This window comes from uncultured Anaerococcus sp. (assembly GCF_937934665.1).
In the GTDB taxonomy this organism is placed as follows: domain Bacteria; phylum Bacillota; class Clostridia; order Tissierellales; family Peptoniphilaceae; genus Anaerococcus.
On the sequence record NZ_CALGYW010000059.1, the window covers coordinates 1 to 41,137 of the forward strand.

Sequence of the window (41,137 nt, forward strand, 5' to 3'; positions counted from 1 at the left end):
AGGGTTGCTTTTTTTGTTGATAGTGCTTCGGCTTTGAGAAGGTGAGGCTCGAAGTTTAGATTCCTCTCACCCCGACCATTCAATTTAGCAACAGATGTTGCTATTTTTTATTTCCCTAAAATTAATAACTTTTTACAAGATATGCGACCTCAAGGGTTGCTTTTTTTGTTGATAGTGCTTCGGCTTTGAGAAGGTGAGGCTCGAAGTCTCGAATCCTTTCCCCCGACCATTAGAATACAACCAATTACAGGTTGTTTTTTATTGCCCTAAAATGTTTGTTTTTTATTAGGGGTATACTATTTATATAAGCATCACACCATTTAACTAATATGCTTAAGGAGTATTGAGATGAAAAAATTCTAATTTTATTTATGACGGTCTTTGCCCTAGCGGCATGTTCTAATGACGAAACCCCCAAAGAAATTTCTGATCCAAATGAAAATGTAGAATGGGTTTTAATTCCTATGATCTATGTTAATGATGATCTCTATTTGTATGCGGGAGAAGAAAAATACTACGATGAAGTTACAGATTTTGATGGAGAAATTGATTATGAGGTCGAGCAGACTTTAAAACCTACTAAAAACAACCAGTCAAATTTCGGAACAGGTTATAAATACATAATCCTTGACGAAGGAAAAACTATCAAACTTTACCTTGATGATAATAAGATAATTATTTTTAAGACGGAAGAAGATAGGAATAGGTAAATTCTATCCTAAAATATTTTGAAACAAAAAACACAAACTAAGACCAAGTGCCTAAGTCTGTGTTTTTTATTTTTTTAATTTTCTATAACTCAATTATCACTGCCTGGTAGGAGTCTAAGATTTCTGGGTCATAATCTCGGTTGTTGTTTTTTATGACCTCACCATCTTTTATTAAGTCGGTAATTTTTTCGTCTATTTCATAAAAGTCATCTGATAGGTTTACAAGTGTCACATAGGACTTATCCTTGTAGGTTCTTTTATAAGCGTATACTTGATTATCAAATGTTAGTAGCTCGTAGTCACCAAGACCGAAGACCGACTCTCTTTTTCTTAGCATGATTATATTATACATATAAAAGAAAAATGAATCTGAATGCTTCATATATTCCTTGTAGTTATTTTCGTAGCGAACCATGGTTCCATAGTAGTTTTTCACTTCTGAAAACCTACCAAGACCCGAGTCATCCCATCTTAGGGGGATTTTCGCTGTAAAATTAGTGGTTTTCTTAAGCTTATCAAGAGCTTTCTCATGATCTAAACCTTCCTCTAGGAAGGACTTATATAAAGCCTGGATTTTCTGATCTTTTATATCATCCATATCTATACTGTAGTCACTTTTAGCTTCTATTTCTGTTCCTTGATAGACAAAGGGTATGGTTTTTAAGCTAAAAAGCATGGTTGCTAGGGCTTCTGTAAGAGGTCTTACCTCTTCATCGTCATTTAGAATTTTTTCTATAAGTCTTGGTGTTTCAAAGTTTTGAAAGTCTAGGCCTATAGGCACTTCTTCGCTTAGTTTTTGGGCCTTGTCTAAAAAGCTATAGAAATCCTTGTAGGAATTTTTTTCCTTTATAAGATCATTTGCCTTTGAAAAATAAGCCATATCTACAAATTCTTTTCCTAGCTCATTTATTTCTTCAATTCCTCCTATAAAGATTAGATTGAGCTCATCTGTTAGATTTTTTATAGCTTCTAGGATATCCTCTCCCTCATTTTGATCATCTCCGTAAAGGCTGGCTAGGTTTTTTATCCTTATGCCTTTGATACCTGTTTCTTGCCAATATTTGATAAGGTCTAGGATTTTTTCTTTAATTTCATCCCCATAGCTTAATTTTAATTCTTTTCCATCAAAGTCTAGGAGAATTTTTATCCTTATATATTTTCCTTTTTCACATATGGCCTTGATATCTCTTATATCTCCAAGCTCTTTATCTATCTCATAGAAGTCTACCTTATCATCTTTTTTTGCAAAAATTTGGTTTATTAAAACATAGTTTGCCCCCAATTGGGATATGGTTGTTAGCTTACTTCTTAAGCCTTCTAAGTCCCCTATCCCGTCTTTATTGGTATCTAAAAAAGATTTTGGATAGGCTTCGTAGTAGGTTGACTTCTTTTCTTTATTTTCTAGCATTTTCTCTCCTTTATCATAAAAAAGACCCAGCAGTGTGAAAGCCTCACTATTTTTGATAGCTTTGGGTCGATTCACTTGCCTCTGGGCCTCTTAATTTAAAAATTTTCTATTTTGCTAAAGCTTATTGCGTCAAATTCTCCTTGACTTTCTGCCTTGAGTGTTCCATTATCGTAGTTTAGGATTACTGGAGTATCTACATTTACTCCCTTGATTGTAGCAGATATTTCTCCTTCGTTTGCGCTATAAGAACCAGTATGGACTGCCTTATCTATTTGGTAAACAAGGCTACCATCAGCCTTCAAGGACAATCTTCTACCATCTGCTTCGTATTCTCCGACTACTCCATCAGATGTAGCAAAGTGGTCACTTATATTTGTCTTATTATCTTCAGTGACGCTTAGGCCTTCTAAGCCACTTCTTACATTTGCTAGGGCCTTTTCTATAAAGCCGAATCCTTGGTATTCAATTTGGTAATACTTATAATCACTTTCTACAAAGAACTTGTGGAAGATTTGATTATCAGTTGTAATTGGTCCCTGGCTATAGAAATTGCCATCTTCATCCTTGGCTTTCTTTACATTTTGATATTCAACAAAAGTATAATACTTAAAGTTTGAATTAAAGTCTAAGTCAGGTAGTTTTTCCGAACTTGTCACTTCATATATTAGGTAGACCTTGTTTTTAATATCCCCTTCTCCGTCTTCTTTAAAACCTGTAAAGGAGCCTAGATAATCTATCTTATCAACGTTTATAATGTTTTTATAAAGAATTGTTTGCTTGATTAATTCTCCTGCCTTGTATTTTAGTTCACCAAGTTCTTCATCTGCCAGGTGGGCTGTGGTTTTTATAAAGTCAGAATCGCTCTCGCCTTCTTCTTTTTTATCTTCTTGATTATCCCCACCCTCTGCGCTTTGAGCTGTGAAGTTTTTGCTGGTTGGAGATAGGCTTACATTGTAGGTATTTTTAAGCTCTTCTGCATCAAAGTTTAAGCTTACTGCTACTTCTTCGCCTTCTTCTATACCATTTGACTTGGCAGGAATAATGTCAAGTGTGTGCATAAACTCTGGCGCATCGTCAGTTAGGCTTGCTGTTAGGGTCATATCTGGACTATTTCCCTCAAATTTGACGTTTATATAGGTAAATGGATCTATAAAGTCATCACTTGCTATACCGTCTATAATCACTGCCTTAGAGGCATTTGAAGTTAAAACATTATACTTATCTGAAAGTTTTATATTATCAAGGTTAGCCATGACTGTTATCTCATCACCATTTGATAGGCCGCTATCCTTAGAATATTGAAAGACTATATTGTTTTGAAGGTCAGAAGCAAATTCCTGGGCGGCAGATTCATAAGAATCCTTGTTATTATCTTTAGAAATATATTTTATTTCATCTCCGTAGGCTGCTACTAATCTTTCTGTATCTATGCTTGCCTTTGGCACAGCAGATCCATTTTCTCCCTCATAACTTATGTCAATATAATCACTTAAAGGAATAGTTATATCCTCAGCCTTGCTTGTTTTCATATATAAGATTCCAAGGATTAGGGCAAGTAAAACTCCTATCAAGGCTAAAAGCAAGTTTCTACTTGTTAGATACTTCCTTTCCCTCGGATCTTTGGATTTTTTCTTAGCCTTTTCTTTGGCCTTTTCTTTCTTATCCACTTCTCTAACTGCAGGTGGTTTGGTTTTTGGATTGGCGTTTCTAAGAATTTGATCTCCATCATCCTTATTTACCTCTTCCCTGCCAATCTTTTTGTTTCTAGCTTGAATTTTCCTTATTCCGGCAGAAAGAGTCATACTTGGAAGGTCATTATCTCCATCACCTATTAGCTTATCAAGCTTTTGTTCAAGGTTTTCATTTAAGATATAGCTCTTATAATCTTCTATATAATAATCTTCGTCCCTTTTTTTCTTGGCATTATTCCTATATACCTTGGCTTGGACTTCTTCTATGACAGACCTTTGGTTATAGGGAGAATCCTTGCCTCCTTGATTTTCATACCTTCTGTTTGCCTTATCCATCCTATCTAAAGGATCTGGTCTAAAGAAGTCTTCTATAGAGTCATCTTCTGAAACCTTTTCTTTAGGATTTTTTTCTTCAAAGTTGTCTTCTGCTTTGACTTCGTCTTTTTCTTCTTTTTGATCCTCATCACTTAGATTTTCACCCTCATTTTCATCCTTAACAGTAAACTCTTGGTGAGACTTACTAGTCTCCTTTTCGCCTAAATCATCAGCTTCCAGCTTTTGCTCAGGATTTTCTTCGTTTAGAGGGTCTTTTTTATTTTTATTAAAGTTAAGAAAGTCTGAAAAAGCTTTCTTAGAGTCAGTATTTGCTCGGTTTTCCTGATTTTCCGACTTAATCTTGTCAATTTTACTTCCACAAACTGGGCAAAAATTACAAGCCTCGTCTATAATCGCACCGCAATGCTCACATTTCATAATAATTATCCCTTTACATACTATATATAATATACTTTTAAAAGTTAAAATATAAACTAAATTATGCTATTTACTTAATTTTTTTAAAAAAATTCTCAAAATCAATCTTTATAAAGTTATTTTGTAAAAAATTGACCAAATAAGCTAAATTGAAAAACCTAGCTTTTTGTGCTATAATATAGAAAAAGTTTACATAAGAGATGGTGAAAGAGCGAGTATATTATTTCCGCTCTATTTTTGTCTGTAAAACGAAATTTATCTGCTATTTATTAACCCAAGGAGTCCTTAACTCCTAGTTATAGAAAGGAATTTTTATGTATGATGTAATAATAATAGGAGCAGGTGTAAGTGGAGCTAGTATAGCTAGAAGACTTTCTCGCTATAAACTTGATGTCCTAGTACTCGAAAGAGAAAACGATGTCTCCATGGGAGCATCTAAGGCCAATTCAGCCATAGTCCATGGCGGCTACGCTGAACCTCACTCAGAACTTAGGGGACGCATTTGCTATGAAGGTAGAAAAAAATTTAAAAAACTAGATGAAGAATTAAATTTCGGATTTTTAGAAAATGGCTCTCTCGTCCTCGCCTTTGATGAAGAAGATGAAAAAGAACTTGAAAAACTCATGGACATGGGTCTTGAAAATGGACTTGACGATATAGAAATAATTGGCCAAGAAAAGCTTCGTGAAATAGAACCAAACGTATCTGATGAAGCAACAGCAGCCCTATATTGCAAGGGAGCTGGTGTATGCTCTCCATACGAATATGTAATAGCTCTTATGGAAAGCGCGATAGCTAATGGCACTGACCTTAGACTTTTAAGTGAAGTTACAGGTATCGAAAAAAACGACGAGATTTTCACTGTTACAATTGAATCTGGCGAGTCTTTCGATGCTCGTTTTGTAATTAACGCTTCAGGACTTGAAGGCGCTAAAATTTCAGAAATGATAACAGAAACTGATTTTAATATCCACCCTAGAAGTGGTGAATACCTCCTTATGCAAAAAGGTACTGGTTCAAGGTGCAAGCAGGTTCTTTTCCAAACCCCAAGTCCAAAATCCAAGGGTATCCTTGTTACAAGGACCTACCACAACAACCTCCTCTTAGGCCCAGATGCTATAGATGAGGAAGAAATAGATAGAGGCACCCACATAGAAAGACTCTCTGAAATCTATAACCTAGCTCAAAAATCAGTTAAGGAAGATTTAATAAACCTCAAAGAATTTATAAGATCATTCGCAGGTCTTCGTCCTGCCTCATCTACAGGTGACTTTATCATAGAAAATACTAAGACAAATGGCTTTATAAACGTGGTTGGTATCCAATCGCCAGGTATTACCTCATCTCCTGCTATAGCTAAAATGGTGGAGGGCATATTAAAGGATCTTGGCTTAGACTTAAAAGAAGACCCAGACTACAATCCTCACAGAGACCCTATCATAGAATACAAAGAACTAGAAGACTTTAATAAGGTTATCAAAAAAGTAGACCTCCCTCTAGGAGATCCCGATAGACTTGTTTGTAGGTGTGAACAAGTAAGCGAAAAAACTATAAGAGATGCTATGAATCGTGGTATCCCTTGCAACAGCTTTGACTCTATCAAGAGAAGAACCAGGGCCGGCATGGGCTTTTGCCAAGGCTCTTTCTGTAGGTCAAGGGTAATCGAAGTTATGGAAGACGAATCAGGAAAGAAAATTAAGTCTGATAAGTTCGACTCAGAGCATTCTGGAATTACCAGGGTAAACAAGACTGATATCAACAACTTCATCAAAACTTTGAAGGAAGAAGAAAAATAGCTTAAATATTTGCAAAATAAAAATATCTATGCTATAATAATGATGTAAACATTTTCATAATTGAATAAAAAAGAGACAGAGAGCTAGTTACCAAGGTAGTTCTCTGTTTTTTTATTCACAGAAAGGAGAGAAAATGAGAGATATATTCTTAGGTGAAATGATTGGTACAATGATACTTATTATTTTAGGTAACGGAGTTGTAGCAAACGTTAACATGAACAAGAGTGGTATGCAAGGTGCAGGTCCTATCCAAATCACCATTGCTTGGGGTCTTGCAGTACTTATTCCAGCAACCATATTCGGTGCCCTTACAGGAGCTCACTTCAACCCTGCTTTAACAATAGCTTTAGCATTCAAGGGTGATGTGGCATCTAATGCAGTTCCAGTTTACATAGCAGGTCAAATGCTTGGAGCCTTCCTTGGTCAATGCATAGTCTTCTTACTATTTAAAGACCACTATGAAGCAACAGCAGATAATCCAGAATTAGTTAGAGGAACATTCTGTACAGCACCATCAATTCCTAACACCGGAAGAAACCTCCTATCAGAAATAGTTGGTACCTTCGTTCTTGTATTTGCTATCCTTGGTTTTGGCAACGTTGCAGGTGCAGCTGACACAGGAGTTGACAAATTATTCGTATACGGCCTAATTGTTTCTATTGGTATGTCAACAGGTGGTTTGACAGGTTATGCTATTAACCCAGCCAGGGACCTTGGTCCAAGAATTGCTTACGCAGTACTTCCAGTTAAAAACAAAACAGACGCTAACTGGGGATACGGTTGGATTCCAGTAGTAGGCCCAATAATCGGCGGACTTATCGCCGTTATCTTATTCAATTTTATATTCTAATTTAGAAAACCCCTCAATAAAGAGGGGCTTTCTATTGGAAATATCTAGTTTTTCTATTAAGATCTTAAAAATTCTATTCTGGGTATCTTATAAAGAATTATTTACATTTTCTATAAACTATAGTGTAATGTATTTATCCAAATTACCTCCTTGTTTAATTGTGCATGTGACTATGACCTTTAAGTAAGGAGTTTTTTCTTTATATTTTATCAGCAATCTCTCTGGATTTCAAAACTCTCTTAAAAATATACTTAAGCAAGTATTATACCTAAAAAAGTTTACCAGCCACTACTGTACTTGTTAATTTGTAAGGCAAAAAAATGCCTCCAACTCTAGGGTTGGAGGGTTTATTTTTATGAAGCTCTTGATGTGGCTATTACTTTGATTCCTGTGTCTGCTACGTCTTCTATTAGGCAGTCGCCTATTTCTACTGGGGCCTTGATGTGGGTCTTGTTGATTTCTTCCATTACCTCACTTATCTTGCCCTTTGGGATTGGGTTTTCAGTTTTTACTGATACTAGGTATTCGTCTGCTCCGTCTACCCTGGCTGTTGAGGTGACTGTTCTTACTGGGTTGGTAAGTTCGTCTTTGACGTAGATTTCTCCTCTTTTACAGTTGTTTCCTGTTATATTTGTAATTTCCCCATCCTCTAAGGTAACACTTACTGTGCATCCTAGGGGACAATTTATACAAGTTAGATCTTTAATCATAAGCTCTCCAATCTTACTTCGATTTTTTTGCTATTTTCGTCTAGGTCGCTTTTCTTCAGGATTAAATCTTCCATTTCACCTGGTGCGAAGACTATCTTTCTCTTTTGGGCTACTTCTTTGCCATCTACTTCTAGGACTAGTCTTGATTTTTGGTAGATGTTATTTACCCTAAATCTGATTATGACTTCATCTCTCATTGTCTTTGGTGAGATGTATTGTGGAACTGTATAGGTTACGCCGTTTCCTGGTGTTAGGTGGATTTTTTCTTCACCTTGTGGGTTAAATTCGTCTTTGATATAGGCTGCTGCGTTTTCTCCTGCAAGCTCACTTTCTTCTGTTACATAGTCTACAAGGTCATGAACGTGAAGAACGTTACCTGCTGCAAATACACCATCTATAGATGTCATCATCCTGTCAGATACTTCTGCACCCTTGGTTCTTGGATCCATCTTGATTTCTGCATCCCTACTTAATTCGTTTTCTGGGATTAGTCCTACTGATAGTAGGATAGCATCACATTCTACATATTCTTCTGTTCCTGGAATGACCTTCATGTTTTCGTCTACCTTTGATAGGTAAACACCCTCTACCCTGTCATCTCCAACTATATCTGATATTGTTGTTGAAAAATGAAGTGGAATATCAAAGTCATCTAGACATTGAACTATATTTCTCTTTAGTCCTCCAGAGTATGGCATGATTTCTGCAACGCATTGTACCTTAGCACCTTCTAAAGTCATACGTCTTGCCATGATGAGTCCTATATCACCTGATCCTAGGATTACTACTTTCTTACCTGGCATAAAGCCATCAAGGTTTACAAGTTTTTGAGCTGTACCTGCTGAGTATACACCTGCTGGACGGCTTCCTGGTATGTTTAGAGCTCCTCTTGGTCTTTCCCTACAACCCATGGCAAGAACTACAGCCTTAGGTTTTATTTGGAACATACCATTTTCTTCATTCATTAGGGTTAGAGTCTTATCTGAACTAAAGTCCATTACGATAGTATCGAGCATTAGATCTATATCACGCTCTGCTACTATGTCTTCATACCTACCAGCATATTCTGGTCCAGTTAATTCTTCTTTAAACCTGTGAAGACCAAAACCATTGTGGATACATTGGTTTAGAATTCCACCAAGTTTGTTATCTCTTTCTATAATTAATACATTTTTTATACCACAGTCATAGGCTCTAGCTGCTGCAGCAAGGCCTGCAGGACCGCCACCTACTACTACTAAATCATAATTTTTCATTGTCTTCTCCTACTTCACTCTTCCATCAACATAGTAAGAATCTTTTGAGTTTTTAACTACATCTGACTTATCACGATCAAGCTCACGAGCTAAGATTTCCATTAGATGTGGTAAGCAGAATCCGCCCTGGCATCTTCCAGCGCTAGCTCTAACACGTCTTTTTATGCCATCTACAGTTGTTGCTCCAAGTGGTCTATTGATTGCATCTACAATCTCACCTTCTGTTACAGATTCACATCTGCAGATAATCTTGCCGTAAAGTTTGTTTTTCTTGATAAGTTCAGAATGTTCTTCAACACTCATTTCTATAGTTTTTGGAATTGGTTTTCTGTCATAGGTAAAGTCTTCATTTTCTTCAAATTCGTACTTATCTGCAACAAGATTTGCCATATACTTACCTATAGCTGGAGATGAGGTAAGACCTGGTGATTCTATACCTACACAGTCAAAGAAACCTTCTTCGCTTTCTTGTAAAATAAAGTCGCCGCCTACTTCGTGGGCTCTGTTACCTGAGAAAGAAGTAATTACCATTCTTACTGGTACGTTTTTAACAGTGTGGTTTGATTTTTCAACAACTTCTTCAAGTCTTTCTCTTGTTGATCTTCTATCGTTTTTATCATCTACAAAGTCTGAAGTTGGTCCTACAAGAGTATTGTTGTCTATAGTTGGTGTAACTAAGATACCCTTACCCTTGTCAGATGGAAGGTTAAACATAACGTGGTTTACAAAACCAGATGTTTCCTTATCTAGTAGGAGGTATTCACCTCGACGAGCCTTGATTTTATATTTTGTATCAGAGACTTGGTTGTGTATCTCATCAGAATAAACACCAGCACAGTTGATAACTGCCTTAGTTTCAAAGTCGCCATTGTTTGTATTAAGAACCCAGTGGTCATCTTTTCTTTCGATTTTTTCTACTTTTGTATTAAATTTATAGTCTACACCGTTTATATTTGATACTTCTGCATAGGCTATGTTCATTAAAAATGGATCTAAGATTCCAGCTTCTTCACAATATAAAGAAGCTACAACATCGTCAGTGATGTTATCTTCTAGAGCTAGTGTCTCTTCTCTATTTAAGATTTTCATGCCCTTTACGCCATTTTCTATACCATAATCATAAAGTTTTTGTAGATTTGGCATATCTTTTTCATCGTGGCATAGAACGAGGGTTCCAATTTTTTTGTAAGGGAAGGCAAATAATTTACTTTCCTCTTCCATCATTTGGTTACCTTCTACATTGAATTTTGCCTTTAGAGTACCTGGCACAGCGTCATAACCACCGTGGCAAATACCTGAGTTAGCCTTGGTTGTTTCTGTACAAACATCCTCATTTTTTTCAAGTAATAAAAATTTTCCTTTTTTCTTTGATAGGTGAGCTGCAACTGAAGCGCCAACAACTCCTCCACCAATTATTATTACATCAAACATATTTGCTCCTTTTATGTAAAAAACTATATAGAAAAACGAGCGCAAGTATCCTCATACTTACGCTCGCTTCTCTCCGTTCTTATTAATTTAATATTATTATACTACGATTTTAATTTTAAATCAATATCATTCTTCATAGTGTTTTGCCCAGTCAAAAGACCTAGCTATAGCTCTTTGCCAGTTTCTATCTTTCTTATCTCTTTCTTCTCTAGAGATTTCTGGTTCAAAAGTTTTATCAACTAGTCTATATTCTCTAATTTCATCCTTATCTTTATAATAGCCTGTTGCAAGACCAGCTAGATATGAAGCACCTAGTGCAGTTGTTTCTAGAGTTTGTGGTCTTTCTACATTTGTTTGAATCATGTCAGCTTGGAATTGCATTAGGAAGTTGTTTGCACTTGCACCACCGTCTACTTTTAGTTCATGAAGTGGGTGACCAGCGTCTCTTTCCATTGATGCTAATACGTCGTTTGTTAGATAAGCAAGTGATTCTAGGGTCGCTCTTACGATGTGATATTTGCTTGTACCACGAGTTAAACCTACTATAGCTCCTCTAGCATATGGGTCCCAATATGGAGCACCAAGTCCTGTGAATGCTGGAACTACGTAGCAACCATTTGTATCATCTACTTTTGTTGCCATGTATTCAGTATCATCTGCAGCGTCAACTATTCTTAATTGGTCTCTTAGCCATTGGATAGCAGAACCTGCAACAAAGATTGAACCTTCTAGGGCATAGTCTACTTTACCTTCCTCAAGACCCCAAGCAATTGTTGTAACTAAGCCGTTGTCAGAATCAACAGCATCATCACCAGTATTCATAAGTAGGAAGGCACCTGTACCATAGGTATTTTTAGCATCTCCCTTTTCAAAGCAAGTTTGACCAAATAAAGCTGCTTGTTGGTCACCTGCTATACCTGATATCTTAATTTCGCCATCAAAATATCCTGAGAAGGTCTTACCATATACATATGAAGATGGTTTAACTTCTGGAAGCATGCATTTTGGAATATTTAGCATCTCTAGAAGTTCATCATCCCATTCAAGAGTGTGGATATTAAAGATCATAGTTCTTGATGCATTTGAATAGTCTGTTACGTGAACCTTACCACGAGTTAGGTTGTAAACTAACCATGTATCAACTGTACCAAATAAAAGTTCGCCATTTTCAGCTCTTTCTTGGCCATTTTCTATATTATCAAGGATCCATCTAATTTTTGTAGCAGAGAAATATGGGTCTACAACTAGGCCGGTTTTTTCTTTAACCATGCCTCTATAGCCATCTTTAACAAGCTGATCTGCCATATCTGCAGTTCTTCTACATTGCCAAACGATTGCATTATAAACAGGTTTACCGGTATCCTTTTCCCAAACTATAGTAGTCTCCCTTTGGTTTGTTATACCAATGGCCTCTATGTCTTCTGCACTAGCACCTAGTTTTGCCATGGCTTCAGTACATACCCCTATTTGGGTTGACCAGATTTCAGTAGCATCGTGTTCTACCCAGCCTGGGTGTGGGAAAAATTGTGTAAATTCTTTTTGAGCTACAGACATAATCTCACCCTTTTTATTGAAGATTATAGCTCTGTTACTTGTTGTTCCGGCATCTAATGCCATAATGTACTTAGTCATATCTACTCCTTTACATTTTCCATACTTCATAATTAGAACTTGAGACCGCAATGGCACCAGCATTTAGGGCATCAATAACATCGGACTTATCCCTTATAAGGCCCCCTGCTACTAGGGGTATGGCAGTCCTTTTGCTAATCTCTGTCACCATCTTAGGCATGATACCTGGTAGGACCTCCAAAAGATCTGCGGAGATATTTTTTAAAGTCTCCTTGACACTTTCGTAAGATAGGCTATCTAAGAGGAAGAACCTAAATACTGTACTTAGACCAATCCTCCTTGCCTCATAGGCATTTTGGGCCCTGGTTGTGATAATTCCATCAGCTCTGGTGTATTTTTTGATAAAGCTAGGCGAGTAGTGCGATGATGAGAGTCCTTCGATTAGGTTTTCGTGGACAAAGACTATCTTATCCTTATCTTTTAGCTTATCGACAATAGTGGGAATCGTTTCTATACTCCCAAATAGTACAAAGACAATTTTATTATCTTCGTAATCATCCTTAAGACATTCTCTTAAGTCTTTGCCATCCTTAATGGCCATTATAACTGGATTTTCATACAACACTTCTTTAATATCTAGCATATCTCTCCCTAAACACATAAAACGAGCCTAAAATTAATCAAGCTCGTCTCTCTCATTATTATCATGTGTATTTATAGTATCATATATTTATTTTTTTTGCAAGTGTTTTCATAAAATTTTTATTATAATTAAAAAGTGGCTAAAAGCCACTTTCTAACCAAATATAAAGTTTAATATAACAATAGATATAAAACCTACTGCCCATGCTATAGTTGAAACTACAGAGTATCCCCCGATTTGTTCTTTAGCTTCTGTTAAACCTAAGGACCTATTAACAACCCAGAAAAACGAGTCGTTAAAGTATGAGAAGAATATTGAGCCAACACAAGCAGATAGGGTTGCAAAAACTGGATCAACACCTAAAGGTATAACTATAGGGGCTGATATAGATGCTGCTGTTAGCATGGCTACTGTACCAGACCCTTGGATAAACCTAATCAGTGTCGCAATTATAAACGGAAGTAAGAGTGCATTGATATTCATTGTAGATATATAATTTGCTATATCATTACCTACTCCTGAATCTGTTAGTACCCTACCTAGGGCTCCACCGCCTCCAGTAACAAGGATAATTATCCCTGCCGATTGTATACCAGTTTCCATTTCTGTTATTACACTGTGCCTGTCCATTCCTTTTGTTAGGGTAAATATTGCTATCAGTAAACCAAAACCTACCGCCACAATAGGTGTACCTATAAACATCAAAGCCTCAAGTAAAGGACTGGTTTCAACTTTACCAACCTTTATTAGGGTTGATATTATGGTATTTATCAATATCAAAATTATAGGTGCTACTATTGGTAAAAACGCAGTAAATGTTGATGGCATATCTTCATCATCATCAAAAGTAAAGTCACTTGCTTTAATCTCAGACATTCTATCTGGTCTAATCCAATCACCATTTTCATCAGGTAGTTGGTAGACTTTTTTGCCATACCAGTTTGCATAAACTAGTGTTGATATTACCATAGGGATGGCTATTAGTATACCCCAAAGTATTACAGCGCCTACATTTGCCCCAAATATACCGGCGGCACCAACAGGGCCTGGTGTAGGTGGTACCACTGTATGGGTTATAACCAAGCCTGAAGCTAGGGCAAGTCCAAGGGTTATAACTGACTTTCTTGTAGATCTAGACAGAGCCTTGGCCACAGGAAATAAGATTACAAATCCTGAGTCACAATATATAGGAATCGAAACTAAGAAACCCGTAATTGTCATTGCTAAATCTTCCCTACCTTTACCAAATATTTTTATAAAGGTATGAGCCATCCTCTTGGCAGCGTTTGATACTTCAAATAATTGGCCCATCATAACACCAAAACCAATTATTATACCAATAGATCCCAGAGTCCCTCCAAAACCACCTGTTACACTGTCTATAACCTCGTCATAAGTCATCCCACCTGATACACCTATAAAAATTGCTGTTATGATTAAGGCAAGAAAAGTGTGAATTTTTGTCTTTACAATCATTCCTATAAGCAGGATTAGACCTATCAGTAAGGCAAATAAAATCCTAGTATCGTTCATAAGTCATCCTTTATTTTTCTTTTTTAAAGTATGGACCGTATTTAGCTGCAAGTTTTACTGCTTCAACCATACTTACTTCAGAAGCTATATTTTTACCTGCCACATCAAAAGCAGTTCCGTGGTCTACTGATGTTCTTAAGAATGGCATTGAGTTTGTAAGTGAGATTGTCTTCATGAAATTATAGGTCTTTGTTGCTATATGTCCTTGATCGTGATATAGAGAAAGGACAGCTGCATACTTTCCTTGAAGACCTTGAGCAAATACTGAGTCAGCTCCTATAGGACCTACTACATCTATACCTCTCTTTTGAGCTTCTTTAATCGCAGGTTCTATTTCATCAACCTCTTCATAGCCAAATAAACCATGTTCACCAGAGTGAGGGTTTAGGCCAGCTACCGCTAAAGTTCCTTCTACTCCAAGTCTGTGCATAGCTTCTGTACTTCTTTCAATATAATCTAGAACCCTATCGTATTTAACTTGATCAATGGCATCTTTCAAAGATAAGTGTCTTGATAGGAAAAATACTCTCAAACCTTCTACTTCAAACATGGTTAACGGGTCATGGACTCCTGATATATCTTCAAACATTTCAGTATGACCTATGTATGGTACTTCAGCTGCTCTTAAAGATTCTTTATTTATTGGACTTGTCGCAACAGATTCTACATCACCATTCATAGCAAGTTCTCCAGCTTTAAATATATATTCATAAGCAGCCTTGCCACACTCAGCACTAACTTCACCAAATTCATAGTCTTTAGACATATTTTTAAGGTCTATTAGGTCAATTGTTCCAAATTCATACTTACCATCTTCAACATTTTCAATTAAGTTGATTTTTAAATCTAAACCTGTTCCTTCTAAAGCTCTTTCTAGAACATTTTTATCACCTACTAAAACTATATCAGCTTCGTCATAAAGCTCTTTTACATTGAATGTTTTTGCTACGATTTCTGGACCTATACCTGCTGGGTCACCTAATGTTACTGCTATTCTACTTCTTTCCATAATAATTATTCTCCTTTATTTAATAACCTGTCTACACATTTTATCATTATTTTATCACTGCCAACCATGCCACCCTTACTTACAATTTTAAGTCCGTCTACTTCACCTCCGATAACTCTTCCATATGCAACTAATGGTTCGATTTCTTCTCTAATCTCTATACCTTGCCCGCCTAATTCTTCGGTTACCGCTATGGTAACATCTCCTCCTGAAGAGAAAATCCCTGAAATAGACCTATCCTTCTTAACTATTTCACTTGAAATTTTTGCAAGACCTCTGGAAATCATCAGTGACAAATCGTCAATGCTCATATCCATATCTTCAGATATCACCATTAGGTCAAGCCTGTCCTCTAATTTTCTAGGCGTGGTTGTTATAATAACAAGATTATTAGTTAGTAATTTCTCCTGAGCTAATTTTATAGCCCTATTAACTTCTCCTATTGCTGAGTCTATATTTATTAACTTACCTGCATCGACTGCAAGTCTATAGTGTTTGAAATTAGCTTCTAATTCTTTCATTTGATTCATTGTAACCTTGGTTACTGAACCAATAACAGCCAAAGCCTTGGTACTAATTTTATTTTTGCTATAAAGTATTTTAGTTACTTCTTTGGTAAAAGGACCTGGGTCTACGCTTATAAAATCAAGGCCAGTGTCTATAGATGCTTCTGCTATCATCTCTATCTGATCGTTGGTAATAGAGTCAAGTATTATTAAATCAGCATCCTTATTTGCAAGAATTAAATCTCTTATGTGGTTATGTCCCTTTTCCACTTCTTCAATTGATATATGGAATATCTTTCCATCATAGTCTTTTTTAAAGTTTTCAGTCACGAGGTTTGAAACTGCTGATATCTTAGAATCTTTACCAGCATCAGTATTCATCAAAGGTTTTCCTTTTACATACATGTAGTCATTTATAACAATCCTATTTGAATCCGGAAAAGATGGTACACATATAGCTAATCTCCCGCCTAAGCCATCTTGAAAACCTTTTAATTCCGATCCTAAGTTCCCCCTTAAGGTTGAGTCTATCCTTTTTGAAAATAGTATTACATCCTTATCTTTGTATTCACCGGCTTTTTTATTGACCCTTTTGTAAGAATGTTCGGAACTCATGGCTCTTGAATCTGTGGTAAATGCTAATACATCGATATCCCCTACATCTTCATCATTTATTCTTCCAGTTATACTTGCACTTCTTAGCCCTATAGACTTCATAAGTGCACAGTTTGCATTGGCACCTGTGAGGTCATCAGCTATTATAACTACCTTTCCCATATCTCCTCCTAGATTTCTAAGATCAAATCCTTCTTGTTTCTTCGCTTATTAGATAATCAAATTCGCTAACTTCACCAAAAGAATATAAGCCTCTTGAAGGATATTTGCTAGTATCTGTCATTAAAACTTTTACCCTAGAATTCTCAATCATTTTCTCCTTTATTTTCCCCTTATTCTCAGATGTAGAATAAACATACTGATCATCATATGCATCAGTGCCCATAAAACAAACATCGGCATGGAACCTAGATAAGTTTTCATATCCATCTATGGATAGAGAAGTTTTTGTTTTATTATCAACATACCCCCCTAAGATATAGGTCTTTACATTAGGATATTTTGATAAGATTAAGGCTATCTCTAAATCATAAGTAATTACTGTAACGTCTTTTAACTTTACAATATGCTTTATCAATTTGGATGTGGTGGTGCCCGCATCTAAGAATATTGTTGTAGATTCTTCTAATAACTTGCTAGCTTGGTCTGCTATATAGTCTTTTTGCTTTTTATTAAGATGTTTTTTGCTATCAGTAGTTAATTCTTCAACGTTTTTGCTAATTTTTACAGCTCCACCATGGGTTCTTTTGATTGCTTTCGATTTTTCTAGCTCGTTTAAATCCTTCCTTATTGTTACCTCAGATACATCTAATTTCTCTGATAATTCAGATACACTAACCCTATTCTTTTTATCTAATATTTCTAGAATAAAATTGATTCTCTCTTCTTGGAACATTTCGTTTTCTTTCGTTTCCTTTCGTTTCGTTATTATAATATCACAAGTTAATATGTTTTGCAAGTGTTTTCATAAATTTTTATTATATAATCCTAATAAAAAACCAGCACCTACCTTTTTATATAAGGCTTATGCTGGTTAGTTTTTATTTAAATAGGGCTAGTTCTTTTTCTGTAAGCTCCCTATAGTCTCCCTCGTCTAAGTAAGGGTCTAGGTCTAAGTCTCCTATGGCTATTCTTTTTAGGGATACTACTTCGTTTCCTAGGTTTGAAAAGAGTCTTTTAACTAGGTGGTATTTGCCTTCTGTGACCTTGACTATAGCTTCTTTGTCGCCCTTTATAATTAGTTCAGCGGGTCTTGTTGTGTAGTCGTCTTCTTTTATATAGACGCCTTTTTTAAATTCTTCTATGAGATTTTCTTCGATCTTATCCCTGGTTTTTACCTCATAGGTCTTTGTTATTTGTGAGTTTGGGCTGGTTATCTTATGAATGAATTTCCCGTCTGTTGATAGGAGGATAAGTCCTGTGGTATCTTTATCAAGCCTACCTGCTATGGATAGCTTGTAATTTAGGTAGAAATCATCCAGGAGGTCTATTACAGTCTTATCCCTATCTTGGGTAGCTGATAGGACTCCGGCTGGTTTGTTTAGTATCAGATATAGGTTGTCTATATATTCAACAAAGTGGCCCATGTAGAAGACCTCGTCTACGAAGGGATCTACCTTGACTGAGGAGTCTTTTACTACTTCCCCGTTTATTACCAGGGCTCCTTTTTTGGCATTTCTTTTTATGTTTTTCCTGGTGTCTAGACCAGTGTTTCCAATCATCTTATCTACTCTCATTTATTTCCCTTTTCTAGTACGCTGTCCATGGCAGCCTTTAGGCTGTCATAGCCTGTGTAAAATTCGTCTAAGTATTTCCTTCCTGCATCTGTTATATAGTAATACTTTCTCCTTGGGCCCTTGGTGGATTCCTTTAGGGTCCCAAGGATTAGGCCTTTTTTTATAAGCCTGGTTAGGATGGGATATACTGTGCCTTCTGTCATATTATAAAAACCATTTAGCTTTAATTCTTCTATTATTTCGTAGCCATAGGTTTCCTTGTTTTTTATTATATGGAGGATTATTCCGTCAATAAGCCCCTTCAACATTTGTGTATCTATCATAAACTCACCTACCTATATTGTATTACATAGTAGATATCTTTCAATTTCTCTTGCAGAAATATCTCATCTGGCAATACTTGCAAGCCCTTGTATCATCGGTTCTCCTGTAGCCGATATTCCTATCTATCATCCTGGCTATCTTATCTATCTCATTTATATCAAAGTCTGTTGGGCTTATTTCTATTAGCCTATCTTCTTCTATAAAATATAGAAACATTTTATTTAGCTCGTGCTTATTTCCCAGGATTAGCTGTCTATAGGTCATTAGCTGGCCCTTGTAGCCTTCTATGAGCTCTTTATTGTAGGAGCCTGTTTTTATATCTACTATGGACCCATCAGCAAGGCTTAGGTCGACCTTACCCTGGAGGATATAGAAATTCCTATCGAGCTTATAATTTGTCTCGATTCCTTTTATTTGAAAATCTCTATTTATGAAATTTTCTAGGGGCTTTTTGTAGGCGGGGTTTTTTTCTAAAAATTCTTTTAAAGAACCTATATCATCTGGCCTTAGGCTGATATATTCGCTAAGCTTGTGGGTGTTGGTACCGAAGCTTAGGGCTGGGGTTTTTAGGGTTTTAAAGTCTAATTTTCTCATAAACCTATATTTTAAAGAGCAGGTCTTAAAGACTTCTATGTCTGTGGTGTAGGCTAAGGTTAACTTTTCTTTTTTCTCCTCATCCCTCGCAAAGGCCAGGCTTTTAATAGCTGATGACCTTGGGAAAGATTCTGAAAAGTTATTTAGCTTGTAATCTTCACTATTATCTAAAAGTACTAGGAGGTTTTTTGCCCTGGTAAAACCCGTGTAGTACTTCCTATAAAAATCTTTTACATAGGAAAAATCATTGGGATCTCTTTTTTCTAAAAACTTAGGCTTTGATGGTTTTGGAGAGTCATAAAGCCCCGATATAAAGACAACCTCAAACTCAAGTCCCTTGGCCTGGTGGATGGTCATAAAGTTTACGGCGTCCTTATGGCTATCTATATTAGCATATTCCTCTATACTCCTTGATACAAAGAGGTATTGTAAATAAGAGTTTACAAAATCTTTGTAATGGTCTTTTAAGTTTTTATTTATAAAAATTTCATCAAAGTCCTTGGCTAAATTTATAATAGTCGATATATTTCCCAAAACCCTAGCCCCATCTAGGTCTTTTTCATCCATTATTAGAAATTTTCTAAAATAGTCCAAACCCATGGCCTTATAAAGCAAGTTTGTGATTAGAAGGGGACTTTCTTTTTCGTCTTCAATGAATTTTTGAAGATCTAGGTCTTCTTTCAAGGTCTCATCTTTATCTAGGTAATACAAATAATTTTTGTACTTGGCCTTGTTTTTGCCAAAAGTTCCGTAAATTGTTGATGGGTCTTCATAATAGGTTTTAATCTCGCCGATTTTCATGATTAGATATATAAAGCCCCTAATCTCATCTCTCTTAAAAAACTGGGAAGATTTTTTATTTAAAACCCTAATTCCCGCTTTTTCAAAACAGGATTGGAGTTTTGAAACATAGGCATGGTTTAAGGATGGAAATAAAAAGGCAATCTGACCTAGGTTTATATCCTGTTTTAAAATCCTTAGTATTGTTGTTAGATTTTTATATTCATAAGCCCTGGCCCTTACTATGGTGTTGGGGTTTTTATCCCTATCAACAGACCTTAAGCTCTTTTTTGTCACTCCATAATCTTTGTTATCAAGCCATTTGAGTGACTTATCAATTATAACCTGGTTTGACCTATAGTTTATATCAAGCTTATAGGTAAAGGCCTTATGTCCCTTAGCTTTAAAAAACTTATCAGAAAATTCAGTGAGATTTCTTGGATCTGCTCCCCTAAAAGAGTAAAGAGACTGGTCATCATCTCCAAAGACCATTATTTCCTTATCTCTAACCAGGTTAAAGGCTATCTCCTGCTGAATATAGTTTGTATCTTGGTATTCATCTACAATTACAAAATCAATCCCAGACCTAATTTCTTCTCCCAAGACAGGGTCTTTTAAAACTTTATAAAAGTCTCTTAAAATCATCTGGAAATTTATAAGATTTTTTTCTTTAAGGAGCTTTTCGTGGCTTGTAAAAATTTTACCTGCAAAAACTTCCCTAGGATCATCCGAAGCTAGAAGAGCCTCCACATCTAGTAGCTTATTGGTAATCTCTTCATAAATCCCCTTTATTTCCTTGGCGTGGTTGTAGGTTATATATTTTTCATAACCCTCTATACTCTTATAAGATTCGAGGTTTTCTTCTATTAAGTAGCCTTCTACCACCTGGTCAATGACCTTAGCGTCTAAAAAAGGCCTATCAAGTGATGGATATTTTTCTAAAAAATCAAGGGCTAGGGAGTGAAAGTTTCCAATCATCATATCCTTAAGCTCAGTTTTTATCCCTTGCCTATTAAATTCTGAAATTATCCTAGTTTGAAGTTCTCTCGCAGCCTTTTTGGTAAAGGTTGTAATTAGGATCCTATTTGGACTAAGACTCTCATTTTTTATTAGGGAAATAACTTTTTTTACAATTGTATAAGTCTTTCCCGTCCCAGGTCCTGCTATTACTGCCGCTGGCGTCTTGGCCCTTTCAACAATTATCCTTTGACTTTCATTTATCATAAATATCTCTCATAGCAAATTCTCGGCTTTTTTGTCCCCTCTTCATCTATATAAATTTCTCCAATCTTTTTAAATCCTAACTTATTTATAAGCCCCCTCATCTTGAAATTATCCTCATGGGTATCAATTCTTAGACTATCAAAATGATTTTCTTCTGCAAACTTTATGATATCAATAAAAAATTTTAAGGCAATCCCACGTTTCTTCATCTTAGAATCTACTGCAAAGGTATGGATAGTAAGAGGTCTATCCCCTTCAAAGTCTCCTTCCCAAACTTTGTAGGCTGCTTCTTTCTCATCTGATAAAAATCCATAGGCTAAAATCTCACCTTCTTCATAAAGGTAGGCTTTCCCAGATTCGATTTGCCCTTTCAAAAAATTTTCATCCATAGATTCTATTTGCCACTGGTCAATATCATCTGCCTTCAGGCCACATTTTGCATCTTCTATAATATTTACAATTTTATTTATGTCCTTTATCTCTGCTTTTCTCATATATCTATTATACCTTAATAAAGAAAGAGACCTTGAAGATTGTTTGGACCTAGCCAAAGTGATATAATATTGTTAAGCAATAGACAGAAAGGATAATATATGTACGATTATTTAATTATAGGAAATGGAATTAGCGGCCTATCAGCGGCTGAAGAAATAAGAAAAAATGATGAAAATGGATCAATTTTAATTATCTCTGATGAAAAGGGCCACACCTATTGGAGGACTCGTCTATCAGAGCTAATTGCCAAGGACTATACTGATGAAGAAATCCTTGTAAAAAAAGATAGCTGGTATAAGGATAAAAATATAGAAGAAAAACTTAATACCCACATAGAAAAAATTGATACTGAAGCTAAAAAAGTCATAGGAGAAGACGGAGAAGAATTCGAATATGGCAAGCTTTTAATAGCAACAGGTGCCCATGCCTTTATCCCACCAATCAAAAATTCTGATGCAGAAGGTGTTTTTGCTATAAGAAGTGCCGAAGACCTTAAAGGATTTAAAAACTACCTATCTGGCAAGGATAAGATTATAATCATCGGTGGTGGTATTTTAGGTCTTGAGGCAGCAAGCTCAATTTCTAAGCTAGGCCTTGATATTACAATTGTAGAAGCCTTTGATTACCTCCTTCCAAGACAGCTTGATAAGGACCTTTCACAAAAATTAGAAAAATCCCTAAATGACATGGGCATGGAAACTTTAACCGGGAAATTTAACGAAGAAATCCTAGTAAAAGACGGGGCCGTATGCGGACTTAAACTAAGTGACGGCACGGAATTAGAAGCTGATGCTATCATGGTTCAGGCAGGAGTTAGGGCAAATACGAAACTCGCCCAAGACTCAGGTCTTAAAACAGACAGGGGTATACTCGTAGGAGAAAACCTACAAGTAGAAAACGAGGACATCTACGCAGCAGGTGACGTTGCCCAAATAGAAAACTTCACCATAGGTCTATGGACAGCCTCTATGGAAATGGGTAAAATTGCAGGTGCTAATATGACAGGCGCCAACAAACTCTACGAGCAACCTAAGCCATTTTCTACCCTTATATTAGGCAATGTTAAGCTATTTTCAGCAGGACAAAACTCAGGCGAAGGCATAGAAGAAGTCAAAAAAGAAGACGGCGAAAAAATCTACAAACTCTTTAAAAATGGAGATAAATTTGTAGGTGGCATCCTTTGGGGCGACATTAAATACCAAATGGACGTCAAAAAAATCGTCTTCGAAGGAGTAGATCCAAAAGAAACCAAACTAGGCAAGGAGATATTTAACCTATAAAAACAAAAGTCAGTACCAAATGGTGCTGGCTTTTTATCTTGTATTAAAAATAATCCCCTCCTACTAATAACAAATTTATAGATATATATTTTTGCAACAAGATAAAGTATATGCTATAATTACTTTAATTAGTTATTTAATTAAAAATAAAATGGAGGAAAATTAACATTCTATAATTAAAAATATAAGTGTTAATTAAAAAATATGACAGAATCAAAAATCAAAAAAATATTAAAAGAAATCTTAGACTGAGTCAAGACCATAGCCGTCGCCCTTTTGATTACATTTTTTATCAAATTTTTCATCTTAGACCTGACCCTCATCTCAGGTTCCTCCATGGAAAATACCCTTTTTACCGACGACCTAGTTGTGGTTGAAAAAATCTCAAAAAATATCACCCACAATTATAAACGTGGAGATGTGATAATCTTTCATAGCCCAATCTAAGAAAAACTCTACGTTAAAAGAATAATAGGCATGCCAGGAGATGATGTCGAGCTTAGGGATGGGAATTTTTATATAAATGGTAATGAACTTGATGAACCCTACTATACTACAGGAACTTTTACTGAAAGTGAGAGCCAAAATCAGTGGTTCCTAGGTCATGATGAGTACTTCATGGTGGGCGATAATAGGCCAAAATCAAATGATTCAAGAAAATTCGGCCCAGTCCACCAAACTAATTTCCTAGGCAAGGCATTTTTAAGAATCTGGCCCTTTGATCAAATAAAAAAACTAAACTAAAATTAAAATTAAGAGCTAAACCGACTAGGTCTAGCTCTTTTTTATAGCTTATATAAATATCTTAAAGCGGCTGGAAGTCTTTTTTGCCAGTATTTTTCGTTATGACGTCCACCCTCATCAATCACATATTTTATATCCATCCTATCTTTTAAAAAACCATAGGCCATTTGTGACAAAGATACATAAGATTTTTGGATTATCTCATCATCAAATTCTTTTGTGCCGGTATCTAGGTAGATTCTTTGCTTGTTTTTGTGATAATACTTTTTTAAAATCTCACCCATTCCGACAGGTTCTAGGATAAAATGGGTTGACATTGCAAGGATCTTATCAAAATAATCAGGATATGTGCTTCCCATATAAAGGCTCATAACCCCACCCATGGAGGAGCCACCAATAAGCCTTGATGAGGCTTTTCTATTCTTTTCTACAAGAGGGATTAGCTCTTCAATAATAAATTTGCCAGTCAAAATCCCCTTAGGATAAAGTTTTTCACGAGCTTCTCTATTTGTAAATTTCTCAAAGGGAGAATATTCATTAGTTCTTGCCCTACCTTCCTCACCCTCAGCACAGTAGATGCCAACAAAATTTGCTCTAAGACCAATTGTCTCTATCGCCTTATCAAGGGCCCAAACCTCACCAATAAAGGATTCCTCTTTATCATATAGGTTTGCCCCATCAAAAAAATACAAAAACAAATCCGAATCCTTATCCTCAATATAAGTGTAGGTCACATCTCTTTTTAAATACTTTGAATAAATCTTATTCTTATCAACCATTTTACCCCTCCTCTGTACTACATATATATCTACCCAAAAAAATCCCTCGTACAAAGGCGAGGAATTTTTTATGAGATTTTATCATTTGTTTTTGTCTTCATTAACAAGCTTATAAGTACGAAACCTATAGAAAATGCAAGCATTACTCCAATGTTTGGTAGGATTGTAACAAAACTAGGATTTTCTAGAAGCATTTCGTTGTTTCTGATGTAATAATATGATGGGAAAATTTTTCCCAGAGTGAGGGCTGTCTTTGATAAGAGGGCTTGGGGTACAAAGGCTCCGCACAAAAATGATGATCCTAGTGATACTACTTGCATAATTCCTGAAATTGTATTTTCATTTGAAATTAGGCTTGAGATAAATACTGCCATGGTTACTACACTAACTGTGAAAACCAATGAGTTTACCATCATAAGATTGGTTGGAGACTTGCTAAAATCATATTTGTAGAGGATTACAAACAACAAAATATATAAAGCCCAAACTATTAGCCCGGTAAGGACGTGGCCAAAAATTAGTTCTAGGTTTTGCTTGTATTTTGGCATTGGACTTGCTGCGTTTCTCATTACTATAGTCTTTTTCTTGTATACACTTACTATTGTTGATACGACTAGGAGAACCTGGGCTAGGATTAGGTAGTTGATAAAATTGAAATAAAATATTGACTTATCTTCATTTCCAAGATTTTTTTCATTTTTTATCCCAACATCTATCTCTTTTTCCAAATCTTCATTAGCAAATTTTATAGCATTTTTAATGTCAAAACCAGCTAGTTCATAAGAATTAACCTGGTTTAGGTATTGGTTTACATGCTCTTTTATAGCCATGCCGTACATATCGTCAGGTGCCCCTTTGAAGTCTACCTTCCTACTTTGATCAAAATCTTTTGGAATTATAAGAGCCGCGCTTATCATCTGATAAAAAAGCTTATCTTCAACTAGGTCTTCATCCATTTCCTTAATTACCGCTTTCTTTTCCAAATAATCATGGAGAGCCTTTGATAAATCGGTATTTGACTCGTCTCTAATATAGATATTTGGCCTTATATTTGTATATGAGTTATTATCACTAGCTGATTTAGTCGAAAATGAAATTATGGATAGGAAAATCAGAGTGTATAAGATAATAGCAAATTTATGGCCTTTTACTATTTTAAAATAATTTTTAAAGACTCTCATATTCCTTACCTCTCATAAAAAACAAACTTACTAGGAAAAAAACCAGGCTAATTATTATTAAAAGCCCAATATTTTGATAAAACCTAGCTGTAGACTCGTAATAGTATAGGGAATAAATGGCATCTGTGACTACTGATACAGGGTTGATTTTTCCTAAAATCGGAGCTTTTTCCTGGATTATTACCTTAATACTTGAAATCATCATGCCTGATAAAAAACTCATTAGCATAGAAATAGCAATGCCTAGATTTATCTTAAATTCGAGTGTTTTCTTATTTGATACGCCAATAAGTATTCCAAGCCCAACTCCTGCTAGAGAAGATACCAAGGATAAGAGGACTAAAAGCGGCATTTTTCCGCCAAATTCTACTCCCAAAACCTTATCTAGATAGAAGATAAAGATAAGGGTTATGACGAAATTTATTATCCAAGAAGCAAGGATAGATGCTAAAAGGCTTACAGATTTTTTGATTGGAGCGATTACATTTCTCTTTGCATTTACAGACAAATTCGCCTCGTATTGGTATATTACATAAAGCCCCCACATATAGCCATAGATTGTAGTCATACCCACAAGGGTGTAGAAAAAAGTATTTATTGGATCCATATTGGTCCTAGACTCATCTTTAATATAGTCTTTAACATCCAAAAGCTTTGTAATGTCTGTCTGAGGATTTTCTTCCATTATCCTTGTAATCATCTCCGATTTTTGTAGATAGTCATTTAAAACTGTCTCTACGATGGTTTCTTCAATACCAGATTTTTTGGTAAAGACCTTATCTTTCTCTTCTATAAAGGCCCTTATATCAGAATTTGTATCAAGAATTTCTTTGTTCTCAGCTTTTGTGATTTTGAAATAATCCCCTTCTTCCATAGCATCTAGGAAGCTTTTAAAATTTTGATCTGTCATCGCAGATTCGCTTACAGCAATATTGATTGCCTCAAACTTGTTGCTATCAGTTATTCCTCCAAAGGCGAGTTTGAAAAGGACGCCTAGGATAATCGGAAAAAACAGGGCCCAGAAGACCATGGCTTTTTCTCTGAGCAAATATTTGAAGGTATTTTTAAAAGAATGCAAAAACATACTAGTCCCTCAGATCCTTGCCCGTGAGCTCTAAAAACACGTCATTTAAGCTCGGCTTTTCAACATTTATCGACCTATATTCTACCTTTGATTCTGTGAGTATTTCTACAAGGCTTAAAAGATTCTCGTCACTTTTTGAAAAAGTCATCTTGCAGGTATCGTCCTTATAAGAAAAATCTATAATATGGTCCATGTTTTTAAGTTTATTAATCAGCTGGTCAGAGAGATTATCAGCTACAAAGGAAATTTTTTCATTAACTTGGATCATCTCCCTTAGCTCGTTTGATGTCCCCTTTGCAATTACCCTGCCCTTATCAATTATAACAATGTCATCGCACAAATAATCAACCTCTTCCATGTAGTGGGAGGTGTAGATTATGGTAGATCCTTCTTGGTTTAGTTTTTTAATACCTTCTAAGATATTGTTTCTTGATTGGGGATCTACTGCTACAGTTGGCTCATCAAGGATTATTATCTCAGGTCTGTGAGCTATGCCACATGCTATATTTAGTCTTCGCAAAAGACCACCCGAAAGTTTTTTGGGTTTGAATTTTACAAAATCATTTAGGCCAACAAGGTCTAATGTCCTTTGGATTAGCTTTTCTCTTTCCTTTTTATCCCTGATATAAAGTCCGCAAAAATAATCTATATTTTCATAGACATTTAGCTCGTCATAGACTCCTACCTCTTGGAAAACTACACCAATCTTCTCTTTTATATCATAGGCATCAGGGCTCATTTCCTTGCCATAGATTTTTACACTGCCCCCATCTTTTTTAAGAAGACTTAGTATACAGTTAATTGTAGTAGATTTACCTGATCCATTGGGTCCTAAAAGTCCTAAAATCCTACCCTTTTTAACATCTAGGTCAAGCTTATCGACAGCTATTAGTTCTTTGTACTTTTTTACAAGGCCTCTTACTTCAATCAAATTTTCCATAAAACCTCCCGGTCTTTAGCAATTTACCTTATTCTTAATAATATTTTATATAAAATTATTATACAATTCGTAAAATACATGTAAAATTTATGTAAAAAAACCACAGACTAACTTGCCTGCGGTTATGATTTATAGTTTCATTGAGTTTTGTCTTCTTCTTAGTCTAGTAATGGTTGCTTTTTCATCTATTTTTACCATGGACATATCTATTACTGTGTCTTTTGGAATATCAACGATTGCTTCTGTTTTTGGTGTTATAAGTCCCATTGGAAGGAGGCCTTCTTTTATAGACCTATCGTGGCTTGTAAGTTTACCAAAAACTGTATTTGAACCTATCCCCTCTAGTTTTTCTCCCTTTTTTATATCTCTTTTGGCAATAGCTACTGTATCTGCTACCTGGCCGTGGATTGGAGCTATGGTTGGTTCGTTTTCTACAACTGCATTAAAGATTGTAATAGGAGCTTCAAGGCTGGTTAGGTGGTATGGCCTATATAATAGGTAGTTTGGACCATCTCCAAAACCTAAAAACTTCATCAAGTCTCTTACATCTTCCTGATCGCTTGTTACTATTATGAAGACTCCTGGTGCCATGCCTGGTGAAAATTCTACCACTCTATAAGAGTTTAAAACTCCCCCATCTCTTTTTAGCTTAAAGTCTTCTACTGCCCTATCAGGACTTGTAGCAATTCCGTGGCAACCAAGGGTATCTGGCAAAAATCCTAGGGCATTGCATACTGAATTTAGCTCCATCATGGTATTTGTACCGTCTACAAAACTTGTAAGCATCCTTGGGGATAGTTTTTTAGATTTGGCCTCTTCTTCCAAGTCTTCATTTGTAGCATAATTATTAAGGGGATTATTTTTTCCCTTGCCAGCTACTAAGACCTCAAGTCCCATGCCATATGCGTTATCCACAAGTTCCATTATAGCTCCTGGCTCATCGCCTAGGATACCTGTATAAACTACACCTGCTTTTTTGGCCATGTCATGAAGAACAGGTCCTACTGTAGCGTCACATTCCACATTGAAGCTTATCATGTGCTTGTGGTATTGGATGGTTTTTCTGGCTATTACTGCCCCAAAAGGTGGGTTTCCTGTGCAGTCTACCACTGCATTTATCTGAAGTAATTTATAGGAAAGTCTATAGTTGGTAGATACGGCTACATAGCCTTTTTCTAGGACTTCGTAGCCTTCATTATAATCATCTGTAAAAATTATCTTATCTTCAGAAATACCAGCCTTAGTTAGGGCTTTGATGGCCTTTCTAGGATTTCTATCTACAACTAGTTTTACTTCCATAGCGTCAAGTTTCGATAGTTGGCTGATAAGGGAGGCTCCCATCTTGCCGCAACCAATGATTGCAAGCTTGATGCTTTCCCCATTATCTCTCATTTCTCTTAACTTTCTATTTATTTTTAACATTGATTTCCTCTCTATTATTATAAAGTAGACCCTTGGCACACGCCTTGGCAGATGAGTAGGCCCACTGGATATTATAACCTCCACAAGCTCCGTCCACATCTAGGACTTCGCCTATGAAGTAAAGATTTGGGATGATTTTAGATTCAAAAGTTACTGGATCTACAAAGTCAGTGTCAATACCACCAAGAGTAACCTGGGCATTTTCCTCATCATTTATAGCTATTATTTCAAACCTTAAATCCTTGATAGTCCTGATAAGATTTGTAATCTCCTTATCAGTCATATCCCCCGCCTTTATCTTACCCTTTAATTTTACCCTTTTTAGGATATCTTTAATAAGTTTTGCGTTTAAAAATCCCATCAAAATCTCTTCTATGGTTTTGTTTGGGTCTTTTTTGCTTAAATTTTTAATAATTTTTTCTAGAACTTTTTCTGAGTAAGCTCCTAATAGATCAAGGGAAATCCATATTTCTTTTTTATCCCAAAGAGCATAGGAAATGTCATTTGAAAGGTCGAGAATGGATGTCCCCGTAAGGCCGTAGGGCTGAAAAATAACATCATCTGTTGATGATTTAATAAATTTGCCGTCTACAAAAAGGCTGGCCTTAGCGTTTACCCTCACCCCCTTGGCTTTTTTTGAAAGAGGATTTTTTGCCTTGTAATTTGTTATCCCATAAGTAAGCCTTGTTATCTTGTGGTGAGATTTTAGGATTTCAAGAATCTTGCCATCTGATCCAGATCCAGGAAGGGTAATTCCTCCTGTGCCTATTATAAGTCTATCAAAGTAAATCTTGGACTTTTCTGTGATTACTAGCCTATTTTTAAAATCAATATCTTTTACTTCGCTTTCAAAAAGAAACTTACCCCTAGCGTTTAAATACAAGATATCCCTGATTGTCTTAGCGCTTAAGGTCTGTGGATAGCACCTACCTGATGGCAGGGATGTAGTTAAAATCCCTAAATCATTTAGGAAATTTATCAAATCCCTATTGTCATATTTTTCTAGGGCTTTTCTATAAAAATCCCCTCCCAAAGAATGGTAGTTATCAAGAGATAAGTCTAGGTTCGTAAAATTACACCTGCCATTACCAGTGGCAAGGAGCTTTCTACCTGCTTGGTCGTTTTTTTCTATAATTATAAGGTCATCTTCATAGAGGTTGGCAAAAAATAGACCAGCAACGCCCCCACCAATTAATACAGTTTTCATAATTTCCCTAAAATCTCTCTTATGGCCCCTTTTTCATTCCAAGGAGTTTTTTCGTTGCCATTAAGTTTTATGAAGTCTTCCTCACCCTTACCCATAAAAAGGACATAATCGTCAGGCTCAGCCATTTTTAGGGCTGCTTCTATAGCATCCTTCCTATCTTTTATAAGGGTGTAGGCGCTATAATTATCTTCCATACCAGCTACTATATCTTTTGAAATATTTTCATAAGTATCAAATTTCGGGTCATCGGTAGTAATAACCGCATAAATCCCATAGTCTGAAACTGTCTTTCCTATAAGTTTTCTAAATTCTTGATTCCTATCGCCCTGGATACCAAAGACTGCAATTTTTTTCTTATCCTTTGGTAGGGTTTTAAAAATTTCTTCAAAGGCCCTTGGTGTGTGAGCAAAGTCTACAATTATATTTAGGTCCTTGTCATTTTCTATATATTCAAACCTTGATCCCACCCCTGGAAAATCACTTATTACTTCGCTTAACTCAGTTAGGCTTGCTCCCATAGCCTTTAGGGTAGAGATTGCCGCTAGATAGTTATTTACTTCAAAGTCTGCTATGGTTTTTATGAAAAAGTCTACCCCATCTATTTTAAAGGAAATGCCCTTAGCACTTTTAGAAATATCAGTCGCTATAATATTGGCCCTCTCATTTCTTCCAAAGGTGAGGGTGTTTTCAAAAAGCTTCACGGCCTTTTCTCCCCATGGATCGTCAAGATTTGCTAGAGTAAGGTCAGAGTTTTCAAAAAGAATCATTTTGGCTTTAAAATATTCTTCCATAGTCTTGTGGTAGTCAAGGTGTTCAGTTGATAGATTATTTAAGATACCAATCTTAAAGTGAACACCATCCAACCTTTTTTGGTAAAGACCGTGACTAGATGCCTCTAGAGTCACGTATTTGATGCCCTTTTTAAGGCACATTTCTAATATGCGATTAATTTCAGTTATATCTGGGGTTGTATTTGATGTTTCAATTATCTCTCCACCAATATTTGCCCCATCAGTGCCGATATTGGCACAAGGTCCAAATACCTTTTCTATGAGGTAGGCTATCAGCTTAGATGTAGTAGTTTTGCCGTTGGTGCCTGTTACGCCTATAACAGTGAGTTTCTCTGATGGGTAGCCTGTTATAAGGTTTGAAACTTCTGCCAAGGCTTCTCTAGGATCTGTAACTTTTAGGTAGGTTATACCTTCTCTAAACTCAACATCTTCTGAGTGGATGATAGCCCTTGCTCCCTTATTTATAGCTTCATCAATATACTTATGGCCATCAAAAATTGATCCTTTAACTGCTACAAAAATAAAGTTTTCTAAAACCTTAAGAGAATTATTTGTTACTCCCTTAAGGTCAAAATTTTCTCCATGCTTTATTTCTAAATATTTAGTTTCTCTAACTAAGTCGCTTAGTTTCATCAATGTATGATATATCCCTTCTTTGCTATTACTTCTCTAATTTTCCTTACGTGGTCATTTCCATTTGTCTCAAGTGTTAATTCCACGTTTATATTTTTAAACCTGCTTGCTGTCTTAAAGCCATCGTGCTCAATTGATATTACGTTGGCCTTGGTTTGGGCAATCTCTGTAAGAAGTCCTTGGAGTTTGCCTGGTATATTTGGTAATTCTACCTCAATTCTGGTAATTCTTCCTGTTTCGTAAAGTCCCCTGTCAATTAGTTGAGAAATAAAAGACATGTCTATATTACCACCAGATACTAGGCAGACAACGTTTTTATTGAAGAAATTAAGTTTATCTAGGGCTGCTAGTGGAAGTATACCTGATGGTTCTGCTATTAGCTTATGTTTTTCCATTAATTTTATAAAGGACATAAGGATTTCTTCGTCTGTTACTGTTATCCAATCATCTACATTATCCTTAGAAATCTCATAGTTTGCCTTACCAACTGTAGCTACAGCTGTACCGTCTGCTATGGTATCAACTCCATCAAGGGTTACTATATGACCTTGTTTTACTGCTTCTTTCATACTTCTAGCAGAATATGGTTCTACACCTATTACTTTTATAAGTGGTGAAATTTGTTTTAGGCACTTGGCCACACCTGAAATAAGTCCGCCACCTCCAACTGGCACTAGGACGTAGTCTACGTATTTAAGTTCTTCTACTATCTCAAGACCGATTGTGCCTTGACCTTCTATAACATCTAGGTCATCAAATGGAGGTATGAAGGTATAGCCTTTTTCTTCAGCAAGTTTCAGGGCGTGCTCTTTGCATTCATCAAAGCTTGCCCCGTATAAAACTACCTCAGCTCCGTATTTTAAGGTACCGTCTACCTTGATCATTGGAGTGTGCTCTGGCATACAAATTACTGCCTTCATGCCTAGTTTTTGGGCAGAAAAAGCTACACCCTGGGCGTGGTTGCCAGCAGAAGCTGTAATAATTCCCTTATCTGCTGCTTCCTTGTCTAATTTGGACAACTTGTTGTAGGCTCCTCTTAGCTTAAAAGAACCAGTTTTTTGAAGGTTTTCTGGTTTTATGTATACGTTATTATTAGATGAATCAGAAAAAATCTCTGAATAAATTAAATGGGTTGGATTTATTACTTCGTCAACTCTTTCTTTTGCTTTTTTAAAATCAAACATATGTCCCCCTTTTTATTAAGTACAAATTTAAGTAGAATATTTATAAACCTAGTTATCTATTTTAATTATAACACGGATTTGTAATTTTTTTAAGAAAAGTGTAAAATAAAGTGAAGATTTCAGAAATTAAGAGGAAAAAGAAATGAAGTATTTTGACAATAAAAAAATTTATCAAGGAACATTAATTATTGGTCTACTAGTCCTTTGCCTTTGTTTTATCTTTAGGTATTCTTATATAGATTTTTTAGGCTTTGACAGACCCCTTAAGTTTGCCTGTATACTTTGTGCTATCCTTGGCACAATAGGCGCCATCACCTCCCTAGTAGATGGAGTAAATAAAAATTTTGGAGAAAGAATTCTCCTTCTTGGTATCTTAAACCTAGTGATGGCCTTTGCCTATCCGATTTTACTAACAACAGAAAAAGCCCTAGCTCCAATAGAAAATCCCTACGTGACCTCTGCCCCAGATAAGGGCTACTCAACCAAGTTTAAAAAAGATTCTTCTTTTATCATAGAAGGTGAGCTTTACAAATTTCCTGTAAGCCTAGCTGATTTTAGTAAAAATGATTTTGACTATTCCCTAAAGGAGAAAGATGATAGACTTGTAGCTACAATTTCTAGAGCTGGTGAATCCTTTGAACCTAAGCCAACCTGGTTTACAGATGGAATTAATAACGAAGTTTACAGGGAATTTTACCTCCTAGAAGCCTACTATGACCTTAACACAGATAAAAACACTATTGAAACTGAGCCTATAAAAGAACTTTCTGCCTCCCTCATAAATAACAACAGGGACTTTGAAGTTCATGGTATAAAATTAGAAGATTCCCTTTACGATATTAAAAAGAACTTTGCTGATGAAATTACGGAAGATCCATCAAATAAAACATCTCCTATAAAAACCTACTATATAAAAACAAGTGACGGTTATACCCTAAGGCTAAACGCCCTAAATGGCAATATCCAATCAATAGACCTTTACTAGGGGCTGTTGCAAATTGTGAATAATTATCGTCCCATCATCATGAGGTTCTCTCTCAAAGTTTCATGTTTAGCCCGCCGGCTCAAGGAGGTGAAACTTCACGAGAGGTTCTCATGATGATATTGGGACGATTTATTCATTCTGCAACATCCCCTTTTTAATGAGCTTTTATTTAAGTATAGTAATCTAAAGAATGGAGCAGAGATGGAAAATATAGAAAAAATCCTAATTGACCTTTTAAAGGACGACCCAGCATATATAAAAGAAAATAAAATAAATAAGGAAATACTCATAGCTAAAACCTATGCCTATGACGAAGATTTTTTGAAAAAACTTCTAAAAGAGCCCACTCTTAGGGCTAGGTTTTTTAAGAATCTTGATACTATAGCTATCTTTAAAATCAACGAATTTATATCCTTTATAGGCAAGGCTCAGTTGATAATAGAAGATAAAAATCTAATAAATGATATAACTTATAATTTTTACGAAGATAAACCCAATAAGCTTTTAGATCTAGCCTATAAAGACAACCTATTTTTGGGATTAAGCAGGGATATAGACTACAAGTTTAAGACAAAATTTCATGTAAGCTACCTTAGCGGAGAGGATTTAAAAGAAAAAATTTACCTTGGAGACCTAAAGCTCTACAAGGAAGAAGAATCTTTTAAGGATACAGGTGAGATAAAAGAATTAAAATACAAGGCCTATGACCTTTTAAAGGAAGACTACAGGGAAAAAGACGGATTCATTTCTATAAATAGCGAAAATACCAAGGCCCTCAAGTCTTATATCACTGTATTTTCAAGTCCTTCCTATTACTTAAATATGCTAAAATTTTTAGGTGAAGAAAAGACTAAAAAAATCCTAAAAGACCTAAACGATTTGATATTAAAGAAAAGTTCCTACTTTACAGGCAAAAACATGGGCTATTACACCATCATCAAAGACTCCCTGCTCAGGGAATTTGATGGTTTTAACCTATCTTTTTTAAAGATTTCCAATGTTTTAAATGATTTTTCTAAAACTGACGAGATTTTTAAAATCTTATCATCAATAAACAAAAAAATAAAAAAAGACCCAGAAATAAATATAATCTATGAATTTATAAATAAGGCCCTAGAAGAACTTGGAAAAATTGAATATAACCCAAATGCCAAGGATAAAGACTTTTATAAGGCTTATCTGTCCCCTCTTGAATATGAATTTAAGGACAGCCTAAATATATTTGAAAAGCTAAATAATTTCTATAAAAACTTAGCCCAAAAAGAAGATAGTCTAAGAAGCTGCGAAGAAGCTATTTCCTATGATATAAAAGAGCTAATCAACCTTTTAACAGTTAAACCTTCTGACTACGAAAAACTAAAAGACGATAAAAACAGATTATCTATCGGCCATTACACCTCCCTAGATAGCCTGGGCTACCTAATTGATGATGACATGGAAGAAGTAGCAGCTATTTATAGAAATAAGCTAAGACTAACAAACGCCAGGATGCTAAATGACCCCATGGAAGGCAAGGCACTTTTTGAGTACCTAAACGATGGCAACGAAGATTATATAAGCTTAAATAACTACGTTAACAACAAAATCTACCTCCTTTCAGCATCTAGTATGGCAGATAGTCTTCCTATGTGGAAGCAGTACGCAGACGATACCAAAGGGGTATTCCTAGAGTTTTCCAAAGAGTTTATAAAATCAATTATAAATGATAGAAAAATCAAACTTGTAAGGGTCTTCTACATTGGAGATAAGGCCATTAACTACAACCAAAAATCTGATGAAATAAACGGCCTCTTAGAAAAATTAAAATTTGACTATAAGGCCTACCTAGCCAAGATTGTAAAATCCTATGGAAAGGATGTAAATGATAAAAGTGAACTTTTAAGATCTTTTAATAATGAAATCTTTTTAAAACTAGATAAGATTTCTTATTATTTCAAAAAAGATTCTTATGCCTATGAGGGCGAATACAGGATAGTTGTAGACCTTGATGAGGATAGCAGTCGTGGGCATTTTAAGGAAATAAAATACCACAATCCAAACTTCCCTTTACCATTTTTAGGTACCTACCTAACCGACTACGATCTTGAATACCAAAGGCTAATCTTTGGACCTAAGGCCATAGACAAGGACTATCTCGTTCCTTATATCAAATACTGCCTAGGAAAAGATATAGAAACAGTAAATTCTAAGATTAAATACAGATAAATCCGCAAATAAAAAGACCTGCTAGTGCAGGTCAATTTTTATTTGAGTTTTTCTTCGATAACTTTTTTATCAAAGCCAACTATGTCTTCTCCATCGATATTAATAACAGGTACACCCCTATAGCCCTTTTCTATAAGGTAGTTTACTGCTTCCTTATCTTTATCGATGTTTTTTTCTGTGTATTCGATGTCATTTTCCTTAAAATATTGTTTAGCTGCCTTGCAAAATACGCAAGTGTTTGATGTATAAATTGTAATATCGTGCATAATAAACCTCTTTCTATGTTCTCTATATTATATATACCCAAATTTAATAAATAATATATAATAATTTTAAGGCCTTTGGCCCTAGGTTTTATATATACCCCAAAATATAAAAAATAAAAGTAAGGGAGCAAATATGGATAATTTTACCTACCAATATTTAAAAGACCTATTAGAAATAGGCCATGAAATCGAATTTGATTTTGGCGGGATTTTCTGTTCTATAAATAATTGCCAAAATGAAAACCATAAAGCTAGCTGGTATTTTTCTACCAACCATAAAGACGAGTTTACAGATACTTTCCTTGCTGATTTTTACGACGTAGAAAGCCTTCTTACTTCCCTAGATAAAATAAAAATCAAAGAAAAAAGCCTAGAAGAAATCATAGACCAAAACCTCTATGACTCTTCCAGCCTAACAATTTTCTAGCTCGTTAGCAATTTTTATATAATCATCAAGGGAAAGATTTTCTGCCCTGAGATTTTCCTTAAGGCCCAAAGTTTCAAAGACTTTTTTGAGATCATCTTTTTCTGCCACACTAGACAAAGAATTTAAGATGGTTTTACGTCTTTTTAAAAAACCTGCCTTAACTAGGGCAAATAATTTTTCCTTGTTCACTTCTTCATCATAAATCCTCAAATCAAGCCTTAGGACAGCCGAATCTATTTTTGGTTGGGGCATAAAGACTGATTTTGGTACCTTGGTAAGAAGCTTCGCCTCAGAATAGTATTTTACAAATAATGACAATGAAGAATAGTCCTTGTCTTTTTCTGTGGCAAGCATCCTGTCAGCCACCTCTTTTTGGACCATAATGGTCATTGAGCGGCAGTCTAAATCTTCTTCAAAGATTTTTTCTATAATTGGGGTTGTTATATAGTATGGAAGATTTGACACAAATTCAAAGGACTCGCCACCAAAATACTTATCCTGGATTTCTTTTAGATCAGTTTTTAGTATGTCTTGGTGGATGATTGTTACATTTTCAAAGTTGGACATATTTTCTTCTAAAATTGGAATTAAGCTCGAATCAACTTCTATTAGAACAAGCTTTTTGCAAGTTTTTGCCATTTCATAGGAGATTGTCCCAATCCCAGGTCCCACTTCAATTACGTTTTTGCCGGCAATATCAGCCCCATCAACAATTTTATCTACAAAATTTTTATCAATCAAAAAGTTTTGGCCCAAAGATTTGGAAAACCTAAAACCGTAGAGGTCTATTATCTCTTTTACCACTCTTGGTGAATATAATTTTCTCATAAACTTTCAACCGCCCTTTCAAATTCTTCTCGGCTTACCCCAAAGGAATTCAGCTTGGCTAAAAGTCCCTTGGAATTATAATAGCCAATCCCTAACAATTCGCCAAGTTTAGCCCTTCTTTCTCTAGAACCATCACCAATTGATAGGCCATTTTTTACAAGATCTGCCATGGTAAATTCTTCCCTACGACTAGTTTCTTCTGCCTTGGCTCTTTTTAGGGCGTCTATAATTACCTCTGGCTCTGCGTTTTCAACTCCCAAATCTCCTTTTTTGATAGCTTTTTTTCTGTCAATATAGGCGTGCTTTGCAGTTGGGATGTGGCGGGCAAGTCTTGCCCTGATTCTTTTGCCTGCATAATCAGGATCTGTAAGGATTATTATCCCACATCTCTCATTTATTTTTATAAGTCGATTTATAAGCTCTTCGCCAAAACCAAGGCCATTTGTCGCTATCATTTCGCAGTCTACTGCTCTTTTGACATTGGCTATATCATCTTTTCCTTCTACTACTATTGTCTCTTTTATCATAGGCCAAAAAACTCCCTGGCGTTCTTACCTGTCCACTTGGCAACCTTTGATAGTTTCATTCCCCTAATTTCCGCAATCTTCCTTGCCACCTCTATAATCTTTCTAGGGTCATTTCTCATTCCCCTATAAGGATCTGGGGTAAGATATGGGCTATCTGTCTCAAGCATGAGTCTTTCAATTGGAACAAGGGCTGCGGCCTGTTTTTCATTTAGCCCGTTGCCATAGGTCACAACTCCACCTAGAGAAATATAAAAACCCCAATCCATAAAGATTTTTAGAGTTTTTTCATCAGTTGAAAAACAGTGGATTTGAACCTTAAGGTCCTTATAATCTTTTAATATATCCATGATGTCTTTTGTCGCTTCCCTGTTATGGATTACAACAGGTTTATCAAGTCGTCTTGCCATATCAAGTTGAGCAATAAAGACTTTTTTCTGTAAGTCCTTGGTTTCTGTTGTCCAGTAATAATCTAGTCCAATTTCTCCGATTGCAACCGCATCTACAGCTAGTTTTTCTATCTCAGCGAGGTCTCCCTCTTCCATTTCATTAACATCTGATGGATGGATGCCTACTTGGGCATAGAAATTATCAAATTCTTTGGCAAGTTTAATATTTTCTCTAGAATTTTCAAGGTTTACTCCAGGATTAACTACCGCTTCTATAGAGAAATTAGACAGGTCTCTTAGGATAAAGAGCCTGTCTTCATTAAATTCTTCGCTTGTTAAATGGGCGTGTGAATCAATTAATTTCATTAAGAAACCACGCTTCCTGGCTTGATGTCGGATAGGGTTGATACCATTGTAAGTTCATCTTCAAAGTCTGCTGCAAGAAGCATACCTTGGGACTCAATTCCACGCATCTTTCTTGGGGCTAGGTTTTTAACAACTATTACATTTTTGCCAACTAAATCTTCTGGCTTGTACCATTTTTTAATGCCTGATACTATTGTTCTAGTTTCACTTCCTATATCAACCTTAAAAACTAGTAATTTATCAGCATTTGGATGGTCTTCTGCTTCGATGATTTTTCCTACAACTAGTTCTAATTTTGTGAAATCTTCGTAAGAAATTTCTGGCTTAGAATTTTCTTCTGCTGATTCTTCTTTTTTATCTGCAAGTCTAGCTTGGATAAGGGCGTTGTTTTTATCGTGAAGTTTTACAAGTTCTTCTTCTACATCTAACCTGTCAAAGAGGTTTTTACCTTTAGATACTTTGGCACCTTCTTCTAGTAGTCCAAATTCCTTAGCAGATTCAAAGCCCTTGTTGTCTGTACCAAGTTTTTCAAGGATTATTTTTGTAGTATCCTTCATGGTTGGCTCTATTAGTTGGGCTACAATCCTTAGTGTTTCTGCAAGGTTATATAAAACCCTATTTAGTCTTGGAAGATTTTCTTCATCACGACCTAAGATCCATGGTTCAGTTTCGTCTACATATTTATTTGCCCTACGGATTAATTTCCAAATTGTCTCAAGGGCATCGTTAAACTTAAACTCATCCATTAATTTATTAAATCTCGGATAAGTTTCCTTGGCTAGGGCTATTAATTCATCATCAAATTCGCCTTCTTCATCTCCTTTTTCAACGACTCCACCGTTATATTTGCTAATCATAGATGTTGTTCTTGAAACAAGGTTTCCAAGGTCATTTACTAGGTCTGAGTTATATCTTTCCATAAATTTCTTTGATGAAAAGTCTCCGTCAGAACCAAAGTTAAATTCCCTAAGCATGAAGTATTTAAGGGCGTCGTTGCCATAAAGCTCTACAAGTGGCTCTGGATACATGATATTGCCTTTTGACTTACTCATCTTGTCATTTTCAAACAAAATCCAACCGTGAGCAAAAACTTTCTCTGGAAGTGGAAGATCAAGGGCCATAAGAAGGGCAGGCCAAATAATAGTATGGAATCTCACAATATCCTTACCTATTAAGTGAACTGACGCAGGCCAGTATTTATTGAATTTTTCCTCATCATCTCCGTAACCAATAGCTGAAAGGTAGCAAGATAAGGCATCTATCCATACGTAGACTACGTGTTTGTTATCAAATGGCACATCAACTCCCCAATCAAAGGAAGTCCTGGTTACAGAAAGGTCAGAAAGTCCTTTGTTGATAAAGTTATTTAGCATTTCCTTTTGTCTAAAGGCAGGCTCTAAGAATTCTGGATGATCTTTGAATAATTCTTTGAGTTTATCTGCATATTTGGATAATCTAAAGAAGTAAGTTTCTTCTTCTTGGTATTCTACATCTCTCCCACAATCAGGACATTTGCCGTTTTCAAGCTGACTTTCAGTCCAAAAAGTTTCACAAGGAGTGCAGTAATATCCCTTGTATTCACCCTTATAAATATCACCTTGCTCGTAAAGTTTATTAAAAATATCTACTACATCTTTTTCGTGTCCTTTTTCAGTTGATCTTATAAAGGTATCGTAGTTGATATCAAGTTTTTCCCAAAGTTTTATGGTTTCAGCTGCAATTTTATCTACAAATTCTTGAGGCTCCTTGCCGCGGGCGTGGGCAGATTCCATAATCTTTTGACCATGCTCATCAGTACCTGTAACAAGGTAGGCATCGTAGCCTAAAAGGGTCTTATATCTTTTTAAAACATCCGCAATTATTGAAGTATAGGTATTACCTATATGTAAATTGGAGTTTGGATAATAAATCGGTGTTGTTATATAGTAAGGTTTTCTCTCAGTCATTTAGTCATCTCCTAAAAATAATTCTCCTTTTATCATACTTCAAAAGCTCTCAAAAATCGAAATTTGCCATAAAAAGAAGAGTCCAGCCAAGGCCAAACTCATTTTAGAAATACAATATTTATTTTTTAAGGATAAATTTATTTAAGCAAGTGAAGGTATATATTGGAAAGCTTTTTAACACTAGTTTCAATATCATAGCCCTTTCTTCTTATATCTTCTATGACATTTTTTCGTATACTTCCTTTATAATAAAGGATTTCATAAGTCCACTTATCTTTATCCAAAGCAATAAATCTTGCTCTTTCGCTAATACCAGTATC

Annotated in this window: 36 protein-coding genes and 1 pseudogene; 8 read left to right on the top strand and 29 right to left on the bottom strand. The window is 35.7% G+C overall.

What is annotated here, in order from left to right; translation table 11 throughout:
- The first annotated feature begins 371 nt into the window (after positions 1–371).
- On the top strand, positions 372–710 hold the full coding sequence (locus Q0410_RS03005; protein WP_299032706.1) for a hypothetical protein: 339 nt from the start codon (positions 372–374) through the stop codon (positions 708–710).
- A gap of 82 nt (positions 711–792) precedes the next feature.
- On the opposite strand, the gene Q0410_RS03010 is transcribed toward Q0410_RS03005, so the two are convergent.
- Complete coding sequence (locus Q0410_RS03010; protein ID WP_299032708.1) at positions 793–2,118, bottom strand: alpha-amylase family glycosyl hydrolase; 1,326 nt, start codon at positions 2,116–2,118, stop codon at positions 793–795.
- A gap of 95 nt (positions 2,119–2,213) precedes the next feature.
- Positions 2,214–4,562, bottom strand: a complete 2,349-nt coding sequence (locus Q0410_RS03015; RefSeq protein WP_299032710.1) for a zinc ribbon domain-containing protein — start codon at positions 4,560–4,562, stop codon at positions 2,214–2,216.
- A gap of 314 nt (positions 4,563–4,876) precedes the next feature.
- Here Q0410_RS03015 and Q0410_RS03020 point away from each other — a divergent pair, with 314 nt between their 5' ends.
- Both Q0410_RS03020 and Q0410_RS03025 read left to right on the top strand, forming a co-directional pair.
- Positions 4,877–6,358: an NAD(P)/FAD-dependent oxidoreductase gene (locus Q0410_RS03020; RefSeq protein WP_299032711.1), complete on the top strand. Its 1,482-nt coding sequence runs from the start codon at positions 4,877–4,879 to the stop codon at positions 6,356–6,358.
- Between the two features lie 133 nt (positions 6,359–6,491).
- On the top strand, positions 6,492–7,208 hold the full coding sequence (locus Q0410_RS03025) for an MIP/aquaporin family protein (protein ID WP_299032713.1): 717 nt from the start codon (positions 6,492–6,494) through the stop codon (positions 7,206–7,208).
- Between the two features lie 353 nt (positions 7,209–7,561).
- On the opposite strand, the gene Q0410_RS03030 is transcribed toward Q0410_RS03025, so the two are convergent.
- The 13 genes from Q0410_RS03030 to Q0410_RS03090 form a co-directional block, all read right to left on the bottom strand.
- Positions 7,562–7,918, bottom strand: a complete 357-nt coding sequence (locus Q0410_RS03030; protein ID WP_299032715.1) for a DUF1667 domain-containing protein — start codon at positions 7,916–7,918, stop codon at positions 7,562–7,564.
- A complete protein-coding gene (locus tag Q0410_RS03035; RefSeq protein ID WP_299032717.1) occupies positions 7,915–9,174 on the bottom strand; it encodes an NAD(P)/FAD-dependent oxidoreductase in 1,260 nt (419 codons plus the stop codon). Before Q0410_RS03035 ends, Q0410_RS03030 begins: the two co-directional genes overlap by 4 nt.
- 9 nt (positions 9,175–9,183) lie before the next feature.
- Entirely contained in the window at positions 9,184–10,605 is a 1,422-nt protein-coding gene (locus tag Q0410_RS03040) for an NAD(P)/FAD-dependent oxidoreductase (protein ID WP_299032719.1), read from the bottom strand.
- 126 nt (positions 10,606–10,731) lie between these two features.
- The gene (gene glpK / locus Q0410_RS03045) at positions 10,732–12,237 is read right to left on the bottom strand and encodes a glycerol kinase GlpK (protein ID WP_299032720.1); all 1,506 of its coding nucleotides are present in this window, start codon (positions 12,235–12,237) and stop codon (positions 10,732–10,734) included.
- A 10-nt stretch (positions 12,238–12,247) separates the two neighbouring features.
- On the bottom strand, positions 12,248–12,820 hold the full coding sequence (locus Q0410_RS03050) for a glycerol-3-phosphate responsive antiterminator (protein ID WP_299032721.1): 573 nt from the start codon (positions 12,818–12,820) through the stop codon (positions 12,248–12,250).
- A gap of 153 nt (positions 12,821–12,973) precedes the next feature.
- Positions 12,974–14,353, bottom strand: coding sequence for a GntP family permease (locus tag Q0410_RS03055; RefSeq protein WP_299032722.1), 1,380 nt, complete (start codon positions 14,351–14,353; stop codon positions 12,974–12,976).
- 10 nt (positions 14,354–14,363) lie between these two features.
- Entirely contained in the window at positions 14,364–15,362 is a 999-nt protein-coding gene (gene pdxA / locus Q0410_RS03060) for a 4-hydroxythreonine-4-phosphate dehydrogenase PdxA (RefSeq protein ID WP_299032724.1), read from the bottom strand.
- A gap of 5 nt (positions 15,363–15,367) precedes the next feature.
- Entirely contained in the window at positions 15,368–16,645 is a 1,278-nt protein-coding gene (locus Q0410_RS03065; RefSeq protein WP_299032726.1) for a four-carbon acid sugar kinase family protein, read from the bottom strand.
- A gap of 22 nt (positions 16,646–16,667) precedes the next feature.
- Positions 16,668–17,378, bottom strand: a complete 711-nt coding sequence (locus tag Q0410_RS03070; RefSeq protein WP_299032728.1) for a DeoR/GlpR family DNA-binding transcription regulator — start codon at positions 17,376–17,378, stop codon at positions 16,668–16,670.
- 145 nt (positions 17,379–17,523) lie between these two features.
- Positions 17,524–18,219, bottom strand: coding sequence for a 16S rRNA pseudouridine(516) synthase (locus Q0410_RS03075; RefSeq protein ID WP_299032730.1), 696 nt, complete (start codon positions 18,217–18,219; stop codon positions 17,524–17,526).
- Positions 18,216–18,542, bottom strand: a complete 327-nt coding sequence (locus Q0410_RS03080; RefSeq protein ID WP_299032732.1) for a PadR family transcriptional regulator — start codon at positions 18,540–18,542, stop codon at positions 18,216–18,218. The genes Q0410_RS03075 and Q0410_RS03080 overlap by 4 nt, the downstream gene beginning before the upstream one ends.
- A gap of 40 nt (positions 18,543–18,582) precedes the next feature.
- Positions 18,583–21,141, bottom strand: a complete 2,559-nt coding sequence (locus Q0410_RS03085) for an ATP-dependent DNA helicase (protein WP_299032733.1) — start codon at positions 21,139–21,141, stop codon at positions 18,583–18,585.
- A complete protein-coding gene (locus tag Q0410_RS03090) occupies positions 21,138–21,635 on the bottom strand; it encodes a GNAT family N-acetyltransferase (protein ID WP_299032734.1) in 498 nt (165 codons plus the stop codon). Before Q0410_RS03090 ends, Q0410_RS03085 begins: the two co-directional genes overlap by 4 nt.
- A 99-nt stretch (positions 21,636–21,734) precedes the next feature.
- Here Q0410_RS03090 and Q0410_RS03095 point away from each other — a divergent pair, with 99 nt between their 5' ends.
- Together Q0410_RS03095 and lepB are read left to right on the top strand one after the other, a co-directional pair.
- Positions 21,735–22,916, top strand: coding sequence for an NAD(P)/FAD-dependent oxidoreductase (locus Q0410_RS03095; protein WP_299032735.1), 1,182 nt, complete (start codon positions 21,735–21,737; stop codon positions 22,914–22,916).
- Positions 22,917–23,177: 261 nt separating this feature from the next.
- Positions 23,178–23,660: pseudogene (gene lepB / locus Q0410_RS03100) on the top strand (signal peptidase I).
- Between the two features lie 41 nt (positions 23,661–23,701).
- Here the strand turns inward: lepB and Q0410_RS03105 are convergent.
- The 8 genes from Q0410_RS03105 to ilvA all read right to left on the bottom strand — a co-directional run bounded on the left by Q0410_RS03105 (position 23,702) and on the right by ilvA (position 32,881).
- Positions 23,702–24,439 carry an alpha/beta hydrolase gene (locus tag Q0410_RS03105; protein ID WP_299032736.1) on the bottom strand — a complete coding sequence of 246 codons (738 nt, stop codon included), beginning with the start codon at positions 24,437–24,439 and terminating at the stop codon, positions 23,702–23,704.
- Positions 24,440–24,507: 68 nt separating this feature from the next.
- Positions 24,508–25,620: an ABC transporter permease gene (locus tag Q0410_RS03110; protein WP_299032737.1), complete on the bottom strand. Its 1,113-nt coding sequence runs from the start codon at positions 25,618–25,620 to the stop codon at positions 24,508–24,510.
- On the bottom strand, positions 25,607–26,704 hold the full coding sequence (locus Q0410_RS03115) for an ABC transporter permease (RefSeq protein WP_299032738.1): 1,098 nt from the start codon (positions 26,702–26,704) through the stop codon (positions 25,607–25,609). Before Q0410_RS03115 ends, Q0410_RS03110 begins: the two co-directional genes overlap by 14 nt.
- Position 26,705: 1 nt before the next feature.
- Positions 26,706–27,644 carry an ABC transporter ATP-binding protein gene (locus Q0410_RS03120; RefSeq protein ID WP_299032739.1) on the bottom strand — a complete coding sequence of 313 codons (939 nt, stop codon included), beginning with the start codon at positions 27,642–27,644 and terminating at the stop codon, positions 26,706–26,708.
- A 129-nt stretch (positions 27,645–27,773) separates the two neighbouring features.
- Positions 27,774–29,066: an NAD(P)H-dependent oxidoreductase gene (locus tag Q0410_RS03125; protein ID WP_299032740.1), complete on the bottom strand. Its 1,293-nt coding sequence runs from the start codon at positions 29,064–29,066 to the stop codon at positions 27,774–27,776.
- Positions 29,050–30,273 (bottom strand): aminoacetone oxidase family FAD-binding enzyme, encoded by a 1,224-nt coding sequence (locus Q0410_RS03130; RefSeq protein ID WP_299032741.1) that lies wholly within the window; start codon positions 30,271–30,273, stop codon positions 29,050–29,052. The genes Q0410_RS03125 and Q0410_RS03130 overlap by 17 nt, the downstream gene beginning before the upstream one ends.
- Positions 30,270–31,697 (bottom strand): UDP-N-acetylmuramoyl-L-alanyl-D-glutamate--2,6-diaminopimelate ligase, encoded by a 1,428-nt coding sequence (locus Q0410_RS03135; protein ID WP_299032742.1) that lies wholly within the window; start codon positions 31,695–31,697, stop codon positions 30,270–30,272. The genes Q0410_RS03130 and Q0410_RS03135 overlap by 4 nt, the downstream gene beginning before the upstream one ends.
- Complete coding sequence (ilvA, locus tag Q0410_RS03140) at positions 31,697–32,881, bottom strand: threonine ammonia-lyase (RefSeq protein WP_299032743.1); 1,185 nt, start codon at positions 32,879–32,881, stop codon at positions 31,697–31,699. Before ilvA ends, Q0410_RS03135 begins: the two co-directional genes overlap by 1 nt.
- 142 nt (positions 32,882–33,023) lie before the next feature.
- On the opposite strand from ilvA, the gene Q0410_RS03145 reads away from it, so the two are divergent.
- Entirely contained in the window at positions 33,024–33,866 is an 843-nt protein-coding gene (locus Q0410_RS03145; RefSeq protein ID WP_299032744.1) for a hypothetical protein, read from the top strand.
- Positions 33,867–34,067: 201 nt separating this feature from the next.
- Complete coding sequence (locus tag Q0410_RS03150) at positions 34,068–36,071, top strand: DUF2971 domain-containing protein (RefSeq protein ID WP_299032745.1); 2,004 nt, start codon at positions 34,068–34,070, stop codon at positions 36,069–36,071.
- Positions 36,072–36,109: 38 nt separating this feature from the next.
- Here Q0410_RS03150 and Q0410_RS03155 read toward each other — a convergent pair whose 3' ends face one another.
- Positions 36,110–36,337, bottom strand: coding sequence for a glutaredoxin family protein (locus Q0410_RS03155; RefSeq protein WP_299032747.1), 228 nt, complete (start codon positions 36,335–36,337; stop codon positions 36,110–36,112).
- A gap of 133 nt (positions 36,338–36,470) precedes the next feature.
- Between Q0410_RS03155 and Q0410_RS03160 the strand changes: the two genes are divergently transcribed.
- Positions 36,471–36,764, top strand: a complete 294-nt coding sequence (locus Q0410_RS03160) for a hypothetical protein (RefSeq protein WP_299032749.1) — start codon at positions 36,471–36,473, stop codon at positions 36,762–36,764.
- Here the strand turns inward: Q0410_RS03160 and rsmA are convergent.
- The 5 genes from rsmA to Q0410_RS03185 all read right to left on the bottom strand — a co-directional run.
- The gene (gene rsmA, locus Q0410_RS03165) at positions 36,750–37,592 is read right to left on the bottom strand and encodes a 16S rRNA (adenine(1518)-N(6)/adenine(1519)-N(6))-dimethyltransferase RsmA (protein WP_299032751.1); all 843 of its coding nucleotides are present in this window, start codon (positions 37,590–37,592) and stop codon (positions 36,750–36,752) included. The genes Q0410_RS03160 and rsmA overlap by 15 nt on opposite strands.
- On the bottom strand, positions 37,589–38,119 hold the full coding sequence (gene rnmV, locus Q0410_RS03170; RefSeq protein ID WP_299032753.1) for a ribonuclease M5: 531 nt from the start codon (positions 38,117–38,119) through the stop codon (positions 37,589–37,591). Before rnmV ends, rsmA begins: the two co-directional genes overlap by 4 nt.
- Positions 38,116–38,871, bottom strand: a complete 756-nt coding sequence (locus Q0410_RS03175) for a TatD family hydrolase (RefSeq protein ID WP_299032755.1) — start codon at positions 38,869–38,871, stop codon at positions 38,116–38,118. Before Q0410_RS03175 ends, rnmV begins: the two co-directional genes overlap by 4 nt.
- On the bottom strand, positions 38,871–40,817 hold the full coding sequence (gene metG / locus Q0410_RS03180) for a methionine--tRNA ligase (RefSeq protein WP_299032758.1): 1,947 nt from the start codon (positions 40,815–40,817) through the stop codon (positions 38,871–38,873). The genes Q0410_RS03175 and metG overlap by 1 nt, the downstream gene beginning before the upstream one ends.
- Positions 40,818–40,954: 137 nt before the next feature.
- Positions 40,955–41,137: hypothetical protein (locus tag Q0410_RS03185; RefSeq protein ID WP_299032759.1), on the bottom strand; the 183-nt coding region annotated here is incomplete at its 5' end.

What these genes read in the sequence shown, in the direction of transcription:
- Q0410_RS03075 (WP_299032730.1), bottom strand. Translation starts at nt 18,219, where the DNA reads ATGAGAGTAGATAAGATGATTGGAAACACTGGTCTAGACACCAGGAAA.
- Q0410_RS03050 (WP_299032721.1), bottom strand. Translation starts at nt 12,820, where the DNA reads ATGCTAGATATTAAAGAAGTGTTGTATGAAAATCCAGTTATAATGGCC.
- glpK (WP_299032720.1), bottom strand. Translation starts at nt 12,237, where the DNA reads ATGACTAAGTACATTATGGCATTAGATGCCGGAACAACAAGTAACAGA.
- metG (WP_299032758.1), bottom strand. Translation starts at nt 40,817, where the DNA reads ATGACTGAGAGAAAACCTTACTATATAACAACACCGATTTATTATCCA.
- Q0410_RS03110 (WP_299032737.1), bottom strand. Translation starts at nt 25,620, where the DNA reads ATGAGAGTCTTTAAAAATTATTTTAAAATAGTAAAAGGCCATAAATTT.
- Q0410_RS03035 (WP_299032717.1), bottom strand. Translation starts at nt 9,174, where the DNA reads ATGAAAAATTATGATTTAGTAGTAGTAGGTGGCGGTCCTGCAGGCCTT.
- Q0410_RS03015 (WP_299032710.1), bottom strand. Translation starts at nt 4,562, where the DNA reads ATGAAATGTGAGCATTGCGGTGCGATTATAGACGAGGCTTGTAATTTT.
- Q0410_RS03090 (WP_299032734.1), bottom strand. Translation starts at nt 21,635, where the DNA reads ATGAGAAAAGCAGAGATAAAGGACATAAATAAAATTGTAAATATTATA.
- Q0410_RS03155 (WP_299032747.1), bottom strand. Translation starts at nt 36,337, where the DNA reads ATGCACGATATTACAATTTATACATCAAACACTTGCGTATTTTGCAAG.
- Q0410_RS03055 (WP_299032722.1), bottom strand. Translation starts at nt 14,353, where the DNA reads ATGAACGATACTAGGATTTTATTTGCCTTACTGATAGGTCTAATCCTG.
- Q0410_RS03150 (WP_299032745.1), top strand. Translation starts at nt 34,068, where the DNA reads ATGGAAAATATAGAAAAAATCCTAATTGACCTTTTAAAGGACGACCCA.
- Q0410_RS03145 (WP_299032744.1), top strand. Translation starts at nt 33,024, where the DNA reads ATGAAGTATTTTGACAATAAAAAAATTTATCAAGGAACATTAATTATT.
- Q0410_RS03125 (WP_299032740.1), bottom strand. Translation starts at nt 29,066, where the DNA reads ATGTTAAAAATAAATAGAAAGTTAAGAGAAATGAGAGATAATGGGGAA.
- Q0410_RS03040 (WP_299032719.1), bottom strand. Translation starts at nt 10,605, where the DNA reads ATGTTTGATGTAATAATAATTGGTGGAGGAGTTGTTGGCGCTTCAGTT.
- ilvA (WP_299032743.1), bottom strand. Translation starts at nt 32,881, where the DNA reads ATGTTTGATTTTAAAAAAGCAAAAGAAAGAGTTGACGAAGTAATAAAT.
- Q0410_RS03160 (WP_299032749.1), top strand. Translation starts at nt 36,471, where the DNA reads ATGGATAATTTTACCTACCAATATTTAAAAGACCTATTAGAAATAGGC.
- Q0410_RS03135 (WP_299032742.1), bottom strand. Translation starts at nt 31,697, where the DNA reads ATGAAACTAAGCGACTTAGTTAGAGAAACTAAATATTTAGAAATAAAG.
- Q0410_RS03095 (WP_299032735.1), top strand. Translation starts at nt 21,735, where the DNA reads ATGTACGATTATTTAATTATAGGAAATGGAATTAGCGGCCTATCAGCG.
- Q0410_RS03130 (WP_299032741.1), bottom strand. Translation starts at nt 30,273, where the DNA reads ATGAAAACTGTATTAATTGGTGGGGGCGTTGCTGGTCTATTTTTTGCC.
- pdxA (WP_299032724.1), bottom strand. Translation starts at nt 15,362, where the DNA reads ATGGAAAGAAGTAGAATAGCAGTAACATTAGGTGACCCAGCAGGTATA.
- Q0410_RS03080 (WP_299032732.1), bottom strand. Translation starts at nt 18,542, where the DNA reads ATGATAGATACACAAATGTTGAAGGGGCTTATTGACGGAATAATCCTC.
- Q0410_RS03175 (WP_299032755.1), bottom strand. Translation starts at nt 38,871, where the DNA reads ATGAAATTAATTGATTCACACGCCCATTTAACAAGCGAAGAATTTAAT.
- rsmA (WP_299032751.1), bottom strand. Translation starts at nt 37,592, where the DNA reads ATGAGAAAATTATATTCACCAAGAGTGGTAAAAGAGATAATAGACCTC.
- Q0410_RS03085 (WP_299032733.1), bottom strand. Translation starts at nt 21,141, where the DNA reads ATGATAAATGAAAGTCAAAGGATAATTGTTGAAAGGGCCAAGACGCCA.
- rnmV (WP_299032753.1), bottom strand. Translation starts at nt 38,119, where the DNA reads ATGATAAAAGAGACAATAGTAGTAGAAGGAAAAGATGATATAGCCAAT.
- Q0410_RS03105 (WP_299032736.1), bottom strand. Translation starts at nt 24,439, where the DNA reads ATGGTTGATAAGAATAAGATTTATTCAAAGTATTTAAAAAGAGATGTG.
- Q0410_RS03010 (WP_299032708.1), bottom strand. Translation starts at nt 2,118, where the DNA reads ATGCTAGAAAATAAAGAAAAGAAGTCAACCTACTACGAAGCCTATCCA.
- Q0410_RS03025 (WP_299032713.1), top strand. Translation starts at nt 6,492, where the DNA reads ATGAGAGATATATTCTTAGGTGAAATGATTGGTACAATGATACTTATT.
- Q0410_RS03005 (WP_299032706.1), top strand. Translation starts at nt 372, where the DNA reads ATGACGGTCTTTGCCCTAGCGGCATGTTCTAATGACGAAACCCCCAAA.
- Q0410_RS03120 (WP_299032739.1), bottom strand. Translation starts at nt 27,644, where the DNA reads ATGGAAAATTTGATTGAAGTAAGAGGCCTTGTAAAAAAGTACAAAGAA.
- Q0410_RS03065 (WP_299032726.1), bottom strand. Translation starts at nt 16,645, where the DNA reads ATGGGAAAGGTAGTTATAATAGCTGATGACCTCACAGGTGCCAATGCA.
- Q0410_RS03020 (WP_299032711.1), top strand. Translation starts at nt 4,877, where the DNA reads ATGTATGATGTAATAATAATAGGAGCAGGTGTAAGTGGAGCTAGTATA.
- Q0410_RS03070 (WP_299032728.1), bottom strand. Translation starts at nt 17,378, where the DNA reads ATGTTCCAAGAAGAGAGAATCAATTTTATTCTAGAAATATTAGATAAA.
- Q0410_RS03115 (WP_299032738.1), bottom strand. Translation starts at nt 26,704, where the DNA reads ATGTTTTTGCATTCTTTTAAAAATACCTTCAAATATTTGCTCAGAGAA.
- Q0410_RS03030 (WP_299032715.1), bottom strand. Translation starts at nt 7,918, where the DNA reads ATGATTAAAGATCTAACTTGTATAAATTGTCCCCTAGGATGCACAGTA.